General features: G+C 39.7%; 56 protein-coding genes and 5 tRNA genes (2 of these 61 cut by a window edge). 45 read left to right on the top strand and 16 right to left on the bottom strand.

The window, feature by feature from the left end:
• The 20 genes from gspD to AC52J8_RS16750 form a co-directional block, all read left to right on the top strand.
• Nucleotides 1–801 carry the 3' end of a type II secretion system secretin GspD gene (gene gspD, locus AC52J8_RS16845; RefSeq protein WP_057077393.1) on the top strand. The gene continues 1,470 nt to the left of window position 1, outside the view, so the window shows 801 of its 2,271 coding nt (coding positions 1,471–2,271); the start codon falls outside the window, past its left edge; the stop codon is at nucleotides 799–801.
• 40 nt (nucleotides 802–841) lie between these two features.
• Nucleotides 842–1,468: an FHA domain-containing protein gene (locus tag AC52J8_RS16840; protein ID WP_017400183.1), complete on the top strand. Its 627-nt coding sequence runs from the start codon at nucleotides 842–844 to the stop codon at nucleotides 1,466–1,468.
• Between the two features lie 66 nt (nucleotides 1,469–1,534).
• Entirely contained in the window at nucleotides 1,535–2,203 is a 669-nt protein-coding gene (locus AC52J8_RS16835) for a phosphoglycolate phosphatase (protein ID WP_005079407.1), read from the top strand.
• A gap of 108 nt (nucleotides 2,204–2,311) precedes the next feature.
• On the top strand, nucleotides 2,312–3,805 hold the full coding sequence (gene trpE, locus AC52J8_RS16830) for an anthranilate synthase component I (protein ID WP_005079406.1): 1,494 nt from the start codon (nucleotides 2,312–2,314) through the stop codon (nucleotides 3,803–3,805).
• 98 nt (nucleotides 3,806–3,903) lie between these two features.
• Nucleotides 3,904–3,979 (top strand) — tRNA-Thr (locus tag AC52J8_RS16825).
• 54 nt (nucleotides 3,980–4,033) lie between these two features.
• Nucleotides 4,034–4,117, top strand: a tRNA-Tyr gene (locus AC52J8_RS16820).
• 37 nt (nucleotides 4,118–4,154) lie between these two features.
• A tRNA-Gly gene (locus tag AC52J8_RS16815) sits at nucleotides 4,155–4,230 on the top strand.
• Between the two features lie 13 nt (nucleotides 4,231–4,243).
• A tRNA-Thr gene (locus tag AC52J8_RS16810) sits at nucleotides 4,244–4,318 on the top strand.
• Nucleotides 4,319–4,465: 147 nt separating this feature from the next.
• Nucleotides 4,466–5,656 (top strand): elongation factor Tu, encoded by a 1,191-nt coding sequence (gene tuf, locus AC52J8_RS16805; protein WP_005065785.1) that lies wholly within the window; start codon nucleotides 4,466–4,468, stop codon nucleotides 5,654–5,656.
• Between the two features lie 60 nt (nucleotides 5,657–5,716).
• Nucleotides 5,717–5,792: transfer RNA gene (locus AC52J8_RS16800), tRNA-Trp, on the top strand.
• Between the two features lie 75 nt (nucleotides 5,793–5,867).
• Complete coding sequence (secE, locus tag AC52J8_RS16795; protein ID WP_002114837.1) at nucleotides 5,868–6,308, top strand: preprotein translocase subunit SecE; 441 nt, start codon at nucleotides 5,868–5,870, stop codon at nucleotides 6,306–6,308.
• A 7-nt stretch (nucleotides 6,309–6,315) separates the two neighbouring features.
• A complete protein-coding gene (gene nusG, locus AC52J8_RS16790; protein WP_002115092.1) occupies nucleotides 6,316–6,849 on the top strand; it encodes a transcription termination/antitermination protein NusG in 534 nt (177 codons plus the stop codon).
• A gap of 109 nt (nucleotides 6,850–6,958) precedes the next feature.
• The gene (rplK, locus tag AC52J8_RS16785) at nucleotides 6,959–7,387 is read left to right on the top strand and encodes a 50S ribosomal protein L11 (protein WP_001074682.1); all 429 of its coding nucleotides are present in this window, start codon (nucleotides 6,959–6,961) and stop codon (nucleotides 7,385–7,387) included.
• 3 nt (nucleotides 7,388–7,390) lie between these two features.
• Complete coding sequence (gene rplA, locus AC52J8_RS16780; RefSeq protein ID WP_005065788.1) at nucleotides 7,391–8,086, top strand: 50S ribosomal protein L1; 696 nt, start codon at nucleotides 7,391–7,393, stop codon at nucleotides 8,084–8,086.
• Between the two features lie 310 nt (nucleotides 8,087–8,396).
• A complete protein-coding gene (gene rplJ / locus AC52J8_RS16775) occupies nucleotides 8,397–8,903 on the top strand; it encodes a 50S ribosomal protein L10 (RefSeq protein ID WP_002115099.1) in 507 nt (168 codons plus the stop codon).
• A 42-nt stretch (nucleotides 8,904–8,945) separates the two neighbouring features.
• Entirely contained in the window at nucleotides 8,946–9,317 is a 372-nt protein-coding gene (gene rplL / locus AC52J8_RS16770) for a 50S ribosomal protein L7/L12 (RefSeq protein ID WP_001229360.1), read from the top strand.
• 304 nt (nucleotides 9,318–9,621) lie between these two features.
• Nucleotides 9,622–13,710 (top strand): DNA-directed RNA polymerase subunit beta, encoded by a 4,089-nt coding sequence (rpoB, locus tag AC52J8_RS16765; protein WP_086400345.1) that lies wholly within the window; start codon nucleotides 9,622–9,624, stop codon nucleotides 13,708–13,710.
• Between the two features lie 86 nt (nucleotides 13,711–13,796).
• Nucleotides 13,797–17,990, top strand: a complete 4,194-nt coding sequence (rpoC, locus tag AC52J8_RS16760; protein WP_002114988.1) for a DNA-directed RNA polymerase subunit beta' — start codon at nucleotides 13,797–13,799, stop codon at nucleotides 17,988–17,990.
• Between the two features lie 180 nt (nucleotides 17,991–18,170).
• Nucleotides 18,171–18,536 (top strand): hypothetical protein, encoded by a 366-nt coding sequence (locus AC52J8_RS16755; protein WP_005065793.1) that lies wholly within the window; start codon nucleotides 18,171–18,173, stop codon nucleotides 18,534–18,536.
• A 206-nt stretch (nucleotides 18,537–18,742) separates the two neighbouring features.
• A complete protein-coding gene (locus AC52J8_RS16750) occupies nucleotides 18,743–19,099 on the top strand; it encodes a hypothetical protein (RefSeq protein WP_002115127.1) in 357 nt (118 codons plus the stop codon).
• A gap of 40 nt (nucleotides 19,100–19,139) precedes the next feature.
• Here the strand turns inward: AC52J8_RS16750 and AC52J8_RS16745 are convergent, their stop codons facing one another.
• On the bottom strand, nucleotides 19,140–19,625 hold the full coding sequence (locus AC52J8_RS16745; protein ID WP_005079397.1) for a DUF4442 domain-containing protein: 486 nt from the start codon (nucleotides 19,623–19,625) through the stop codon (nucleotides 19,140–19,142).
• A gap of 117 nt (nucleotides 19,626–19,742) precedes the next feature.
• Between AC52J8_RS16745 and AC52J8_RS16740 the strand changes: the two genes are divergently transcribed.
• The 5 genes from AC52J8_RS16740 to htpG all read left to right on the top strand — a co-directional run bounded on the left by AC52J8_RS16740 (nucleotide 19,743) and on the right by htpG (nucleotide 25,627).
• Complete coding sequence (locus AC52J8_RS16740; RefSeq protein WP_080591616.1) at nucleotides 19,743–20,621, top strand: alpha/beta fold hydrolase; 879 nt, start codon at nucleotides 19,743–19,745, stop codon at nucleotides 20,619–20,621.
• Between the two features lie 101 nt (nucleotides 20,622–20,722).
• Nucleotides 20,723–22,147 (top strand): Na+/H+ antiporter family protein, encoded by a 1,425-nt coding sequence (locus AC52J8_RS16735; protein ID WP_086400344.1) that lies wholly within the window; start codon nucleotides 20,723–20,725, stop codon nucleotides 22,145–22,147.
• 329 nt (nucleotides 22,148–22,476) lie between these two features.
• Nucleotides 22,477–23,067, top strand: coding sequence for an OmpW/AlkL family protein (locus tag AC52J8_RS16730; protein WP_086400357.1), 591 nt, complete (start codon nucleotides 22,477–22,479; stop codon nucleotides 23,065–23,067).
• Between the two features lie 185 nt (nucleotides 23,068–23,252).
• The gene (locus tag AC52J8_RS16725) at nucleotides 23,253–23,606 is read left to right on the top strand and encodes a lysozyme inhibitor LprI family protein (protein WP_001060531.1); all 354 of its coding nucleotides are present in this window, start codon (nucleotides 23,253–23,255) and stop codon (nucleotides 23,604–23,606) included.
• A gap of 101 nt (nucleotides 23,607–23,707) precedes the next feature.
• On the top strand, nucleotides 23,708–25,627 hold the full coding sequence (gene htpG, locus AC52J8_RS16720) for a molecular chaperone HtpG (RefSeq protein ID WP_086400343.1): 1,920 nt from the start codon (nucleotides 23,708–23,710) through the stop codon (nucleotides 25,625–25,627).
• A gap of 85 nt (nucleotides 25,628–25,712) precedes the next feature.
• On the opposite strand, the gene AC52J8_RS16715 is transcribed toward htpG, so the two are convergent.
• The 3 genes from AC52J8_RS16715 to AC52J8_RS16705 form a co-directional block, all read right to left on the bottom strand.
• Nucleotides 25,713–26,606, bottom strand: a complete 894-nt coding sequence (locus tag AC52J8_RS16715) for a selenocysteine synthase (protein ID WP_086400342.1) — start codon at nucleotides 26,604–26,606, stop codon at nucleotides 25,713–25,715.
• Nucleotides 26,607–26,730: 124 nt separating this feature from the next.
• A complete protein-coding gene (locus tag AC52J8_RS16710; protein WP_086400341.1) occupies nucleotides 26,731–27,873 on the bottom strand; it encodes a hypothetical protein in 1,143 nt (380 codons plus the stop codon).
• A gap of 359 nt (nucleotides 27,874–28,232) precedes the next feature.
• Nucleotides 28,233–28,934, bottom strand: coding sequence for a DsbA family oxidoreductase (locus AC52J8_RS16705; RefSeq protein ID WP_086400340.1), 702 nt, complete (start codon nucleotides 28,932–28,934; stop codon nucleotides 28,233–28,235).
• Nucleotides 28,935–29,111: 177 nt separating this feature from the next.
• Here AC52J8_RS16705 and AC52J8_RS16700 point away from each other — a divergent pair, with 177 nt between their 5' ends.
• Entirely contained in the window at nucleotides 29,112–29,870 is a 759-nt protein-coding gene (locus AC52J8_RS16700) for a hypothetical protein (protein WP_086400339.1), read from the top strand.
• 21 nt (nucleotides 29,871–29,891) lie between these two features.
• Here the strand turns inward: AC52J8_RS16700 and AC52J8_RS16695 are convergent, their stop codons facing one another.
• Nucleotides 29,892–30,257 carry a MerR family transcriptional regulator gene (locus tag AC52J8_RS16695; RefSeq protein WP_002114700.1) on the bottom strand — a complete coding sequence of 122 codons (366 nt, stop codon included), beginning with the start codon at nucleotides 30,255–30,257 and terminating at the stop codon, nucleotides 29,892–29,894.
• 71 nt (nucleotides 30,258–30,328) lie between these two features.
• Between AC52J8_RS16695 and AC52J8_RS16690 the strand changes: the two genes are divergently transcribed.
• Complete coding sequence (locus AC52J8_RS16690) at nucleotides 30,329–30,973, top strand: RBBP9/YdeN family alpha/beta hydrolase (protein ID WP_086400338.1); 645 nt, start codon at nucleotides 30,329–30,331, stop codon at nucleotides 30,971–30,973.
• Between the two features lie 69 nt (nucleotides 30,974–31,042).
• On the opposite strand, the gene AC52J8_RS16685 is transcribed toward AC52J8_RS16690, so the two are convergent.
• Nucleotides 31,043–31,759 (bottom strand): YidX family protein, encoded by a 717-nt coding sequence (locus AC52J8_RS16685; RefSeq protein WP_086400337.1) that lies wholly within the window; start codon nucleotides 31,757–31,759, stop codon nucleotides 31,043–31,045.
• Between the two features lie 278 nt (nucleotides 31,760–32,037).
• Between AC52J8_RS16685 and AC52J8_RS16680 the strand changes: the two genes are divergently transcribed.
• Complete coding sequence (locus tag AC52J8_RS16680; protein ID WP_197738950.1) at nucleotides 32,038–32,529, top strand: hypothetical protein; 492 nt, start codon at nucleotides 32,038–32,040, stop codon at nucleotides 32,527–32,529.
• Nucleotides 32,530–32,573: 44 nt separating this feature from the next.
• Here AC52J8_RS16680 and fadA read toward each other — a convergent pair whose 3' ends face one another.
• From fadA to AC52J8_RS16665, 3 genes are all read right to left on the bottom strand, one after another.
• Nucleotides 32,574–33,746 carry an acetyl-CoA C-acyltransferase FadA gene (gene fadA, locus AC52J8_RS16675; RefSeq protein WP_005065826.1) on the bottom strand — a complete coding sequence of 391 codons (1,173 nt, stop codon included), beginning with the start codon at nucleotides 33,744–33,746 and terminating at the stop codon, nucleotides 32,574–32,576.
• Between the two features lie 12 nt (nucleotides 33,747–33,758).
• Complete coding sequence (fadB, locus tag AC52J8_RS16670; RefSeq protein WP_014208211.1) at nucleotides 33,759–35,912, bottom strand: fatty acid oxidation complex subunit alpha FadB; 2,154 nt, start codon at nucleotides 35,910–35,912, stop codon at nucleotides 33,759–33,761.
• 150 nt (nucleotides 35,913–36,062) lie between these two features.
• The gene (locus tag AC52J8_RS16665) at nucleotides 36,063–36,179 is read right to left on the bottom strand and encodes a hypothetical protein (protein WP_014208212.1); all 117 of its coding nucleotides are present in this window, start codon (nucleotides 36,177–36,179) and stop codon (nucleotides 36,063–36,065) included.
• Nucleotides 36,180–36,486: 307 nt separating this feature from the next.
• On the opposite strand from AC52J8_RS16665, the gene lpxO reads away from it, so the two are divergent.
• The 9 genes from lpxO (at nucleotide 36,487) to AC52J8_RS16620 (ending at nucleotide 44,635) form a co-directional block, all read left to right on the top strand.
• Nucleotides 36,487–37,401: a lipid A hydroxylase LpxO gene (gene lpxO, locus AC52J8_RS16660; RefSeq protein ID WP_086400335.1), complete on the top strand. Its 915-nt coding sequence runs from the start codon at nucleotides 36,487–36,489 to the stop codon at nucleotides 37,399–37,401.
• A gap of 84 nt (nucleotides 37,402–37,485) precedes the next feature.
• Complete coding sequence (locus AC52J8_RS16655) at nucleotides 37,486–37,611, top strand: hypothetical protein (protein WP_014208213.1); 126 nt, start codon at nucleotides 37,486–37,488, stop codon at nucleotides 37,609–37,611.
• Nucleotides 37,608–38,651, top strand: coding sequence for a hypothetical protein (locus tag AC52J8_RS16650; RefSeq protein WP_086400334.1), 1,044 nt, complete (start codon nucleotides 37,608–37,610; stop codon nucleotides 38,649–38,651). The genes AC52J8_RS16655 and AC52J8_RS16650 overlap by 4 nt, the downstream gene beginning before the upstream one ends.
• A gap of 309 nt (nucleotides 38,652–38,960) precedes the next feature.
• On the top strand, nucleotides 38,961–39,491 hold the full coding sequence (locus AC52J8_RS16645; protein WP_086400355.1) for a CHAP domain-containing protein: 531 nt from the start codon (nucleotides 38,961–38,963) through the stop codon (nucleotides 39,489–39,491).
• Nucleotides 39,492–39,624: 133 nt separating this feature from the next.
• Entirely contained in the window at nucleotides 39,625–41,424 is a 1,800-nt protein-coding gene (gene uvrC, locus AC52J8_RS16640; RefSeq protein ID WP_086400354.1) for an excinuclease ABC subunit UvrC, read from the top strand.
• A 121-nt stretch (nucleotides 41,425–41,545) separates the two neighbouring features.
• Entirely contained in the window at nucleotides 41,546–42,340 is a 795-nt protein-coding gene (locus AC52J8_RS16635) for a thioesterase family protein (RefSeq protein WP_044101754.1), read from the top strand.
• A gap of 118 nt (nucleotides 42,341–42,458) precedes the next feature.
• Nucleotides 42,459–43,046, top strand: coding sequence for a CDP-diacylglycerol--glycerol-3-phosphate 3-phosphatidyltransferase (gene pgsA / locus AC52J8_RS16630; RefSeq protein WP_002114808.1), 588 nt, complete (start codon nucleotides 42,459–42,461; stop codon nucleotides 43,044–43,046).
• A 126-nt stretch (nucleotides 43,047–43,172) separates the two neighbouring features.
• Complete coding sequence (locus tag AC52J8_RS16625) at nucleotides 43,173–44,027, top strand: methylated-DNA--[protein]-cysteine S-methyltransferase (RefSeq protein WP_140157926.1); 855 nt, start codon at nucleotides 43,173–43,175, stop codon at nucleotides 44,025–44,027.
• The gene (locus AC52J8_RS16620) at nucleotides 44,024–44,635 is read left to right on the top strand and encodes an alpha-ketoglutarate-dependent dioxygenase AlkB family protein (protein ID WP_017402599.1); all 612 of its coding nucleotides are present in this window, start codon (nucleotides 44,024–44,026) and stop codon (nucleotides 44,633–44,635) included. The genes AC52J8_RS16625 and AC52J8_RS16620 overlap by 4 nt, the downstream gene beginning before the upstream one ends.
• Nucleotides 44,636–44,829: 194 nt before the next feature.
• Here the strand turns inward: AC52J8_RS16620 and AC52J8_RS16615 are convergent, their stop codons facing one another.
• Nucleotides 44,830–45,603 carry an IclR family transcriptional regulator gene (locus tag AC52J8_RS16615; protein WP_002114686.1) on the bottom strand — a complete coding sequence of 258 codons (774 nt, stop codon included), beginning with the start codon at nucleotides 45,601–45,603 and terminating at the stop codon, nucleotides 44,830–44,832.
• A 367-nt stretch (nucleotides 45,604–45,970) separates the two neighbouring features.
• On the opposite strand from AC52J8_RS16615, the gene AC52J8_RS16610 reads away from it, so the two are divergent.
• The 4 genes from AC52J8_RS16610 to AC52J8_RS16595 are packed head-to-tail and all read left to right on the top strand — an operon-like array spanning nucleotide 45,971 to nucleotide 49,432.
• On the top strand, nucleotides 45,971–46,102 hold the full coding sequence (locus tag AC52J8_RS16610) for a hypothetical protein (protein WP_002115031.1): 132 nt from the start codon (nucleotides 45,971–45,973) through the stop codon (nucleotides 46,100–46,102).
• On the top strand, nucleotides 46,093–48,192 hold the full coding sequence (locus tag AC52J8_RS16605) for an FUSC family protein (RefSeq protein WP_086400333.1): 2,100 nt from the start codon (nucleotides 46,093–46,095) through the stop codon (nucleotides 48,190–48,192). Before AC52J8_RS16610 ends, AC52J8_RS16605 begins: the two co-directional genes overlap by 10 nt.
• Nucleotides 48,185–48,391 carry a DUF1656 domain-containing protein gene (locus AC52J8_RS16600; protein ID WP_002115096.1) on the top strand — a complete coding sequence of 69 codons (207 nt, stop codon included), beginning with the start codon at nucleotides 48,185–48,187 and terminating at the stop codon, nucleotides 48,389–48,391. Before AC52J8_RS16605 ends, AC52J8_RS16600 begins: the two co-directional genes overlap by 8 nt.
• A 39-nt stretch (nucleotides 48,392–48,430) precedes the next feature.
• Entirely contained in the window at nucleotides 48,431–49,432 is a 1,002-nt protein-coding gene (locus tag AC52J8_RS16595) for an HlyD family secretion protein (protein WP_002114928.1), read from the top strand.
• 42 nt (nucleotides 49,433–49,474) lie between these two features.
• Here the strand turns inward: AC52J8_RS16595 and ruvX are convergent, their stop codons facing one another.
• From ruvX to recN, 3 genes are all read right to left on the bottom strand, one after another.
• Nucleotides 49,475–49,915 carry a Holliday junction resolvase RuvX gene (ruvX, locus tag AC52J8_RS16590; protein ID WP_002115066.1) on the bottom strand — a complete coding sequence of 147 codons (441 nt, stop codon included), beginning with the start codon at nucleotides 49,913–49,915 and terminating at the stop codon, nucleotides 49,475–49,477.
• The gene (locus AC52J8_RS16585; RefSeq protein WP_002114753.1) at nucleotides 49,915–50,469 is read right to left on the bottom strand and encodes a YqgE/AlgH family protein; all 555 of its coding nucleotides are present in this window, start codon (nucleotides 50,467–50,469) and stop codon (nucleotides 49,915–49,917) included. Before AC52J8_RS16585 ends, ruvX begins: the two co-directional genes overlap by 1 nt.
• A 123-nt stretch (nucleotides 50,470–50,592) precedes the next feature.
• Nucleotides 50,593–52,260 carry a DNA repair protein RecN gene (gene recN / locus AC52J8_RS16580; protein ID WP_086400332.1) on the bottom strand — a complete coding sequence of 556 codons (1,668 nt, stop codon included), beginning with the start codon at nucleotides 52,258–52,260 and terminating at the stop codon, nucleotides 50,593–50,595.
• Nucleotides 52,261–52,374: 114 nt separating this feature from the next.
• Here recN and AC52J8_RS16575 point away from each other — a divergent pair, with 114 nt between their 5' ends.
• The 4 genes from AC52J8_RS16575 (at nucleotide 52,375) to AC52J8_RS16560 (ending at nucleotide 55,890) form a co-directional block, all read left to right on the top strand.
• Nucleotides 52,375–53,685 carry a tetratricopeptide repeat protein gene (locus AC52J8_RS16575; protein ID WP_086400331.1) on the top strand — a complete coding sequence of 437 codons (1,311 nt, stop codon included), beginning with the start codon at nucleotides 52,375–52,377 and terminating at the stop codon, nucleotides 53,683–53,685.
• Nucleotides 53,686–53,761: 76 nt separating this feature from the next.
• The gene (ppnP, locus tag AC52J8_RS16570; protein WP_002115102.1) at nucleotides 53,762–54,088 is read left to right on the top strand and encodes a pyrimidine/purine nucleoside phosphorylase; all 327 of its coding nucleotides are present in this window, start codon (nucleotides 53,762–53,764) and stop codon (nucleotides 54,086–54,088) included.
• A 102-nt stretch (nucleotides 54,089–54,190) separates the two neighbouring features.
• Nucleotides 54,191–54,940, top strand: a complete 750-nt coding sequence (gene rlmB, locus AC52J8_RS16565) for a 23S rRNA (guanosine(2251)-2'-O)-methyltransferase RlmB (protein WP_016142380.1) — start codon at nucleotides 54,191–54,193, stop codon at nucleotides 54,938–54,940.
• Nucleotides 54,941–54,975: 35 nt separating this feature from the next.
• Nucleotides 54,976–55,890, top strand: a complete 915-nt coding sequence (locus AC52J8_RS16560; RefSeq protein ID WP_086400330.1) for a DMT family transporter — start codon at nucleotides 54,976–54,978, stop codon at nucleotides 55,888–55,890.
• On the opposite strand, the gene coaE is transcribed toward AC52J8_RS16560, so the two are convergent.
• The 3 genes in view from coaE to AC52J8_RS16545 are tightly spaced (at most 1 nt apart) and all read right to left on the bottom strand, a layout consistent with a single transcriptional unit that may run on beyond the window.
• On the bottom strand, nucleotides 55,887–56,483 hold the full coding sequence (gene coaE / locus AC52J8_RS16555; protein ID WP_086400329.1) for a dephospho-CoA kinase: 597 nt from the start codon (nucleotides 56,481–56,483) through the stop codon (nucleotides 55,887–55,889). The two genes, AC52J8_RS16560 and coaE, sit on opposite strands and share 4 nt — an antisense overlap.
• 1 nt (nucleotide 56,484) lies before the next feature.
• Nucleotides 56,485–57,345: a prepilin peptidase gene (locus AC52J8_RS16550; protein ID WP_086400328.1), complete on the bottom strand. Its 861-nt coding sequence runs from the start codon at nucleotides 57,343–57,345 to the stop codon at nucleotides 56,485–56,487.
• Nucleotides 57,345–57,671 carry the 3' end of a type II secretion system F family protein gene (locus AC52J8_RS16545; RefSeq protein ID WP_005079343.1) on the bottom strand. Its footprint extends 900 nt past the window's final position, so only the last 327 of its 1,227 coding nucleotides appear in the window; its start codon lies off the right edge, out of view; it ends in the stop codon at nucleotides 57,345–57,347. Before AC52J8_RS16545 ends, AC52J8_RS16550 begins: the two co-directional genes overlap by 1 nt.

Below are 57,671 nucleotides of genomic sequence, written 5' to 3'. Positions count from 1 at the left end.
TCTAATTTATTGTCTACCCCCTCTATTGTAACGATGGACAATGAAGAAGCTTATATTGTTGTCGGTCAAAACGTTCCATTTGTAACAGGATCGGTCACTACAAACAGTACGGGGATCAACCCATACACCACGGTTGAGCGTAAAGATGTGGGGGTGACATTAAAAGTTATACCTCACATAGGTGAAAATGGCACAGTTCGACTTGAAATTGAACAAGAAGTTTCAAATGTTCAGGCGAGTAAGGGGCAGGCTGCCGATTTGATTACAAACAAACGTGCTATAAAAACAGCTGTATTGGCTGAGCATGGACAGACAGTAGTCTTGGGTGGCTTAGTATCTGATGATGTTGAATTTAATCGTCAAGGTATTCCTGGGTTAAGCAGTATTCCATACTTAGGTAGATTATTCCGCTCGGATACTCGAAGTAATGTGAAGCGTAACCTTCTTGTTTTTATCCACCCAACAATTGTGGGTGATGCAAATGATGTGCGCCGTTTGTCTCAGCAGCGCTATAGCCAGCTTTATAGCTTGCAATTGGCTATGGATAAAAACGGCAATTTTGCAAAACTGCCTGAGCAGGTTGATGATGTCTACAATCAAAAGATGACACCACCTAGTATTGCCTCTCAGCCGAAAAACTATCAACAGGTTCCTTCAGGTGGAAAAACCTCGACGGTAACTACACCTGTAGCCGTAGAGCCAGCAGTGCAAAAGCAAACTTTACAGTTACCTGATCCTGAAGTTAATCGTACTAAAAATACAGTAACAACAACGACACTGCGCCCAAGCACAGCACAGTAGTAGCATGTTATGATTGATAAAAAATGAATAGGACATACGCATGACTTGGAAACTACAAGCAATTACTGGTGAAATTACTGGCCAAGAAATTAATGTTGATCGTGATATGTTGGTAGGGCGTCATCAAGATGCTGATGTTTTGTTACAAGCTGCTGAAATTTCACGTCGCCATGCTGCATTGCTTCTAAAAGATCAAGCGCTATGGGTGCAAGACCTTAATTCATCCAATGGCACATTTGTGAACGATATTCGTATTGAGCAAGAAAAGCAGCTACATGATGGTGATATTGTTCAGTTTGCTAGTTTTAAATTTTCTGTATTGGCTCCTGCACAGAAAATCACGGAATTACCTGAAATTGAAGCCGAACCTGTAAATACGACATCCTCTCCAGATTTAAGCGATCAAGGAATGCCGACCCTTGCAGAGCGTGCCGCAGAAGTAGAAGTTCGTCGCGATGGTATGCCGCAGAATATTTCTATTCCAAAGCCTGCACCTATTCCAGAGGGTGTAGATATTAATGCACAACAGCAAACACCTATCGCTTTTGATGAACCGGTTTCTCGTGTTGCTGAAGAAAAAGAGCAACAAAAGAATGCCTCAGTTGGTTTAATCACTATCATTATTTTAGTAATTTTAGCTGTATTGGCGTGGTTATTCTTTAAATAATCCGTTGCTGCTTTTACAATCAAGGCATGCTAAACGCATGCCTTTTTAATTTTGAGTAGAAAAAAGATGTCTGTTGCACAACTAAGTAAGCGCGATTTAATTTTATTTGATCTAGATGGGACGTTGGTTGATTCTGCTGCTGATTTGTATCGGTCTATGAATTTAAGTTTAGAGGCGCTAAGTTGGCCATTGGTAACAGAAGTTCAAATACGAGAATGGGTGGGTAAAGGAGCTTCAAAACTCTGTGAAAGTGTTCTGCTTCATATTTTTGGAAAATTAGATCCTGAACAGCACAAAGTCTTATTACAAAAATTTATTGATATATATAGTGTAGAACTCTGTGTAAATACTCAAATTTATCCTGGTGTAACCGAGTTTTTAAAACATTGTAAAACTTTGAATATACAAATGGCATGCGTTACCAATAAGCCTGTACAACTTGCCCAAGGTTTACTTGATGCTTTACAGCTCTCTCCATATTTTCAAGTCGTACTTGGTGGGGATAGCTTACCAGAGAGAAAGCCTCATCCATTGCCATTATTGCATTGCATGCAAAGCCTAAAAATATCTGCTTCACAATCATTAATGATTGGCGATTCAAGTAATGATATTGAGGCTGCGCGTCGTGCTGGAATTGATTGTATTGTGGTTAGCTATGGCTATAATCATGGAGAAAATATCTATGATTGCCAACCTCAGCAAGTTGTTGATAGTCTTGCTGAGTTAATTATCTAATGAATGAAATGGAGATCAGAATGAATAAGCGTATGGTTTTTCGATGGCGTGTCTAAACCGAATCTAGAAAAACACACTTTTAAATCGAAACCATATTAGAGAAAATTCATGACAACATTAGCGCAATTTGAGCAACTCAAGGCTGCTGGTTACAACACGATTCCAGTTTATCGCCAACGCTTAGCAGATACAGAAACTCCTTTATCAGTTTTCGCTCGTTTTAAAGACCACACGCAAGCTTATTTATTTGAGTCAGTCGAAGGTGGCGAAAATTGGGCGCGCTATTCTATGATTGGTTTGGGTGAGTCGACGGTTTTCTCATGTAATGCAGGTGTTCTGTCTATACAACATGCTGATGGCTCAATTACACAACAAGATTGCCAAGACCCATTTCAGTATATTCGTGAATTTCAGAAGCAATTTAAAGTGCCATCTGCTGAGCTCTTGCCAAACTTACCGAGTTTTACGGGCGGACTAGTAGGTTATTTAGGCTATGATGCAGTCCGTTATATCGAGCCACGTTTAAAGAATGTTCCTACAGCTGACCCAATTACATTGCCAGATTTATGGTTAATGCTATCAAAGACAGTCATAGTCTTTGATAACCTTAAAGACACTTTATTTTTAATTGTTCATGCGGATACAGAGCAGAGCAATGCTTATGAAGACGCTCAGCAAAAATTAGATCAATTAGAACAGTTGTTAGCTACTCCAGTTAGTTTGCAAGCTAAGCCGCATACACCTCCACATTTTGAATCAATTACTGGTAAAGCGAAATTCTTGGAGACAGTTGAAAAAGTTAAAGAATATATACGTGCTGGTGATGTGATGCAGGTTGTTCCAGGGCAGCGTATGGTTTCTGATTTCGATGGGGAGGCTTTACAGGTTTATCGTGCTTTACGTCATTTGAACCCATCGCCTTATTTATTCTTGGTACAAGGGCAAACGATTACTGATAAAAAGCCATTCCATATTGTAGGGTCGTCGCCAGAAATTCTTTCTCGTTTGGAAAATGGCATTGCGACAGTGCGTCCTCTTGCAGGTACCAGACCGCGTGGTAAAACTAAAGAAGAAGATATTGCGCTAGAAAAAGATTTGCTTTCTGACGAAAAAGAAATCGCTGAGCATTTAATGTTGATTGACCTTGGTCGAAATGATGTGGGACGCGTATCAAAAATAGGTAAGGTCCAAGTAACGGATCAAATGGTGATTGAACGCTATTCACATGTCATGCACATTGTCTCAAATGTGCAAGGCGAAGTTCGTGACGATATCGATGCACTAGATGTATTCAAAGCAACTTTCCCCGCAGGTACTTTATCGGGTGCACCAAAAATCCGTGCAATGGAAATTATTGATGAAGTTGAGCCTGTAAAAAGAGGTGTCTTTGGTGGGGCAGTAGGATATTTAGGGTGGCACGGTGAAATGGATATGTCGATTGCAATCCGTACTTGTGTTATTCGAGATAAAAAGGTCTATGTACAGGCTGGAGCAGGTCTGGTAGCGGACTCAAATCCTGAATCTGAATGGAATGAAACGCAAATAAAAGCTCGCGCAGTGATCAAAGCGGTTGAATTATCATCAAACGGATTGATTTTATGAGTTTTTAGCGGTTTTTTTAAAAAAACCGCTTGCATCGTTTGGAAGTTTTGCTAAACTGCACACCGTTCCGATACGAAACGTACGAAACACTAAGAAGAGCCGGCATAGCTCAGTTGGTAGAGCAACTGACTTGTAATCAGTAGGTCCACAGTTCGAATCCGTGTGCCGGCACCATCTTAAAGGTGTGTAGTTGTGAAGTAAAGAACAACACTGAAATAAGTGTGATATGGTGAGATTCCCGAGCGGTCAAAGGGGGCGGACTGTAACTCCGCTACGAAAGTTTCGAAGGTTCGAATCCTTCTCTCACCACCATTAACTTCGATTGAAGTGGTATATATACCAACACAGTGCGGGAGTAGCTCAGTTGGTAGAGCGGCAGCCTTCCAAGCTGCATGTCGCGAGTTCGATCCTCGTCTCCCGCTCCATCGAAGGATAATCGCTCTTATAGCTCAGTGGTAGAGCACTCCCTTGGTAAGGGAGAGGTCTCGAGTTCAAATCTCGATAAGAGCTCCAGATACAGTTTAGTAGATTTTCTACAAAGATTTAAAAAGCAGGCTTATTAGTCTGCTTTTCAAGTATTGGGTGTTTGATTTTTTAGGCGATATGTCGATGCTGAGTTTTTGCTCAGAATTGTGTTCGACGTAAACGAGGACTATAAACATGGCTAAGGCTAAGTTTGAACGTAATAAGCCACACGTAAACGTGGGCACAATCGGTCACGTTGACCATGGTAAAACAACTTTAACTGCTGCGATTGCAACAATTTGTGCAAAAACTTACGGCGGTGAAGCGAAAGATTACTCACAAATCGACTCAGCACCTGAAGAAAAAGCACGTGGTATTACAATTAATACTTCACACGTAGAATACGATTCTCCAATTCGTCACTACGCGCATGTTGACTGCCCGGGCCACGCCGATTACGTTAAAAACATGATTACTGGTGCTGCTCAGATGGACGGCGCGATCCTTGTGTGTGCTGCGACTGACGGTCCAATGCCACAAACTCGTGAACACATCCTTCTTTCTCGTCAGGTTGGTGTACCTTACATCATCGTATTCTTAAACAAGTGTGACCTTGTTGATGATGAAGAATTACTTGAATTAGTAGAAATGGAAGTTCGTGAACTTCTTTCTACTTATGACTTCCCTGGTGATGACACTCCAGTTATCCGTGGTTCTGCGCTTAAAGCGTTGGAAGGCGATGCTGGTCAATATGGTGAGTCTTCAGTTCTTGCTCTTGTTGAAGCGCTTGACTCTTACATCCCAGAACCAGAACGTGCTATCGACAAAGCATTCTTAATGCCAATCGAAGACGTATTCTCAATTTCTGGTCGTGGTACTGTAGTAACAGGCCGTGTAGAAGCTGGTATCGTTAAAGTTGGTGAAGAAGTAGAGATCGTTGGTATTAAAGATACAGTTAAAACAACTGTAACTGGCGTAGAAATGTTCCGTAAACTTCTTGACGAAGGCCGTGCAGGTGAGAACTGTGGTATCTTACTTCGTGGTACTAAGCGTGAAGACGTGCAACGTGGTCAAGTACTTGCTAAACCAGGTACAATCAAGCCGCACACTAAATTCGACGCAGAAGTATACGTACTTTCTAAAGAAGAAGGTGGTCGTCACACTCCATTCTTAAATGGTTACCGTCCACAGTTCTACTTCCGTACAACTGACGTAACTGGTGCAATCCAATTACAAGACGGCGTTGAAATGGTTATGCCAGGCGACAACGTTGAAATGTCAGTAGAATTAATCCACCCAATCGCAATGGACCCGGGTCTACGTTTTGCGATCCGTGAAGGTGGTCGTACTGTAGGTGCTGGTGTTGTTGCGAAAGTAACTGCATAAGCATATTATAGTGACGGATTACGTCTCAGGTTGAGGGCTTTGGCTCTCAACTTGCATTATAGGTCAGTAGTTCAATTGGTAGAGCGTCGGTCTCCAAAACCGAATGTTGGGGGTTCGAGTCCCTCCTGACCTGCCATATTTTGAAATAAAAAGCTTGATGCTGGCTTAGTTGTTCATATAATAAGTCGCGAGTTCTACGACGAGTACAAAAATGTCGAATGATAAATCGCGTGACGCATTGAGCGACGCGCCAATTCCTCAAAGAAATAATTCTGCTGAAGTTGTTCGTTCTGGTTCGCCTTTAGATATTGTTCTATGGGTGATAGCAATAGCATTGTTGCTTTTAGCTACCATGGTGAATCAGCATTTGCCAGCGTATTGGGCACCTGCAAATAATGTTTGGGTGCGCGTTGGGGCAATTTTTGCTTGTATCGTTGTGGCTTTAGGTTTATTATACGCCACCCATCAAGGTAAAGGCTTCGTTCGCTTGCTAAAAGATGCACGAGTCGAATTGCGTCGAGTAACTTGGCCAACAAAACAAGAAACAGTCACTACATCGTGGCAGGTTCTATTGGTTGTAGTTGTTGCATCATTGGTTTTATGGTGCTTTGACTATGGTTTGGGTTGGTTAATTAAGTTGATTATCGGGTAAAAGAGCTATGAAACGTTGGTACATTATTCATGCCTACTCTGGCTATGAAAAACAAGTGATGCGTTCACTTACAGAACGAATCCAGCGTAGCGCTGTTGCCGATAGCTTTGGTGATGTCCTTGTTCCTACCGAAGAAGTGGTAGAAATGAAGGATGGTAAGAAACGTAAATCTGAGCGTAAATTCTTTCCTGGCTATGTGTTAGTCGAAATGGAAATGAATGATGATACTTGGCATATCGTTAAAGAATGTCCAAAGGTTCTAGGTTTTATCGGTGGTACACCTGAAAAACCAGCACCAATCACTCAACGTGAAGCAGATGCGATTCTTGCGCGTGTACGTAATACTGGTGAAGCGCCACGTCCTAAAACGATGTTTGAGCCAGGTGAAGAATTACTTGTTATTGACGGTCCATTCACAGACTTTAAGGGTGTGGTGGAAGAAGTTCAATACGATAAGTCACGTTTAACGTTGACGATTAATGTATTTAATCGACCAACTCAGGTTGAACTCGAGTTTCGCCAAGTCGAAAAAACGATTTAATCTCAATTGGTTGAAAAGCGCCCGATTTTATCGGGCATTGTTGTTGTAACAGTAGTGTTGCGTAAAGATTGGGGAGCCTAGCGGCGTTTGTACCCAGAGGTATTTTAAAATGGCTAAGAAGATTGACGGCTATATCAAGCTGCAAGTTCCAGCTGGTAAAGCAAATCCATCTCCACCAATTGGTCCTGCATTAGGTCAACGTGGTGTAAACATCATGGCATTCTGTAAAGAATTCAATGCTGCTACACAAAAAGTTGAACCAGGTCTTCCAATTCCTGTTGTGATTACTGTGTACAACGACAAGTCGTTCACATTCATCATGAAAACTCCTCCAGCTTCTATTCTTCTTAAGAAAGCTGCTGGTATTCAAAAGGGTTCATCTGTACCAAACAAAACTAAAGTTGGTAAGTTGACTCGTGCTCAGTTAGAAGAAATTGCGACTACTAAAGAACCGGATTTAACTGGTGCTGATTTAGACGCACGTGTTCGTACCATCGCTGGTTCTGCACGTTCTATGGGCTTGGAAGTGGAGCTATAAGACATGGCAAAGTTAACTAAACGTCAAAAAGCCATTGCTGCTGCTGTTGAAGCAAACAAAGTTTACACTTTGGAAGAAGCAGTACAAGTTCTTAACAGCCTACCTGCTGCAAAGTTCAAAGAATCTTTGGATGTAGCTGTAAATCTTGGTGTAGACCCACGTAAATCTGACCAGGTTGTTCGTGGCGCAACTACATTACCTGCAGGTACTGGTAAAACTGTACGTGTAGCTGTATTTGCTCAAGGCGCGCAAGCAGAAGCTGCTAAAGAAGCTGGTGCTGATGTTGTAGGTTTTGATGACCTTGCTGAAAGCATCCAAGGTGGAAACCTTGACTTTGATGTTGTAATCGCTGCTCCTGACGCTATGCGTGTTGTTGGTAAGCTCGGTACAATTCTTGGTCCACGTGGTTTAATGCCAAACCCTAAAGTTGGTACTGTAACTCCTGACGTAGCGAATGCTGTTAAAAACGCTAAATCTGGTCAGGCTCGTTACCGTGTAGACAAAGCGGGTATTATCCATGCTGCGATCGGTCAATTAGGCTTTGATGCTGCTGCTATCCGTCAAAACGTTGAAACCTTAGTTGCTGACTTGAAAAAGTTAAAACCTGCAACTTCTAAAGGTGTATACATCAAAAAGATCACTTTGAGCTCAACTATGGGTCCTGGTCTTACAGTTGATGTAAACAACGTTTCTAACTAAGTTTAGACTTAGTAAAGAATTTTAAAGTCCTGATTGGGGACAGAACTTAAATAGAAATGTTTTCTATTTGGTTGGGTGGAGCAAAGCTCTATCCCTTACCCGTCAGGCGGACTTTGAATTGATAAATGAGAATTTATCAGCGTCAAAGACCTCAGGCGAAGAGTTGTTATTTTCGAATAGCACTTTTCTTAATAAACCAGCCTGCGTAGACGCGGTGGTGTGATTTGTTCCTCCTCCGCGTGTAAGTCGAAAGGCTTACGAATTGGGAGTGTGCCCATTGGGTACATAAATCACCTTAGGAGGTTTTACAATGGCTCTTCTTATTGAAGACAAAAAACAGATCGTTGCGGAAGTAAGTGAAGTTGCTTCTAAGGCGTTTGCAGCCGTTGTTGCTGACTACCAAGGCTTAAGCGTAGAGCAATTAACAACACTTCGTGTTGAAGCTCGTAAGTTAGGTGTTTCTACACGTATTGTACGTAACACTTTGGCTAAGCGCGCACTTCAAGATACTCAATTCAATATCTTGAACGACAACCTTGTTGGTCCAACAATTCTAGGTTTTTCAACTTCTGAAGATGACATGGGTGCAGCTGCACGTTTGTTCGAAGATTTTGCTAAAACTAACAAAGCATTTGAGTTAAAAGCTGCTGCATTTGACGGCAAAGTTTATCAAGGTGCTGACGTTAGCGTAATTGCAAACCTTCCGAACCAAGAGAAAGCTCTTACTATGCTTGCCTCTGTCCTTCAAGCTCCTATTTCGAAATTGGGTCGCCTTATTACAGCGCTCAAAGAGAAAAACGAGTCAGAAGCTGCTTAATCAATTTTACACACCATTCAATATCCATTTGGAGTTATTCTCATGGCTTTAACTAACGAAGAAATCTTAAACGCAGTTGCTGAAAAAACTGTTCTTGAACTTGTTGAATTAATTTCTGCTTTCGAAGAGAAATTCAACGTTTCAGCTGCAGCTGTTGCTGTTGCTGCTCCAGCTGGTGGCGCTGCTGCTGCTGCTGAAGAACAATCTGAATTCAACGTTGAGTTGACTTCTTTCGGTGCTAACAAAGTAGCTGTAATTAAAGCAGTTCGTGAAGCAACTGGCCTTGGTCTTAAAGAAGCTAAAGACCTAGTTGAAGGTGCTCCTCAAGTTCTTAAAGAAGGCGTTTCTAAAGAAGAAGGCGAAGAACTTAAGAAGAAACTTGAAGAAGCTGGTGCTACAGTTACACTTAAGTAATTGTAAAAGGAGTCGGTTTTTAAATCGGCTCCATAAAATGGCTGATGGCTCTTGGGTCATCAGCCTTTTTGCGTTACAATAATCGGCTCGATTTTTGTTAGTTTTGTTTGTTTTTTAGAAAAATTCAAATAAAACAAGTAATTTCAAATGTTTACCAATATTTTTCTTTTTTAAAAATATTGTTAAGCGTTTTTATACCACTAAAAATTGCAGCATTTGTAAACAGTGGTGGCCATATCGGCCTGCGTAATTCCTTCTGAGCCCGTTCTGCAGGCGGGCTTGGTTTACTTTCCGAGGACTCCAGATGGCATACTCATATACCGAAAAGAAACGGATCCGTAAGAATTTTGGTAAATTGCCCCAAGTAATGGATGCACCGTACTTACTATCGATTCAGGTCGATTCGTACAGAACATTCTTGCAAGATGGCAAAACTCCAAAAAACCGCGAAGATATCGGTCTCCAAGCCGCATTTCGTTCAGTTTTTCCTATCGAAAGTTATTCTGGCAATGCTGCTTTAGAATTTGTTGAGTATAGCCTTGGTAAACCTGAGTTCGATGTACGCGAATGTATTCTTCGTGGTTCGACTTATGCGGCACCAATGCGCGTTAAAATTCGTTTGATTATTAAAGATCGCGAAACTAAATCAATTAAAGACGTAAGAGAACAAGAAGTCTATATGGGTGAAATTCCACTCATGACTGAAAATGGTACATTCGTCATTAATGGTACTGAGCGTGTAATCGTATCTCAATTACATCGTTCACCAGGCGTTTTCTTTGATCACGATAAAGGTAAAACCCACTCAAGTGGTAAAGTGTTGTATTCAGCACGTATCATTCCTTACCGTGGTTCATGGTTAGACTTTGAATTTGATGCAAAAGACTTAGTTTACGTACGTATTGACCGTCGTCGTAAATTACTTGCTACTGTTGTGTTACGTGCACTAGGTTATAACAACGAACAAATCTTGAATTTGTTCTATGAAAAAGTACCTGTGTATCTTGATATGGGTAGCTACCAGATTGATCTAGTACCTGAACGTTTACGTGGGGAAATGGCTCAATTTGATATTGCTGATAATGACGGTAAAGTTATTGTTGAGCAAGGTAAGCGTATTAATGCTCGTCACGTACGTCAAATGGAAGCTGCTGGTTTAACAAAACTTTCAGTTCCTGATGAATACTTATATGAGCGTATCACTGCTGAAAATATTACTTTGCGTGATGGTGAAGTAATTGCTGCGAATACTTTGTTAAGCCATGAAGTTATGGTGAAACTAGCAGAAGGTGGTGTTAAACAGTTCAATATCTTGTTTACGAACGATATTGACCGTGGTTCGTTTGTTGCTGACACATTACGTGCAGATACAACAGCTGGCCGTGAAGAAGCATTAGTTGAAATTTATAAAGTAATGCGTCCAGGCGAGCCGCCAACAAAAGAAGCTGCTGAAAACTTATTCAATAACTTATTCTTCTCTTCTGAGCGTTATGACTTATCTCCAGTAGGTCGTATGAAGTTCAACCGTCGTTTGGGTCGTCCATACGAAGTTGGTACTGACCAGAAGTCACGTGAAGTAGAAGGTATTTTATCGCACGAAGATATCATTGATGTATTACGTACATTAGTTGAAATCCGTAACGGTAAAGGTGAAGTCGACGATATCGATCACTTGGGTAACCGTCGTGTACGTTCTGTTGGTGAAATGACTGAAAACCAATTCCGTGTTGGTTTGGTTCGTGTTGAACGTGCAGTTAAAGAACGTTTAAGCCAAGCAGAAACAGATAACTTGTCTCCACAAGATCTAATTAACGCTAAACCAGTTGCTGCTGCAATCAAAGAATTCTTTGGTTCAAGCCAATTATCTCAGTTCATGGACCAAAACAACCCATTATCTGAGATTACGCATAAGCGTCGTGTATCAGCACTTGGGCCTGGTGGTTTAACACGTGAACGTGCGGGCTTTGAAGTACGTGACGTACATCAAACTCACTATGGTCGTGTATGTCCAATTGAAACGCCGGAAGGTCCAAACATTGGTTTGATCAACTCGCTTTCAGTATATGCAAAAGCAAATGACTTTGGTTTCTTGGAAACACCTTACCGTAAAGTGGTAGATGGTCGAGTAACTGATGCAGTTGAATACCTTTCTGCGATTGAAGAAGTAGGTACTGTTATTGCACAGGCCGATTCTGCAGTAGATAAAGATGGCAACTTAACAGAAGAGTTTGTTTCTGTTCGTCATCAAGGTGAATTCGTACGTATGCCACCAGAAAAAGTGACGCATATGGACGTTTCTGCTCAGCAGGTCGTATCTGTTGCTGCATCACTTATTCCGTTCCTTGAACACGATGACGCGAACCGTGCACTTATGGGTTCAAACATGCAACGTCAGGCAGTTCCTACTCTACGTGCGGATAAACCGCTTGTAGGTACAGGTATGGAAGCGAACGTTGCACGTGACTCAGGTGTGTGTGTAATCGCAAACCGTGGTGGTGTAATTGAATACGTAGATGCTTCTCGTATCGTTATTCGTGTAAACGAAGATGAAATGATCGCTGGTGAGGCAGGTGTAGATATCTACAACCTCATTAAATATACGCGTTCTAACCAGAACACTTGTATCAACCAAAATATTATCGTGAATTTGGGCGACAAAGTTGCTCGCGGTGATATCTTGGCAGATGGCCCGTCTACAGATATGGGTGAGCTTGCGCTTGGTCAAAACATGCGCGTTGCGTTCATGACTTGGAATGGTTACAACTATGAAGACTCAATCTTATTATCTGAGCGTGTACTTCAAGAAGACCGTTTAACTTCTATTCATATTCAAGAATTATCTTGTGTAGCGCGTGATACTAAGTTAGGTGCAGAAGAAATTACTGCCGATATTCCTAACGTTGGTGAAGCTGCACTTTCTAAACTTGATGAATCAGGTATCGTTTATATCGGTGCTGAAGTTACAGCAGGTGACATCCTTGTTGGTAAAGTAACGCCTAAAGGTGAAACTCAGTTAACTCCTGAAGAAAAATTGCTTCGTGCAATTTTTGGTGAGAAAGCAGCTGACGTTAAAGATTCATCTTTACGTGTTCCATCTGGTACAAAAGGTACAGTTATCGACGTTCAAGTCTTCACTCGTGATGGCTTAGAGAAAGATGACCGTGCATTGGCGATCGAAAAAGCACAACTTGATGCTTACCGTAAAGACTTGAAAGAAGAATACAAGATCTTTGAAGAAGCAGCTCGTGAGCGTGTAATTCGTTTGCTTAAAGGCCAAGAGTCTAATGGCGGTGGTTCAACTAAACGTGGTGACAAACTCGTTGAAGAAGTGTTATCTGGTTTAGAGCTTGTTGATTTACTTGAAATTCAACCGGCAGATGAAGCAATCGCTGAGCGTTTAACTCAAATTCAAGTGTTCTTAAAAGAAAAGAGCGCAGAAATTGATGAGAAATTCGCTGAGAAGAAACGTAAGCTTGCAACAGGTGATGAACTAACAACTGGCGTATTGAAAGTTGTTAAAGTTTACTTAGCTGTTAAACGTCGTATTCAGCCTGGTGATAAGATGGCTGGTCGTCACGGTAACAAGGGTGTTGTATCTAACATCTTACCTGTTGAAGACATGCCACACGATGCTAACGGTGTACCAGTAGATATCGTATTGAACCCGTTGGGCGTACCATCTCGTATGAACGTGGGTCAGATTCTTGAGACTCACTTAGGTATGGCGGCTAAAGGGCTTGGTGATAAAATCGAGAAAATGTTGAAAGAACAGCGTACAGTTTTAGAACTGCGTGAATTCTTAGACAAGATTTATAACAAAGTCGGTGGTGAGCAAGAAGATCTTGATAGCTTAACTGATGCTGAAGTCTTGGCACTTTCAGGCAACTTACGTGCTGGTGTACCTTTGGCTACTCCTGTATTCGATGGTGCTGAAGAAAGCCAAATTAAAGACTTGCTTGAGTTAGCTGGTATCTCTCGTACAGGTCAAACAGTATTGTTTGATGGCCGTACTGGTGAACAGTTTGATCGTCCTGTAACTGTGGGTTACATGTACATGCTCAAATTGAACCACTTGGTTGATGACAAGATGCATGCGCGTTCAACTGGTTCTTACTCTCTTGTTACACAGCAACCGCTTGGTGGTAAAGCACAATTCGGTGGTCAGCGTTTCGGTGAGATGGAGGTCTGGGCACTCGAAGCTTACGGCGCAGCATATACTCTCCAAGAGATGTTAACTGTTAAGTCGGATGACGTTGAAGGTCGTACACGCATCTATAAGAATATTGTAGATGGTAACCATTATATGGATCCGGGTATGCCTGAATCGTTCAACGTATTGACCAAAGAGATCCGTTCTTTAGGTATCAACATTGAACTGAAAAATGGTGATTAAGTCGTAAGACTCACGATTTTTTAGGTAAAAACAATATTTGTGACCCAGTCGGGTAAGCGTTGCTTCCCGACACACGGAGAAAAAAATTGAAAGACTTGCTCGATATCATGCGTAAGAAAACGGACTCAGATGGTCATGCACCAATTGAGTTTGACCGTATCCGTATTGGTCTTGCGTCACCAGAAATGATTAAGTCATGGTCTCATGGTGAAGTTAAAAAACCTGAGACAATTAACTACCGTACTTTTAAACCTGAACGTGACGGTTTGTTTTGTGCCAAAATTTTTGGTCCAGTAAAAGATTACGAATGCTTGTGTGGTAAATACAAGCGTATGAAATACAAAGGCGTCATTTGCGAAAAATGTGGCGTTGAAGTAACTACAGCGAAAGTTCGTCGTGAACGTATGGGTCACATTGAACTTGCTTCTCCAGTTGCACATATCTGGTTCTTAAAATCGTTACCGAGCCGTATCGGTTTATTATTAGATATGACACTTCGTGATATCGAACGTGTATTGTATTTCGAATCATACGTTGTAACTGACCCAGGTATGACTCCGTTTGAAAAGTATCAACTTTTAACAGACGAAGAATACTTCAATGCACTTGAAGAACACGGTGATGAATTCACTGCGAAAATGGGTGCAGAAGCGGTTCAGGACTTGTTGAAAGATATCGATCTTGAAGCTGAAATCGCACGTTTACGTGAAGAAATTCCTCAAACAACTTCTGAAACGAAGTTGAAAAAAGCGTCTAAACGCTTGAAATTGATGGAAGCATTCAAAGATTCAAACAACAAGCCAGAATGGATGGTGATGAATGTACTTCCTGTACTTCCACCTGATTTACGTCCATTAGTTCCACTTGAAGGTGGTCGTTTCGCGACTTCTGACTTGAACGATTTATACCGTCGTGTCATTAACCGTAACAACCGTTTGAAGCGTCTTCTTGACCTTGCTGCTCCAGATATCATCGTACGTAACGAAAAACGTATGTTACAAGAATCTGTAGATGCATTGCTTGATAACGGTCGTCGTGGTCGTGCAATTACTGGTTCTAACAAGCGTCCATTAAAATCTTTGGCAGATATGATCAAAGGTAAACAAGGTCGTTTCCGTCAGAACTTATTAGGTAAGCGTGTTGACTATTCTGGTCGTTCGGTAATTACTGTAGGTCCTACTTTACGTCTTCACCAATGTGGTCTTCCGAAGAAAATGGCACTTGAATTATTCAAGCCATTCATTTTCGCGAAACTACAAGCTTCAGGTCAGGCGACTACCATTAAAGCTGCGAAGAAAATGGTTGAGCGTGAGACTCCGGAAGTTTGGGACGTTCTTGCTTCTGTAATTCGTCAACACCCAGTAATGTTGAACCGTGCGCCAACACTTCACCGTTTAGGTCTTCAAGCATTTGAACCTATTCTTATTGAAGGTAAGGCAATCCGTCTTCACCCACTCGTTTGTGCTGCGTTTAACGCCGACTTCGATGGTGACCAAATGGCGGTACACGTTCCATTGACACTTGAAGCACAGTTAGAAGCTCGTGCATTGATGATGTCAACAAACAACATCTTGTCACCAGCAAACGGTGAGCCAATCATCGTTCCTTCTCAGGACGTTGTCTTGGGTCTTTACTACATCACACGTGATGCTGTAAATGCCAAAGGTGAAGGCATGGTGTTTGCGGATACTCATGAGGTAAACCGTGCACTTGCTACTGGACAGGTTGCTATCCATGCGCGTGTTAAAGTACGTGTACACCAAACTGTTATCAATGAAAATGGTGAACGTGAACACCAAACTATTATTGTTGATACAACACCTGGTCGTTGTTTGCTTTGGGAAATTGTTCCACAAGGCTTAAGCTTTGACATGATCAACCTTGAGATGACTAAAAAGAACATCTCTAAATTGATCAACTCTTGCTACCGTAAACTTGGTTTGAAAGATACAGTTATCTTTGCTGACCAATTAATGTACTTGGGCTTCCGTCAAGCGACTCGTTCAGGTGTATCTGTAGGTATGGAAGACATGCTCATTCCACCTACTAAGCACACAATTATTGATAAAGCAGAAACAGAAGTTCGTGAAATCGAACAACAGTTCGAACAAGGTTTCGTAACTGCTGGTGAGCGTTATAACAAAGTTGTCGATATCTGGGCGCGTACAAACGACCAAGTTGCTAAAGCAATGATGGATAACTTGTCTTATACACTTGTTAAAAACAAACAAGGTGAAGACGAGAAACAAAAATCATTCAACAGCATCTATATGATGTCTGACTCGGGTGCCCGTGGTAGTGCGGCGCAGATTCGTCAGCTTGCTGGTATGCGTGGTTTGATGGCAAAACCGGATGGCTCGATTATTGAGACTCCGATTAAAGCGAACTTCCGTGAAGGTTTAACAGTACTTCAGTACTTTATTTCAACACACGGTGCGCGTAAAGGTTTGGCCGATACAGCATTGAAAACTGCGAACTCTGGTTACTTGACTCGTCGTCTTGTAGACGTAGCGCAAGACTTGGTAATTACTGAACCTGACTGTGGTACAGCGGGTGGTTTAGTAATGACTCCATTCATTCAGGGTGGTGATGTCATCGAGCCATTACGTGACCGCGTATTAGGTCGTGTAACTGCTGAAGACGTACGTCGTGCATCTGATGATGAAGTTGTATTACCTCGCGGTACGTTAATTGACGAGAAAATCGCAGCTCAGCTTGAAGAAGCTGGTGTCGATGAAGTTAAAGTACGCTCTGTAATCGCATGTGAATCAACATTCGGTGTATGTGCTCGTTGTTATGGTCGTGACCTTGCACGTGGTCACTTGGTGAACCCAGGTGAATCAGTCGGTGTAATGGCTGCACAGTCAATCGGTGAGCCGGGTACACAGTTAACGATGCGTACGTTCCACGTTGGTGGTGCTGCGAGCCGAACTTCTGCTGCGAACAGTGTTCAAGTACGTAACAAAGGTACTGTACGTTTCCATAACGTGAAAACTGTACAACATGCAAAAGGCCATTTGGTTTCAGTTTCACGTTCAGGTGAAATTGGTATTGCCGATGATTTAGGTCGTGAGCGCGAGCGTTATAAACTTCCTTACGGTGCAAGCATCTTGTTGAAAGATGGTGAAGCTGTAGAAGCTGGCGGTATCGTAGCGACTTGGGATCCGCATACACATCCATTAGTAACAGAAGTTGCTGGTAAAGCGCGCTTCAGCCAAATCGCTGATGGCGTAACTGCAACATCGAAAACTGATGATGCAACTGGTATGACTACTGTTGAAATCTTGCCTGTAACAGCTCGTCCTGCTTCTGGTAAAGATTTACGTCCTGCAATCGTGTTGGATACAACAGATGGCGGCGAACAGTTCTACTTCTTGCCACAAAATACAATCGTAACTGTCCGTGATGGCGAAACGATTGGTGTGGGTGACGTTATTGGTCGTGTACCACAAGAAACATCACGTACTCGTGATATTACCGGTGGTCTTCCGCGTGTAGCTGACTTGTTCGAAGCGCGTAAGCCAAAAGAGCATGCAATTCTTGCTGAAGTATCAGGTGTTGTAAGCTTCGGTAAAGAGACTAAGGGTAAAAACCGTTTGGTAATTACTCCTGATGATGGTTCTGAGATTTACGAAGAATTGATTCCAAAATGGCGTCAAATCAACGTATTCGAAGGCGAGCATGTGAACCGTGGTGAGACTATTTCTGATGGTCCACAAAACCCACATGACATCTTGCGTTTGAAAGGTGAAGTTGCATTAACTAACTACATCGTGAACGAAGTTCAAGACGTTTACCGTCTCCAAGGTGTAAAAATCAACGATAAGCACATTGAAGTTATCGTACGTCAAATGTTGCGTAAAGTTGATATCACTGATGGCGGTGATACAAGCTTCATTAAAGGCGAGCAAGTGGATTACATCCGCGTTGTTCAAGAGAACCAAGCTGTCTTGGCTCAGAACAAGTTCCCTGCGAAGTTTGAACGTCAATTGATGGGTATTACGAAAGCATCGCTTTCTACTGACTCGTTCATCTCTGCTGCATCGTTCCAGGAAACAACTCGTGTGTTAACTGAAGCGGCTGTAACAGGTAAAGAAGATGATTTACGTGGCTTGAAAGAAAACGTTGTAGTAGGTCGCTTGATTCCAGCAGGTACTGGTCTTGCGTACCACTTAGAGCGTCGTCGTCAAGAAGCAGAAGCTGCAGAGCATGAGCTTCATAATGACTTCAGCGAAGTAGATCAAGCATTTAGCCAAGCATTAAACTCTGAACAATTCTAAGTTTAGGCTGGCAATAAAAAAGGCACCTTAGGGTGCCTTTTTTATTTATATCTATTTATAACAATTTTAAATTGTAATTACATAAACATATTAAAGAGCCATTATTTTATTACTTAAGCGGGATAAATACTCCACAAAAACACACTAGGCTACCTGCTTATGAAGACTGGAGTAAATCTAATGAAAAAAATGATGATGATTGTTAGTGTTGGCCTGATGTCTACAACTTTGTTTGTTGGTTGTCAGAATGCAAGCCCAGAAAGTCAACGTATTGGTTCAGCTGCTATTGGTGGTGGTGCAGGTGGTGCAGTAGGAAAACACGTGGGCGGTAATATAGGTGCAGGTCTAGGAGCGGCACTCGGTGCAGGTGTTGCGGCTAATGCAAAAGGGTCTAGCAGTAAAACCGTACGTAATAGTGCAATTGGTGCTGGTGTCGGCGCTGTATTAGGTGGAGCAATTATTGGTGGTGACGCTGGTGCTGCTACAGGTGGAGCATTGGGTGGTAGTGCCGGTGCAGCCTATGAAGAGAAGAAAGGGAAGTACTAAAAGTATCCTTAATAATTGTTAAACTATAGAAGTCTTTATGTGATTAAAGACTTCTTTTTTATAATTAAAATTTTGCTTAATAAATATAAAAGGCAGAGCTTTACAAAATATCAATCGATTAGGACAGACGGATAACACAATCTGATCAAATTCCTCATAAAAGGGGATTATTCTTTTCTCTAGAACAGATCATTGTGAGAACGGTCATGAAAAAAACAATTGGATTAGTTTCTGCTTTAATGTTGTCTACACTTATGTTCACAGGCTGCCAAAATATGAGCCCATCTGATCAACGTATTGGTGCAGCAGCAGCAGGTGGAGCACTTGGTGGTGGTTTAGGTAACCATGTAGGTGGAGGTATTGGTGCAGGCTTAGGCGCAGCGGTAGGTGCAGGCGTAGGTTCTAATACCCAAGGCGGCAGTAAACAGACAACGACTAAGAGTGCGATTGGTGCTGGTATCGGTTCAGTCGTAGGTAAAGCACTGATTGGTGGTGACTCTGGTGCTGCAATTGGCGGTGCGATCGGTGGTGGTGCTGGTGCTGCGATTGAAGAGAAAAGATAAAAAATTAACAAATAAAAATAAGCGCTTTTAGCGCTTATTTTTATTGAGGAAAAGGTTTCGCTTTTTTACGTCTGATATAAAGCGTTTTCTGAACCTCTGCAATTCTTACCCCAGATTCATCAAAAATGTTTAGATGATAAGTTCTTAAAACAGGTTCATAGTTCTCGGCAAGTTCACGAATTTGTTCTATTTCAGCTAAATCAACTCGAATATCTGCATGTACAGTACTGCGTCCTGGAGAAAGAAAATTGATTTCGGCAGCTTTGTCCCAAACAATATATTTTGATCCGAGATGATGCATAAGAATCATCATATAAAATGGGTCAACCATTGAATAAAGGCTTCCACCAAAATGTGTACCGACTAAATTTTGGTTTTTCCAAGTCAGCGGCATCTTTACACGCACATGGCAAAGTTCTAAATTCATGATTTCAATATAAATCCCTGCGCCACGATAAGGGGGATAGTGATTAAATAGAAATTTTGAAATCGTAGGATTGTTCTGAAGTCTTCTTAAAATAGCCATAATAGTCAATTTTTTTTATTGCAACAGTATTCATACTAGATAAGTATCATCTTTTTTATATTGATGGCAATGCTCTATCCGACTAACGACATGATCGATTGAAAAACAAGATAGGAAATGATTATGCAGCCAAAAGTTCATACAGTAACAACAAGTGATCAACAAACGCTTTGTGCTAAAACATGGGGTGACGAAAAAAATACTCCCTTGGTTTTAGTACATGGCTATCCAGACAATCAAGAAGTATGGGAATCAATCATTGAGCATTTGATCAATGACTTCTATATTGTTACTTACGATGTACGTGGAGCTGGTTTGTCATCTATACCAAAACGTATACGTGATTACCGTTTAGAGCGTTTATCTCTAGATCTCCAAGAAGTTGTTGATGAGTTATTGCCAAATCGTCAATTCCATATGGCTGCACATGATTGGGGTTCGATTCAGTCTTGGGAGTCGGTCACTGAGCCTAAGTTCAAAGGTCGTTTATTATCATACACCACCATTTCTGGACCATGTCTTGATCATGCCGCTTTATTTTTACGTGATAAATTTAAATCTTCACCAGCTCAAATCTTAAAAATATTAACCAAATCTTGGTATATCGGGGCATTTCATCTTCCGTTATTAGCACCAACTGTATGGTCTCTATTTAGTCCTGAAAAATGGGGTAAAGTTCTTACTCAGTTGGAAAGGAAAAGTAATTTACCTTTAAATAATAATATTAATGCTGATGGTAAATATGGTATTAATTTATATCGTGCCAATTTTATTCCTCGCTTAACTGGCCCACGTCAACGTTATGCGCAGTGTCCAGTAAAAGCTGTTATTTTAAAATATGATACTTTTGTAAGCCCAGAATACATCACTGAGGCCATGCCAAAGTGGGTTGAAAAATTTGAATATGTAGAGCTTAATGCAAATCACTGGGCCATTCTGAGTGAGCCAGAGAAAATAGCAACTCATATTCGTGAGTTTATTAAAGCTCAAGCGTAACAGTGAAATAACTGCATAAAACTGTTAATTCGGCGATATTTTCGGCTTCATAGATATGAATCTGCTAGAATATCGCCTTTTGTTTTGCTCTGAACTTATTCATGAATGCTGTCGTTATTGCGATTGCAGTGATGTTCTTATTATCACTGGCGCGCGTTTCTGTCGTACTGACTTTAGTGGTTTCTGCCATTGTGGGCGGCCTCGTAGCAGGTTTAAGCCTTTCCCAAACCGTTGAAGCTTTTAACGCTGGTCTTGGCGATGGTGCTGAAGTTGCACTTGCCTATGCAGTGTTAGGGGCATTTGCTCTGGCTCTATCAAAATCTGGTTTACCTGATTTACTTGCCCATAAGCTGATTGGTTTATTGGGAATGGAAGCTGGGAAAAGCCGTCAGACTAAAGTGAAGTATCTCCTCTTAGGTATTTTATTAATTTCTGCTATTTTCTCTCAAAACCTTATTCCAGTTCATATTGCCTTTATTCCTGTACTGGTTCCGCCACTACTACGGGTAATGAATCATTTAAAATTAGACCGCCGCGCCGCAGCCTGTGTACTTACGCTAGGTTTGGTTGGTACTTATATTTTTCTTCCGGTTGGATTTGGTGCAATTTTCCTTGAACAGATTCTGATGGGAAATATCAACAAAATTGGGGCAGCGTACGGCTTACATGTTGATCGAGCAATGATGCCAATTGGCATGGCTATTCCTGTTTTAGGTATGGTGTTAGGCACCTTGGTTGCTGTATTTATTAGCTATCGTAAACCAAGAATTTATGCTGATCGTGCGATTACGCCTGTGACTACGATTGATTTAGATAAACCTATTCGTGCAACTACTCAAGTTGAAACAGCCAACTTAAAAGCAGATGCTGAAGAGTTAAAGCATGAAGCAGAGCAAGCACCAGTTATTGCAAAGAAAACGATCTTGATGGCACTGCTCGCAATTGGCTTGACGCTTGCTGCACAGCTGTATTCAGGTTCGATGATTTTGGGTGGTTTAGTCGGTTTTGCTGTTCTATCTACTGCCGGAATTTTTAAATGGCAAGATGCAGATGATGTCTTTGTACAAGGCATGCGAATGATGGCTTTAGTGGGCTTCATCATGATTTCTGCTGCCGGTTTCGCCTCAGTAATGACTCATACTGGTGATATTAATCAGCTAGTAAATGGTGTAGTCGAGATTATTGGAGATAACCGCGCGCTTGCTGCTTTCCTAATGCTTTGTATTGGCTTATTTGTGACAATTGGTATTGGTTCATCTTTCTCAAGTGTTCCTGTATTAGCTGTTATTTATGTGCCTTTATGTGTGCAGTTTGGTTTCTCACCATTAGCAACGATTGCACTTATTGGTACAGCAGCAGCATTAGGTGATGCTGGATCGCCAGCCTCTGACTCAACCTTAGGGCCAACAGCTGGTTTAGGTGTGGATGGGCAACACGATCATATTTGGGATACAGTCGTACCTACCTTTATTCACTTTAATATTCCGCTATTAATTTTTGGCTGGATCGCTGCAATGGTTTTATAAAGTTTTTATAAAATATTAAAGTGTAAACCTTCTTAATAACGATCTTTAGATTTAAATTAAGAAGGTTTTTTATTGTCTAAATAAAACATGTATTCAAAATAAATTATATTAAAACACTCGGAATTTAAAAGTATATTAAAATAGTTGGTAATATAAAATAATCTTGATTAATAAGGTTGGAATAAAAACCTATTAAAATAGTTGGATAATATATAATTTTATTTAAAACAGTAATTTAAAAATAAACTATAAAATAATTTTATAATGAGTATTGCATGGTTTTAAAATAAATGTTTATTATAAATATAAATAAGGTTGGAGATATTAAAGTGTTCAAAAAAGCTTTGGTTATTGCATTAATGGGGATGTCTTCTTTTACTTTTGCTGGTAACTGGCAAGTGAAATTTGGTGGTAGTGTTATTGCTCCATCAGAAGATACAACAACGGCTTTAGGTGTAGTAAAAGCAGATCATGAATATGCATTTACACCATCGGTAGAATACTTTTTTGGTCAATCTCCATTTTCGGCAGAATTATTATTAGCAGCACCAGTTAATCATGATGTATTGCTAGATGGTAAAAATGTAGCGCGTATTAAACAGTTACCACCAACAATTACTGCGAAATATCATTTTAAAAACTCTACACGTTTCACACCGTATATTGGTATTGGTGCTACAGCATTTATTCCTTGGGATGAAGAAGGTGCAGCGGTAAAGGTTAAAGAAGATTTTGGTTTGGCAGGTCAAGTTGGTTTTAATTTCCAACCTGCTGATGCTAAAAACTGGGGTGTATTTGTAGATGTACGTTATGCTGATATTAGTCCGGAAGTAACAATTGATCCATCAATTGCTAACTACAAGTTTGATCTAGATATTAATCCTTTTGTTTATACTTTGGGTTATAGCTATAAATTTTAAGCATAATAATAAATAGAAAAATATAATAATAAACCTAGACTCAGGCACCTCACATATATTTATGTGAGGTTTTTTTATGGATTTTATTTGCACTAAAAAAGCATAAAACAGACAGTTTTATACATATTTTCTGCAAGTTTTTTTCTAAACTAATTTCTATTCATTACAAGCATGGGAATAAAAACATGAATAACAAATTAGCGATTTGTTTAGCACTTTTGAGCGGTATTGCTTTTACTCAAAATTTACAAGCTGCAAGTTTTTCGTGCGATGCTGCAAAAACGAAAACGGAAAAAAGTATTTGTAAAAACCGTTCTTTAAATGATGCAGATGTAAAAATGGCAACGACGTATCAAATCGTTTTACATGCTTTACCTATGGGTGGGCGAGATAACCAGAAAGATACTCAGCAGCAATGGCTGAAAAAAAGAAATGCTTGTGCTGCCAATGTCAGTTGTATTAGCAAAGCTTACCAACAACGTCAAAAGCAGTTAGATACGATATTGCAAGATAGGGTGTTAAGCCACGGCCCATTTTAATTAGAGTAAAAATTTTTAATATTGAGGATTGAAAAATTCTAGAAGTACTCCATTCATAAAGCATTCGAGAACAAACAGCTTCAAAATTTAAGGAGTGATTTATGAGTGAACAAGCATCACAAAATTATAGTTTCCAAGCAGAAGTTGCCCAGCTTTTACATTTAGTGACGCATTCTCTCTATTCTAACCCTGAGATTTTCTTACGTGAACTTATCTCTAATGCATCAGATGCATGTGATAAGTTACGTTTTGAAGGAATTAATCATCCTGAATATTATGAAAATGATCCAGACTTACATGTACGAATCAGTTTAAATAAAGAAGATAAAACGTTAACGATTTCTGATAATGGTATTGGTTTAAGCCAGCAAGAAGCAATTGATAACTTAGGTACAATTGCTAAGTCAGGTACTAAAGATTTCATGTCAAAATTGACTGGCGATCAAAAAGCAGATGCTCAGTTGATTGGTCAATTTGGTGTGGGTTTTTACTCAGGTTTTATTGTTGCAGACAAGATTACGGTTGAATCACGCCGTGCGGGTCTAGAGGCATCTGAAGGGATGCGCTGGATTAGTGGTGGTACAGGCGAGTTTGAAGTTCAGCAAATTGATAAGGCGTCACGTGGTACTGACATTATTCTTCACTTACGTGATGATGCGCTTGATTATTTAGAATCTTATAAAGTTAAGCAGATTGTTAATAAATACTCTGACCACATTAGCTTGCCAATTGAAATGCAAAAAGAAGTTTGGCAAGAAGAAGAGGTTGCTGAAGGTGAAGAGCCTAAAGGCGGCCAAATGGTTAAAACTGACGAGTGGGAAGCGATTAACTCGGCAAGTGCTTTATGGACACGTAATAAAAGTGAGGTGACTGAAGAGCAATATATTGAGTTCTATAAAAACTTAACTCATGACTTTGAAGCACCATTGGCTTGGGCACATAACCGTGTTGAAGGTAGTACGGAATATACCCAATTACTCTATATTCCAAGTAAAGCACCACATGACATTTTTACTCGTGAAGCAAAAGCGGGAATTAAGCTATATGTAAAACGCGTCTTTATTATGGACGATGCAGATAACTTAATTCCAAACTATTTGCGCTTTGTCCAAGGTGTAGTGGATAGTGCTGATTTACCGCTTAATGTTAGCCGTGAGTTGTTGCAAGAAAGCCGTGATGTCAAAACGATTCGTGAAGGTAATGCACGCCGTGTATTAACTGTACTTGATAGTTTGGCTAAATCGGAAGATGAAAAAGACCAAGAAAAATTCAAGACCTTCTACAGTGAGTTTGGTTCAGTACTTAAAGAAGGCTTGGGCGAAGACTTTGGTAACCGTGAACGTATTTTAAAATTATTACGTTATGCGACTTCAACAAATGATGAAGTCACGACTTCTTTTGCTGACTATAAGGCACGTATGAAAGAGGGCCAAAAAGCCATCTATTATGTGACTGCTGACAGTCTAGCAGCAGCGAAAAACTCGCCGCAGCTTGAGTTGTTTAAGAAAAAAGGCATTGAAGTGTTATTAATGGCAGAGCGTGTTGACGAATGGGCAATGAATTTTGTTCAAGAGTTTGACGGTACGCCATTAAAGAATGTGTCTAAAGGCGCGGTTGATTTAGGCGATTTGCAAGATGCTGAAGAGAAGAAAGCACTTGAGCAAGCAGCTGAACAGTTTAAGCCTGTTGTTGAGAAACTAAGTGACTCATTAAAGGCTAAAACTAAAGAAGTACGTGTAACTACACGTCTAGTTGATTCTCCAGCGTGTTTAGTAACAAGTGAAGGGGAGTTGTCTCCGCAACTTATTCGCATGCTAAAACAAGCTGGACAAGCAGTGCCAGAAATCAAACCGATTTTAGAAATTAACCCTGAGCATCCTTTAGTGAAAAAACTTGAAGGTTCAGAGCAGTTTGATGACTTGGCAAATGTGATTTTCGATCAAGCTGTGATTGCTGAAGGTGGTTTGCCAGAAGACCCAGCAGCTTATGTGAAACGTATTAATAGTTTATTACTCAAGTAATTTAGCTTTAAAAAAAGCCTCTGGACTATCAGGGGCTTTTTTTTGTGGATAAAGAAAGAGTTATCCACAATTTGGCAATTTATGATTAAAAATTAGCTTCTAGATTTATTTGAACGCTGAGTTGGTGTTTCGGATCATCATCAATATGGTTAAAAAAATTAAGATCATTTTGCATAAAAATCCAATCTCTCCATATCGGTTGGCGCCATGAAATATAAGGACCCCAGCTATTTAGTCGAATATCATTTTTGGTATATACGCCACCGCTATAAATACCGTAAGTCAGGCTATTATCTTTTACAAACTCAAATTGTTGAAAAGTCCAATTGCCCCAGTTGTAATCTTCATTTTCGCTCTTATTTACATTAAATTTATTAGAAAATAATGTGTTATCTTGCATTTTTTGCGTTAGGTTTAGCGTGGTTTCAGTGTAATTTCGGCTAGTAGATCCGTAGCGAAATATCTGCTCTGTATCAAAGCTAATGTTATGTCTCAAATTCCATTTCTTTTTAGCCAGAAACTGGACATACACATCACTCTCAGAGTTAGAGCCTAAATCAAGGTCATTTTCAAAAGGCATCCAAGTTGAAATGGTGGCCCAGCTTGCACTCAGTGGATTAGTAGCCGAAATCTGTGCCGATGAGGTCTTCTTCTTTTTCTTACCAAAGGCTTTATAAGTTTGTTCAGGCTGAGTCGCACGTTTCCATAACGTATCATTTCCAAATACAGCCATAAGCTCTTGAATTAAACCCGCATCAGATAAAGCATTGTGTGCTTCTACTTCACAAGGTGAGCGTGAAAGTGATTGTCTTTTTACTTTAGCGAAACTCGTAGAAGAATAGGGATAACGCCGTGACCGTTGGTGTTTTAAAGAATTATAAAAAAATTGAGTATGTGGAAGTAAAGCTAATAGACCTAAACTATAAATACAAATGAAGACTGTCGATTTATTTTGAAATGGAGAAGAAAATTGATTCATTTTTAAAGATAAGGAATCAAAAATAAAATTAGAACAATACTTTAAAAGGCTAATCTTAAAATTTTATTTAAAAGTATTTTATTATTCATCACCTTGGATGAGGTCCAAGGTGATGTTTGCTAGCTTAGAAAAGTGCTTCTAAGCGTAAGAAGGTACTAACAAAATGATTACGATCTTCACGGTGGTCATTAAAGTAATTTACATCACCTTGTACAAAGAACCATTCACGTAAAACGGGTTGGCGCCATGAAACAAACGGTCCCCAACTGTTTAAACGTAAGTCATTGTCGTTGTAATAACCGCTAGTATAAATACCATAGTTAAAACGGTTGTTTGCAAAGAAACTGTGTTCGCGGAAAGTTCGGTTTTCCCAAGCTAAATCGTCATCTTGATCATCAGCATAGGTCAGGCTGAACTGATTCGATAAAAACGGTTGATTTGGCCTAGCATGTGTAAGTTCAAGATTGGTACGCAGATAGTTTTCGCTATCTATGCCGTAACGATAAATTTGCTCTGCATAAAACTTAAAATCATTACGAAGTTGCCAGTCTCTTGATGCTTTTAAACGAACATAAATATCGTCTCCAGAACGAATACCTAAGTCAGCATCTGTTTCAAAAGGTAACTTTTTCGAGAAATTTGACCAACGTAAAGCGATTGAGCTGTTGTCATCTCGAGTTCGTTTACCATCTAACTTTTTATTTGGATCTTGATTGGGATTCTGATTGACATTGGCTGGGCTATTATTAAATTCGTCATCTAAAGAGTCATCACCAAATACCACGCTAATGCGTTTCTCTAGAGTAGGTAATTTAATCTTACCGCGAATTCTGGGTTTGATTTCATAGTTATCGTATTCATTCCAATAGTTATCGACCATGACACGAATGGTTGCGGTAGCTGGCTTTTGTGGATCGACTTCACCAAACCAATTATCAATTTTTTCAGAAGTACGATCGGCCCAATTACGAATTTTCTTTTGCTTACGATCAACCCAGGTTTGATCTTCGGTTTGTTCGGTAGGCGGAACAATAGGTTGATTAGACTGCTCTGGAAAAATGGTTGGAGTTGCGTCCACCCAACGCGGAATTTGATCTAACAGATTTTCATCTGAGTTAACTTCGGTTTGTACTCCAGATGATGTACTTCCTACTTGTTGGTTTGTAGAAGAAGAGGCAGTCTCTGCATGAGCGATGCATACTGAACCAAATCCAATAGTTAAAAGTGCAAAAAGCTGCCGGTATGGCATTACATAAAATGTTTTCATATCTATCTTTATGTTTTGTTGTTGTTTCCACTTTTGTTGATTTTTCTAATAAAATCAAGAGAGAGACACAAAAGTTAAGTAAATTTAACTTTTTTTACATATTTGAAATAAATGAAAAAGTTTAAGCTAGTAGCGGTTATTTTTAGCCAAAAAAAATCCCCCAGTGAAGGGGGATGATAGATCAAGGAAATTTTAAATTCCGATCATTAAACACATAAAAAACAGAACATTACAGCGCGAATATTCTAAGCGGCAATAATAAACTGATTTTTAGCAATTAGATAGTTCTTTTTTTAGAACGCTCTATTGCTAAAATGGTGATAAAACATACGATTTGATCACATTTTAATTGTGTTGATCTATTTCTGTGGAATATCACATGATTCATCAGTACAAACAGCCGCATCATCTTGCTCGACTTCTTCAGTATCTGCTTTGATTTGTGCTTTTTCCAAAACTTGTAAAAAGACTTCACGAGGCTGAGCGCCAGCAAGTGCAATTCTTTGATCAAAGACAAAAAATGGTACGCCAGTTACATTAAGCTGCTCGTGCGCAATTTTCTCGTCATGACGAACGAAGTCAGCCAATTCATTTGTATCGAGTACATATTCAACTTCGGCATTATCAAGGCCAATACGAGACGCAATTTCTTCTACAACTTCACGTTCACCAATTGCGAGACCTTCGGTCATATAAGCATGGAAAAAAGCTTCTTTAGCTTCATTACCTAAACCTTTGCTTTGCGCAAGGTGAATAATACGGTGTGCATTGAAACTATTGCCTGAGTTCGCTTTTTGCCATTGAAAATCAATACCTTCAGAAGCAGCCATGGCCGCAATATTGCGCTCCATTTCTTCCATCTCTTCATAGGTACGGCCATATTTTTTAGCTAAGCGCTCAGTATTCGAAGTGTCATGTTTAGCTGGCGCATCAGGATCTAATTCAAAACTATGCCAGTGAATTTCAAGATCAATACCTGCTTCAGCAGCTACACGTTCAAGGCGTTTTTTGCCGATATAACAAAAAGGGCAAACTACATCAGACCAGACATCTACACGCATGGGAGAATCTCATAAATTTTAATTACCCATCATAATAGGGATGATGGATAAGGATTTAAAGCTTTGAGTAGCGAATACAGTGTTGCGTATTGTGAAATAAATGGAATATAAAGAAGAATAAGCTCTATTTTATAACTATAAAGAGCAAAACTATAAGAAGGGAAATAGGAGGTGTGTATGCGCCGAGTTTTGATTGCGATTGCAAGTCTGATTGTTATCACAAGCATTATTTTTTTCACCTATCAGCATATCAAACAGCAGCAAGCCAAAGACAGTAGTCAAATGTTTGATGTCGTCATGACTGAAAAAATGAATCAGCTTTATGACCAAGCACAAGACTGGTCTAAACCCGTCCAGCTTGATATTCACGATAAGCGTTTGGCAGGACACTATAAGCAAATTTCAGAATTCCTTTTAAGTTATTGGATTCAAAATATTAATGCACGTAATGCATACTTAAGAGAACTCAAAGCAGCCAAATGGGATACTTTTTTAAATGTGGACCGTTTAGATATTGATAAAAAACAAAAATTTGCAGAAACCGAAAAGATGCTAGCTGATGTCCGTAAAGCGTCAGATCAGTACCAGACTGAATATGAAAAGATTCATAAAACTTTCTTAGCAAAGGTTCAAGAGTTATCTGTTGATGCAGAGATGAGGCAACTTCTTGAAATGAAATTGGGAACTCAGCAAAAAGCAGATCAAGATCATGCAATTTTTATGATTGAGCTACAAATTTTAGATAAAGCAGAAGAAATGTTTAAGCTTCTAAAAAATTATGAATGGCAAAAGAAAGATCAGATGATTCTTTTTCATGAAAATGCTCAGGTCAAAAAATTTAACGGGCTTTATCAAGATGTTCTAAAGCTAAATGCAAAAATTGAAAAAATTAAGAAAAAGAATGTAGCTGCACTCGAAGGAGATTTAAAAGAATAAGCGGAGCATGAGCATTAAATATTATGATTTGGTGCTCTCGACTTTTCCTTTAGTTAAAAAAGATTGTAATAAACTTTGAGAAGTTTGTAGTTTGTTTAACTGCTCAGACACATGCATGAGTTCAGTTTGCAGTTTTTCTTGAACCACTGAGCATAGTGTAAATACTCGTTCATCTAAATCAAAACAAGGCAGCAAAACCTGAATATCTTTTAGGTGCATGCCAGCATCATTTAATATTTTAATTTTCTTAATATTTTCAATATCTTTTTGCGTATAACTTCGATAGTTATTACTCGCTCGAAGAGGCTGTATAAGCCCTAAGCTCTCGTAATAACGCAGCATACGAGGGCTTACTTTTGTGAGCTCGGCAACTTTAGCTAAGTTCATAAAATGGGGTTGACCTTAACAGTGGTGTCATAGTTTAGCATGTTTTTATCTTTCAAAATGGTACTTGTTCGATGATCAGAAAACTCATTTTATTGGTGTTATTCGGATTAATGTCATTTGTTGCAAATGCCAAAACACTTGAACTTCAGGAGAAGAACATGCGTCAAATATTTGTGCTTCATGGTTACTCTGCTTCTATCGATGATCATTGGTTTCTAGATTTAAAACATCAAATAGAAGATGAGCATACGACTGTTACCTTAATTCCATTTCCAGATTCTGAGCATCCTGATGTAGATGCATGGCAAAAGGTTTTAGACCAACAGATCCCTAAGGTGGATGAGAATACCTATTTTGTTGCGCACAGTTTAGGAGTGATTACGTTACTGCACTTTTTGCAAAGACATGATTATCAACATATTGGAGGAATGATTTTAGTATCCGGATTCTCTGGTTTAATTTCAGATTCTTCTGTTCTTAATAGTTATATAACCAAGAGTAAAGTCGACACGGATTACTTTAAGGACATAAAGAAAAAGCTAGTGTATTTATCGGATAATGATGATTTGGTTCCCCCAAAACTGACGATTGAATTGGCGAAAGAAATTGATGCGCCGTACATTACTGTTCCTAATGGCGGGCATTTTTTAGGTAGAGAAGGTTATACGAAATTTCCACAATTAGTTGATTCTTTAAAACAGATTTTAAATGATTAATAAAAATCCCCGTAGTAAGCGGGGATTTTTTATCTTTACTGAAAGTTTGTAATTTTTATTCGTAGTCTATTAGGGCTGGTAAATGATACCCATGACTTTCGCAGGTAAAGCGATAATATCGAAAGTTAAGGTAAACGGAAGCAGTGGTAAACTTGCTAGCTTCTCTTTAGTTGATAAGGGCACTTTCCCACTTTTATCGTGAAGATATTGGATTTTAACGTGATACGGCTTAGATAAAGGGGTTATTGTTTTAAGATTTTTTACAGGAGGATAAACAGTTCCTTTAATATTTAAATCAAATTTATGTGCTTCTAATGTCTTTGCACAGCCACATGGAACTACACCATATTGTTTAAATAAAACTGATTCTTTCTCGTTCAATTTTCCATTAGGTGGGGTGTAAGAAAATCTAATATGTCCGTAAAAATGATTACTATCCGGAACTGGAGCATTAAAATCTAGCTCATTACTTATTTGGATATATTGTGGATTTAATTGATTAATTAATTGAATGAAATCGTTACCGCCTTTACTAATGACATAACTATATTTTTTCCCGGCGATGACAACACTGTCCTCTGATTCATTAGGGAGAGATACTGATGGTTTACCAAATGCAATTACATCATCTTCAATTAAAGTGATCCATTCATGGTCTGAGTCATATTTTGTAAATAGCTCTCGCGTGTTCTCACCAATAATTCGGTTACTCGCACAACCAGTGAGAAAGGAACTGACGAGTAGGCAGCTCATAAGAATATTCTGATTTAATACTTTAAAGTTCATTATTTCTGTTGAATTCAATGGATTTATAAAAGTCTGACTATAAACAAAAGATCTCAATGTTTAAATCTAGTAGTATGATCTGACTTAGTTATACTCAGACTAATTTCTAAAATATTTTAGAAAGTCCCTTACTATTACATTAAAAAATTTAATTATATTTACCGTTTATCTGAGCCTTACTGAATCAAATTCGACTTTGTTGTAGCCTATTTATAGATACTTTTAATTTAATCATCATCTTTTAATTGAAATAGGGTGACTGATTTTTGGAGCAAGTTATGAACTTTCTAAAACAATCAGCCTTAATTGCTGCATTTGCTTTTATGGGGTTACCGACTGTTCAAGCAGAAGAAGTGGCTACTTTACCAACAATTCGCGTTATGGCTGAATCTGAGTTACGTGAAGAGGTGGGTTTTGTACCTTTCCAAGAAGATAAAAAAGTGCGCCAGGCACTGCAACATCATGAGTATAAAACACATTACGATATACAAAATGCTTTAGTCCCTGAAGGCATGACTACGGTAGATTATCAGCCAGTTATGGCACAGCCTGATTTGTCTCAACTTTCTCCATTCTTACAACAATACATTTTAGCGGTAGCGGGTGGAATACAGTCTTCTGATCCAACCAATGGTATCTTTGAAATGTTAAGACCTTTGAACATTAATCGAAGTAATGTCGATGCTTATCGTGAGGGTACGATGAAAGTAAACCTTAATGACATTATAGATTTACAGAAGAAAATCGAAAATGGATTAGCTGGTCGATAAAAAAATCCCCGCATTGAGCGGGGATTTTTTTATCTTGGTGTTAATTAAACACGTTCAATCACTGTTGCAATACCTTGACCAAGGCCGATACACATGGTCGCAAGACCAATTTGAGTATCTTGTTGCTCCATTACGTTCAACAACGTAGTGGTGATACGCGCACCAGAACAACCTAGTGGGTGACCCAAAGCAATTGCACCACCATTTAAGTTAATGATGTCTTGTTTGTCATAAATACCTAAGCCTTTCATTACTGATAAGCCTTGAGCAGCAAATGCTTCGTTTAACTCGATAGTTTGAATATCAGCCATCGTTAAACCAGCACGTTTAAGTGCTTTTTGAGTTGCTGGAACTGGACCGTAACCCATGATTGCTGCGTCACAGCCTGCAACCGCCATAGAGCGAATTACAGCGCGTGGTTTTAAACCTAATGCTTGTGCACGTTCAGCAGACATAAGTAACATTGCAGAAGCACCGTCAGATAAAGCTGAAGATGTAGCCGCAGTTACAGTACCGCCTTTCGGGTCAAATACAGGACGTAATGCTTTGAACGCTTCAAGGTTTGCATCTGGACGAATTACTTCATCGATGTCGCAAAGGATTTTAAAGCCATTTGCATCGTGGCCTTCAACACCAACGATTTCGTTTTTGAAACGACCTTCTTGAGTTGCAGCCCAAGCACGGCGGTGAGATTCAACACCAAAAGCGTCTTGCTCTTCACGGCTAATGCCATTCATGCGACCTAACATTTCAGCAGTTAAGCCCATCATGTTAGATGCTTTTGCATAGTGTTTAGATGCTTCTGGGTTTAAGTCGATGCCGTGCATCATACCTACGTGGCCCATGTGCTCTACACCACCAATAATGAAAATATCACCTTGGTTTGTTGCAATCTGTGCAGCAGCAGTATGAAGTGCTTGCATAGAAGAACCACAAAGACGGTTTACTGTTTGACCAGCAACAGTTTTTGGTAAGTCAGCCAATAGGCCGATGTTACGACCAATATTCATACCTTGTTCTAGAGTCTGGTTTACACAACCCCAGATCAGGTCTTCAACTTCGTTTACATCAAACTGGTTACGAGCAACGAGTGCACGAACCAATTCAGCAGATAAGCTGTCAGCACGTACATTACGGAACATACCGTTTTTGGTTTTACCCATTGCAGAACGTACGCCATCAACGATGACAACGTCACGTGGATTTAAAGTAGCCATTCACGTTGCTCCTTAACCGTAGAATTTTTTGTTGTTAGCAGCCATGTCACGCAACATTTGTGGCGCTTCATAAGCCTTACCTAAGTGTGCATATTTGTCGCAAAGTGCAACGTATTCAGCAACACCTGTTTGGTCGATATAACGACATGGACCACCACGGAATGGAGGGAAACCTACACCCATAATCATTGCCATGTCTGCTTCAGCAGCAGTTGCAACAATGTTGTCTTCTAAGCAACGAACTGTTTCGTTACAGAAAGCAAGCATCATGCGGTCAATGATTTCTTGGTTATCAAACTCGCGTTTTTCACCAGTGACGAAAGGAGCAATGATTTCATATGCTGTTGGATCAACAGTTTTTGCTTTTTTGCCTTTCTTATCGAGTTCGTATTTGTAGAAACCAACGTCATTTTTTTGGCCAAGACGTTTAGCTTCGTACATTGCTTGGATTGAACCTTTGTAGTCTGGCTTCATACGGTCTGGGAAACCTTCAGCCATGACTTCTGCACCATGTACACCTGTGTCGATACCTACAACGTCGATAAGGTAAGCAGGACCCATTGGCCAGCCAAATTTCGACATTACATTGTCAACTTGCTGGAAGTCTGCGCCGTCTTTTACAAGAAGGTCAAATGCACCAAAGTAAGGGAACAATACACGGTTAACCAAGAACCCTGGGCAGTCGTTTACAACGATTGGTGTTTTACCCATTTTTTGAGCAAGAACAACAGTAGTCGCAATCGCTTCTTCAGAAGTCTTTTCACCACGAATTACTTCTACAAGCGGCATCATGTGAACTGGGTTGAAGAAGTGCATACCAACGAAGTTTTCAGGACGTTGTAATGCTTTTGCTAAACGCGTGATTGAAATCGTAGAAGTATTAGAAGCAATAATCGTATTTTCACGAACATTCTTTTCAGTGTCTGCAAGAACGATTTCTTTTACTTTTGGATTTTCTGTAACTGCTTCGATCACGATATCAACTTCTTTAAACTCATCGTAGCTTAAAGTAGGACGGATACGTGCAAGTGTTTCACCCATTTGCGCAGGTTTCATTTTCTTACGTTCAACTTGTTTAGTTAACAAGCTGTTCGCTTCTTTCATACCTAAAGCAAGTTGTGGATTACCAATATCTTTCATGATAATTGGTGTACCTTTGCTTGCCGCTTGGTAAGCAATACCACCACCCATGATACCAGCGCCAAGTACAGCCGCTTGGTTTACAGGGTGTGCACCTTTTTCATATTTTTTAGCAGTTTTCTTAACAACTTGGTCATTGAGGAATAAACCAATCAATGCACCAGCTTGTGGCGTAATCGCAGCTTTTGCAAAACCTTCCGCTTCAGCTTTTAATGCTTCGTCACGCGCAAGGCTTGCACCCGCTTGTAATGAATCAAGTAATAATTTTGGAGCAGGGTATTGAGCAGGGTTTGCTTTAGCAAGCACTGCACCTTTTGCAGTATTGAACGCCATCATTTGTTCAAGCGGATTCAATTTTACAGCTTCAAGCTTTTCTTGACGTTTTGCTTTCCAGTTTAAACGACCAGAAATTGCTTGCTTAACCAAGTCAGTTGCAGCTTCAAGTAATTTATCAGCAGCTACAACCGCATCTACAGCACCATCTTTTAGAGCAGCAGCCGGTTTTTTAGGAGCAGCCATCGCCATCCATTCAACCGCGTTGTCGATACCGATCAGACGGCTTAAACGTACGCTACCGCCAAAACCTGGGTAAATACCAAGTTTAATTTCCGGTAAGCCCACTTGTGCAGCTTCTGACATCACACGATAGTCACAAACTAAACACATTTCAAAACCGCCGCCTAACGCCATACCGTTAATAGCAACAACTTTTGGAATCTCTAAATCTTCAAAGCTATTGAAGATTTCGTGAACAGGCATAAGCCAATCAACAATCGCTTTTTCGCCTTGTGCGAAGTTTTCACCAAATTCGGTAATGTCTGCCCCAACAATAAATGTCGATTTGCCCGAGGTAACAACTAAGCCTTTAATATCATTATTTGCTTTTACCGCAGCAATAGCAGCTTGGAAATCTTCAATTGTTGCACGGTTAAATTTATTGACCGACTCACCTTGTAAGTCAAAGCGGAATTCTGCAATTCCGTCCGAAAGCATTTGGACGGTAATGGCATTGCCAGCGTGGATCATGCCTGATCTCCTTAGTTTTGGAGGACTTCTAAGTTGATGTTATGAAGCGTGTGCACATCTTAGGTACACATTTATGCTTCGCTAATCTTACGATAACTATATCTAAAAAAAACCTGACAAGTTGTATCAAGCCGTGACGCAAGGGTCATCTTATTTATTATTCAATTCATCTATATGAAATGCATAAAAGAAATCATAAAGATAGCTAATAACGAAAGACATTTGTTTTAACTTAATTTTTTCTTTATAAAGCATTGGAATTGTCAAATTTTTATATAAAAAACGAATAAGTTTTAAAAGTTAATTTGTTGTCAAAAATGTCAATTGTTAATGGGATCATCTGTAAATAACAGTAGCAATAGTAATAAATTTTAACTTTCTTAAATTTATGGAAAAATACACTATATTTAAAATTTTTATTACAACAGCGCTGTCTATTATTTGGTTTAATTTTTTTACATTCGCTTTTTCTAAGTCAATTTTGTTAAAATTTGCGCCAATTAAATAAACTTCCGGTTTCTCTCTCCTTAAATATAAGGTGAAGTTGCCCCTAATCTTTTGAAAGAGTAGCAATATGATTAAGTGGATCATATTAGCGATTTTTGTGATATCAGCATTGTATATCCAACATCGCGGCAAAGTGCGTCACTCGTTTTATCGTCAATTTTTTGACCATTCAACCTTGCTCGCACCGATTAACTTTTTAATGTACATCTTTTCAAAGGTGCCGAATCAACCTTATATCGATACACAGCATTTTAAAGATTTAAAAGTGCTGGATGAAAATTGGGAAATGATTCGAGATGAAGCGAAAGCTTTATATGACCAGGGTGGGATTAAAGCTTCAAGTACCTATAACGATTTAGGTTTTAACTCATTCTTTAAAACAGGTTGGAAGCGTTTTTACCTCAAATGGTATGAATCGAGTCATCCATCTGCTGCTGAGCTTTGCCCAAAAACTACAGCACTTCTTAAAACATTGCCGACAATTAAAGCAGCAATGTTTACCGAGCTTGCACCTGACAGCCGTTTGGTAAGACACCGTGATCCATATGCAGGTTCTTTGCGTTATCACTTAGGTCTAATTACACCAAATGATGACCGTTGTTTTATTGATGTCGATGGCGAAAGATATTCTTGGCGTGATGGTCAAAGTGTCGTGTTTGATGAAACTTATATTCACTATGCTGAAAATAAGACTGATCAAAACCGTATTATTTTCTTTGCAGATGTTGAACGTCCAATGAAAGTAAAATGGATGGAGCGTTTCAACCATTGGTTTGGTTGTAATGTGATGACTGCGGCAAGTTCACCGAATGAAACAGGTGACCAAACAGGTGGCCTAAATAAAGCTTTTGGTTATGTCTATCAAATTCGTATTAAAGCTAAGGCTTTAAAAGCTAAGAACCGTAAGTTGTATTACTTCTTAAAATGGTTCTTGATGCTTGGGATTTTTTTCCTGATTTTTGTTCGACCATATGTATTTTAATTAAAGCGCCCGAAAGGGCGTTTTTTATTTTGATTATTTAAATAATTTGCATTTATTTTATGCATTTAAAAAAAGATTATTGGCATGAATAGTACTTTATTTAAAATTTTAGGTGAATTTTATATTAATTATTGGGATGATAATACAACTGGTAAATATATACCTTTCTTGTACTTAATAAATTTAAAAATTTGCGTGGAATATAAATGAATACGGTGATGAAACAAGCTTTAGTAATAACTACATTCAGTGCAGCAGTAATATTGACTGGATGTGGTAAATCTAAGCCAGAGCCAAAATCAAAAACAGAAAAAGTTGAGGTAGTTTCGGATTGGAGTTGTACACACCCTGAGAATTTAAATCAGATTCAAACTTCTTTGAAAAAAGAATATTTGAAGCAAACTGAGCGTAGCTTAAGACAAAGTCAATATCAGGTTGATGCAGATATTCTTAATAAAATTAATCAAGGTTTGAAGTTTGAAATTAAAAATATCCGCACTTTACCATTAGAAGACGAAAGCCAAAAAAATACACAATTAAGTTGTGAAAGCCAATTGGTCATTTCACTGCCGAAAGGTTTACAAAAACGTGCGGAAAAAGCATATATTGAAGAGCTGCGTCATTCTGATAAAGAATCGGATACGCTCAATGACTATTTTTCGGATAATGAATCATCTTTGACTCTTGAAAATGACCAATTGAAAGGTGACTTTTTCTATAACATCACAAAAACAGATAAAGAGGGTTTGGTGTTTGACTTGCCAACTCAAAATAGTGTGATTGAAGGATTGGTTTTTGTTGCCACTAAAGCTGTGCAATATGCAGCCTATGTTAAAGAAAATGAGTTGATAGAAGAAAATATTGAAGAAAATCAGCAAATATCTGAACAAAATAATGAAGAGCAGACTGCTTTGGCTCAGGAAGCCATGGATGTTCGTAAAAAAGAATTGGATAGTGACAAAGCGAAGCAAGTGGAACGCTTAAATCAGACTTGGGACAAATTGAGTGCTGAGAAAAAAAACCAATTTAAACAAGACCAATCGGATTGGTTTAAAAAACGTGATGTTGAATGTAAGATTCTGGCACAAAAGACTGTAGATGAAATTCCTGAAAAAGACTTAGAAACTTACCAAAAGCAATCCGATTATTGGACTGCTGACATGCGTAAGCAAAACCAAGAGATGCAATATACGCAGTGCTTTACTCAAAAAACGATAGAGCGAACGGTTTATTTAAATAATTTAAATTAATCCTAAAACTCTTTATAAATGCTTGGTCAGTCGTATTGAAAGGAATGCGATTAACCAATTACGGGCACATACTCTACTTTTGCAGGTAGGGGGTTAGGCTTAGTAATTGAATTTCATTTGTAATGTATATTTAAATAAATATTAAAGCGCCCGAAAGGGCGTTTTTTTATGACATAGAGTATCTAATAACTTTTGTGACCTATTTCACAGTGCTGGTAATTTGTTACAACTATTAAGAGCCAATAGGCAATTTTGATTCTACAATGGCGCGGTTTTTTCGAAGACTGGTCAGCGGAAGTAGGTTTTAAAATGGCTCATGCTCATCACGCAGCTCATGCACATGTTCATCATATCGAAGAGAGAAAAGAAGACAGTTCTCAAGGCGATTTAAAAACAAAAGTGATGTTAACACAAGCAGCTTCGAAGACTGAAAAATCTAATCGATCTAAAACTCAAAATCATAAAACTGAAGATCAAAATATTAATCTACATAAGTTCTCCAGTAAGCTCGAAAGTATCTCTGCCAACCACAGTAAAGAGAAATGCGCCAAAAATATTCGCATTGCTCTACAAGCGGCTGGAGCAGATGTATCAAAGCATCCTGTAGCTGCTTCTGATTGGGGGCAAACGCTAGAAAAGAATGGTTATAAGAAAATTAAACCTGCTTTTAACCGTCCACAAGAAGGTGACATTTACATTATTGAGCGAACAAGTGGTCACACCTATGGTCATATTGCAGGCTATACGGGCAATGGTTGGTTCTCGGATTTTCGTCAAAAAACCTATGCGGTGTATAAAGAAAAAGACGTTAAATATAGTTACTATCGTCTAGACTCTTAAGCAAGTACGACACAATCTGTCGGACCATATTTAAATCGCTTTCCAAATTTATGTTCTAGCACAGTAAAGCACTTGAAAAGTAAGGATGAAAACATCACATTAGGTATTCAGTATTAAGCCATGCATGCCAATAGTGAATCAAAACGCTCGTCCTCATATTGAAAAAATTTTAGCCAACATGACCCAGCTTCCAGGTGTTTATAAAATGCTAGGGAAGGAGGGTGAATTGTTATATGTCGGCAAAGCAAAAAATCTAAAAAATCGGGTGTCGAGTTATTTTGTTAAAACGATTGAGCATCCTAAAACACAAGCTTTAGTTGCACGAATTTATGATATTGAAACTTTGGTTACTCGTTCAGAAACTGAAGCTTTACTCTTAGAACAAAATTTAATTAAACAACATCGTCCGCCTTATAACATTATGCTGCGGGACGATAAGTCTTATGTCTATATTTTTGTTTCGGCTGATAAACCTTATCCTCGGCTTGCCAGTGGGCGTGGTAAAGGTAAGCACCAAATTGGTAAGTTTTTTGGCCCGTACCCAAGTGCCTATAGTGCACGCGATACGTTACTGGTTTTGCAAAAACTTTTTAATGTGCGTCAGTGCGAAAATAGTTATTTTTCACAGCGCAAGCGTCCATGTTTGCAATACCAGATCAAGCGGTGTTCAGCTCCGTGCGTAGGTCTGATTTCGCCCGAAGATTATAAAGAAGACATTAATAATAGTATTCGCTTTTTGCAAGGTGATACCAAAGAGCTTAATCAAGAACTCATTGCCAAAATGGAACAAGCAGCGGCTGAGCTTGAATTTGAAAAAGCTGTTTTTTACCGTGATCGTTTATCTTTATTGCGTGAAGTACAAGCCCAACAAGCCGTATTTAAAGTCAAAGGCGAAGCGGATATTCTGGCAATTGCATATCAGGCAGGTGTGACATGCGTGCAAATTATGTATGTACGCAATGGGCGAATGCTGGGTGGAAAAAGTTATTTCCCAGACATGCTCGGTGATGATCTTGGGCAAATGCTGAGTGACTTTATGGCGAACTTTTACTTTCAAGTTGCAGATGAAGTTCCCAATGAGCTTATCGTAAATATTGCTTTGCCTGATTGTAAAGAACTAGAGGAAGCGTTGGCACAGCAGTTTGGCAAAAAGGTTCAGATTAAGAGTAATGTTCGAGAAACTCGTGCCGAGTGGCTGGAACTAGCCGAAATGAACGTTCAACATGCCATTAAGGGGCAGTTGAGTAATCATTTAGAACTTAATGAACGTTTCCATCAGTTAGAGCAAGTGGTGGGAAGACCCGTTGATCGTATTGAGTGTTTTGATATTAGTCATACCATGGGTGAAGCTCCAATTGCTTCATGTGTCGTGTTTGATCAAGGGGGCGCTCGTAAGCGTGACTACCGCCAATTTGCCATTCAAGACATCACAGCAGGCGATGACTATGCAGCTATGCGTCAAGCCTTAACACGACGTTATAAAAAGGCCATATTGCCTGATTTACTGTTGATTGATGGTGGTAAAGGCCAGCTCCATATGGCAATGGAAGTCATGCAAGAGCTTGGGTTAGACGCTTTTATGGTGGGTGTATCTAAAGGTGAAGGGCGTAAACCCGGACTTGAAACCCTGCATTTTACCGACGGCACAAAAATCCAGTTACCAGAAGACCATAAGGCATTGCATTTAATTCAGCAGGTGCGTGATGAGGCCCATCGTTTTGCGATTACTAAACATCGTGCTAAACGCGACAAACGCCGCAGTACCTCAGTTTTAGAGGCAATTCCTGGGTTGGGGCCAAAGCGCCGTCGAGATTTATTAACTCATTTTGGTGGAATCCAAGGCGTTTTAAAAGCATCTGAAAAAGAGCTTACTCTTGTGCCCGGTTTTGGTGAAATGATGGCAAGAACGATTTATAAAATTCTGCATGAATAAAGATAAGTTTCTATGCTGAATGACCAAATAGTTGGTATATAAGTACAAGAATGATCATTCACATTCCCTTTAAAATGATGAAAGATGTTTCATCAAGAGTCAGAGTGCTTTAGGGAAGTGAATGTCATTACTGCAATTATTTGAAGAAATAAAACAAAAGGAATGGATTGAAATACCTGAAGGGTGGCTACAAGGGCGAACTGTTTTTGGTGGTCTTGTTGCTGGACTACTCATGCAAAAAGCCTGCTGCAATATTCAAGATCCAAATAAAAGATTATTAAGTTGTAGTATTACTTTTGTGGGGCCTGTACAGCAGGGACCTGCTCAATTGACTATTGAAATTTTAAGAGAAGGAAAGTCGGTCACTACACTTGAAACCCGTTTATGGCAAGATGGTGCGGTACAAACGATTTTGGTGGCAAGCTTTGGTGTGCCGCGTGCGTCGAATATTGAAGTGCGACATGAGCCTATCGTTCCAGTTTATAGGCAACCTGAAGAGTTACAACCTATTCCTTTTGCTAGACAAATGCCAGAATGCTATCAACATTTTGATGTATGTTGGGCAGAAGGTCATTATCCTGTTACAGGAAGTCAGTATGCTGACTTTGGAGGATGGTCAAGGTTTAATCCTAATAAGCATGAAAATCGTCAAATGACTTTGCCAGATTTAATTGTTTTGATGGATATTTGGCCACCTGGTGTATTGCCGATGTTTAAGCAAGTTGCTCCTGCAAGTTCTTTAACTTGGCACATTACCTATGTCCATCCGTTCCAACATCAATTGTGTGACTGGTTTAAATATAAAGTGGTAACTGAATATGCAGGTGAAGGTTATTCCACAGAATATGCCCATCTTTGGGACCAAAATGATCATTTAATTGCAATTTTACGGCAAACTGTTACGGTATTTACCTAAGCAGTCCACTTCCTCGATTCATATATTTCGTATAAAGTGGCTGTTACAGATAGATACAATATTGAAGAAAGTATTTTTGTCTGTTACAAGATGCATGAAGACTTAATTGGCGGTGTTTATGACCACAGGGCGAATCCTGAATATCCCAAATATCCTAACATTAGCGCGTATCGCGCTTATTCCTGTATTTTTGGTGATCGCGTATTGGCCCCCTGCAATGGGTATTGGTGAGCATGAAGGTAGTATGAGTCGTCATATTATCTTGACGGCTATTTTTGTGTTTGCTGCTATTACCGACTGGTTTGATGGCTATTTGGCACGAACTTTAAACCAAACTTCAGCATTTGGCCGTTTTTTAGATCCAGTTGCAGATAAACTCATGGTGGCGGCTGCACTTATTGTTTTAGTGCAGTGGAATCCAACGATCTCAATGGCTTTTGCAGCAATTGTGATTATTTCACGCGAAATTACAGTTTCTGCTTTACGTGAATGGATGGCAGAACTTGGCGCACGAACCAGTGTGGCAGTATCGACGGTAGGTAAATATAAAACAGCCTTTCAGATGATTGCCATTAGTGTGTTCTTACTTAATTGGCAGCCTTTAGAAATGCTTGCCTATGCTTTGTTGTATACAGCGGTCATTTTAACTTTATGGTCAATGTTTATTTACCTCAAAGCAGCTTGGCCTTATTTAAAGCAGCCTTAAGTGCATATTGAAAGATTAAGCCTTTCTACAATGAAAGGCTTTTTTATTTTTGAAGAGTGCAAGAATCGGGTCGTCATAGGGCTTTGGCTACTTTAATGTAAGATATAAGTGCTAAGGAGGTGACACATGCAAATGCTTTCTTCTCGGCAATTTGCTGTAATTGCCACTGTGATTGAATATTTATATGAACATCTAGACCAGCAACCCAGTCTGGACGATGTTGCGAGTCATATGAATTTAAGCCCAAGCTATATTCAACGCCAGTTTCAGGAATGGGTAGGGATTAGCCCGAAAAAATTTGTGCAATATATGAGTTTGCAACAGGCTAAATATTATCTGTTGCAACAACGGAGTTTATTGGAAACCGCTTTAAATACGGGTTTATCTGGCACAGGACGTTTACACGATCTGTTTATTCAGCTCGAAGGAATGACGCCTGGGGAATATAAACAAAAAGGCGAAGGCGTTATTCTTAATTATTCGGTTGAGACAAGTCCCTTCGGTGAGTTGTTGGTGGTCAGTAGTAAAAAAGGCATATGTTCTATTCGATTTATCGAAACTCATGACAATATTGAACAACTCATTAAGCAGTACTTTCCGAAAGCTCAATTGAAAAATCAGTCACCGATTTGGCATCAACAAATTGCAAAGTGGTTTGAACAGGATTTTTCAGAACACTTACAGCAGAAACTTCCTCTTAATTTGGCTGGAACCCCATTTCAGCTACAAGTATGGGAAGCCTTGCTCACCATTCCAGAAGGCCAATTGCGTACTTATCAAGACATTGCAGAGCAAATTGGGAAGCCTAAAGCAGTCAGAGCCGTTGCTACTGCAATTGGACAAAATCCGATTGCATATCTGATTCCTTGCCATCGAGTGATCCGTGCCACAGGGATGGTCGGAGAATATCATTGGCAAAAGGGGCGTAAATTGGCATTGTTAGCTTGGGAGATGTCAAAGCAACATGGAGAAACTGTATGACCTTGGATTTATTTTCTCCAGAGCCTTGTGAGAATTTATTACCCTACGATGGTGAAGTTCAGGACTATGGTTGTATTTTAAGCCCTGAAGAAGCTGAACAATATTTTCACTACCTTTATCAACACCTCGCATGGAAACATGACGAGGCTAAGTTGTATGGCAAGCACTTTATTACAGCTCGAAAAGTTGCATGGTATGGAGATGACTACTATCAATATAAATATTCGGGTGTCGCACGTGATTCTTTGCCGTGGGACAAAGCACTCGCCAAACTAAAACAACAGGTAGAACAAATACTTTCAGAAAAATTTAATTCTTGTTTGGCAAATCTTTATGAAGATGGGACCCAAGGAATGGCTTGGCACAGTGACTCGGATGTTTCTTTGGCAAGAACGACAACAATCGCTTCTTTAAGCTTTGGTGCTACCCGTAAATTTTCTTTTAGACATATTCAAAGTAAAGAGAAAGTTGAATTGTGGCTACAGCCAGGCCAACTCATTGTGATGCGTGGTGAGACTCAACAATATTGGCAACACCGTTTAAATCGCTCAACAAAGATTTTACAACCACGTATTAATCTTACTTTTCGGCAATTTAAGTTTTTATAACCTCCATTAAAAAGCGGGCAAGAAAAAAGCCCATGATGGCAGCATGAGCTTATTCCTCTGAGGGGGATGCTTCTACTGATGAGCTGCTGATGAAAAGAATCATCAATAGGAGCTAAAATCATAATATGAGAATATTGTGATATATTCAATGTTTTAAAGTGTAAGAAAACTTTAAATTATCATAAGGTGGAGTTTTAGATTTCACCTTTTTCAGATAATTCCATAAAACGTTGTTCAATAAGTGCCGCATTTTCTTGCAAAATTTCGATAAGCTTTTCAACGTTTAAAAAATCAAAACGATTTTTAGAGGCAACTAAGGTCAAAGCTAAAGGTACTTCTTTGTTTGAAAAACGAACAGGAACAGCTAGACCTGAAACATTTGGGTCAATCTCACCTTGTGAGAAATAGAACCCTTGTTTTTTAATTTTACGCATACGCTGAATAAAACTCGGTTCATCTTCAGCAAAACCTGATTGTTTTAATTCTTGCTGGTAACGGTGGTAGTAGTCCTGCATGCGCTGTTTACTTAAATGCGAAACCATTGTTTTTGGAGATGATCCAACGTAAATCGGTCTTGGGCAGCCTCGGCCATATGAAAGTAGCTCAGTGTCTTTAAATATTTCATGATGTATGTCAATGCAATAATCATCATTTAAATAGGTAAGCAAACAGCACAGCTCGGTACGCTCTACAATATTTCGCATAAATGGCGTGCTGATTTGAACCAGTGGGTCGGTTGTTCTAGATATATAGTCAAGAACTGCAATTTTTGAGCCTAAGGTATAATCGCCAGAGGTTCCATTAATGCGTTTTAATAGATCAGCTGATACTAGCTCTTTGAGGTAACGGTAACTCGTTGGTTTGGACAAGCCAAGTTCTTCGCAAATAATATCGACATTAATGATTGGACGCGAAACTGAAAATAGGTCCAGTACGGTTAAAATTTTGCCAAAACTTGAAATTGCCATAATGTCTTGTTCGTATCCTTTAACAACGAGTCATCTTTGAGTTTTTATAACAGAAAAAAAGAAGGTTTGTCTCAATTCTAAAATAAATGCCTGATTTGAGTATTTTACTCTGACAAAGAGAAAACTTCTCTCGGCTTATACATCATATACGATAATTAAAAAATATATCAAATTATCAAATAGAGATATTTTAGTTGACTAAATAGCTTTATTTTGAAAAAATTGCCAAACAAAATATCTAATCGAGAAATTGGTCGGTTCCAGATTGATTTCTTGATACCTCTTCTTTCCAAAGCTTGGCCGTTTAAATGGCGCCCAAACTGAAATCATTTCGGCCAATCAGGCGAGATGTGGAAAAATCATTGTATTGAAGGATGCTCCTCATATCATTTGCTTTGAGGCAAATGGCAAAGTTGTGTTGTCTTTAGAAAGACAATCAAATATTGAAGGGCATGCTCATCAGTTCAAATCTGTATTTGAGATGAGTTCATGTTATTAAAGCAAATACTGGCGTTTCGCCCGAGTAGGCTTGATCTGATCTTTGCCTTAAAAACATTTATTGCCGGAATGTTGGCACTATTTGTTTCGTTTGAATTAGATCTGATTAATCCGATGTGGTCGATTGGTACGGTCCTGATTATTGCCAATCCATATTCAGGAATGGTGTCTTCTAAATGTGTCTATCGAGTGGTAGGGACAATTGGCGGAGCTGTGATTGCCTTAACTCTAACGCCCCATCTAATTAATACACCTTGGATATTTACCGTGGTGTTATCGTTGTGGGTGGGTTTTGCGCTTTATGTGTCGTTACTCGATCGTACTCCACGTAGTTATGCTTTTATGCTGGCGGGCTACTCGACAGCCATGATCGTCTTCAATGCGATTACCTATATTGATCAATACAATATATTTGATATTGCTTTAGCTCGGGTTATAGAAATTTCGATTGGTGTGATTTCAAGTGCAGTGGTTTCTGCCACGATTCTTCCAATGCATATTGGCTCGGCAATTAAACAGCGGGTGATAAAAACCCTAAAAGATACAGAGAATCTGTTTGCTAATTTATTAAATACAGATTCGCAGCAGAACAATACTCAGCTCTTGGCTGCCATTACTCGCGACACCACAGATATTCATGCTTTGGCTGTACATTTGAGCTATGAAAAGGGTGAACTGCATGGTATGACCAAACCCTTGCAGGAAATGCTTCATCAAATCTCAATGGTGGTTGCTAATCTAGTCGCTTTATCTGAGCGTATTAAGCAGCTTAAAGAACTTCGATTTATCGAGACTCATGCAGAAAAACTGCAACAACTTTCAGCTCATGTTGTACAGTTTTTAGAGCAAAAAGATCTGATTATTGATGAAAATATTTTGCAGTTACCTGATGAATTTGAAAGTGATTTTGCAAGTTTGATGGAGTCGGCTTCTACACACCAACAAGTTTTGGTTGCAGCCATGAAAATGGATGTGCGCCATTTCATTAGCAATGTTTTAGCGGTTAAAGTCTTGTGGCAGCGAATTCAGCAAGGTAATAAAGAAATTCCTGACAACATTACCCCAATGACGACCAAATATCCAAGTTTGCACCGTGACCATGGTGTGGCGATACGAGGTGGTATCAGTGCAGTCCTTATTACATTTATTGTGACTGGGGTCTGGATTATTTCGGGGTGGAAAGCTGGATTTATGATGGCACAGATGGGCGCAGTAACCGCCTGTATTTTAACAGCCTTAGATAACCCGGTTCCGGTTCTGCGTATTTTTATCTGGGGCAGTATAGCTTCAGCAGTTTTAGTCTTTGTTTATGCATTTGGTATTTTTCCGCATGTCACAACTTTTTGGGAACTTGGACTGGTTTTATTACCGATGTTCTTATTCGCAGTGTCTATGATGGCTAACCAGATGTTGATGCCAGTAGGTATGGTGTTGGGTATTAATACCATGATGGGACTAAACCTGCACAATGCTTATAGCATGGATGCAGTGTCTTATCTTGATAGTTCATTTGCCATGATCTTAGGTGTTTTAGTGTCTTTGATTGTCATTGACGTTGTTCGTGCCATGTCACCAGATACAAGTGCAAGCCGTATTTTAGCCTTGCATTATCGCGCCATGCGACAAGCGATCTATCTGCCATATGGTCTTGATTTTAAAGTTCATCTACGCAGTATGCTAGATCGGATTGGGATTCTAAACAGCAAAATGGTGCAATCAGACGAGATTAAAACTTCAATTCATCAGGCTCTGATTGAGTCGAGTAGTATTGTTGATTTAAGCCGATTGCAAGAGTTAGCCAATCAGTTTCCTCAAACATCCGAACTCACTCAGCATATTGGCGATTTGCAACAAAATCTGGATGAGTTGTTTAGAGCTAAAGAAAACGATGAAAATGATACGACCGCTTTAGTAGAGCGAATCTACCGAGCGTTATTTGAATTAAAACAGCTTGCTTCAAATGTTGAAGATATGATTATGCGACAAAGACTACTCATTTCACTGAACAATATTGCTTATAGCATGTGCCATGTTTCATCAGAGCAGATGAATGAAAACAGCACCCTGAGAGGAGCCACAGCAAATGGGTGAGTTTAATGTTTATGGTATTTATGTGCCTTCTTTGCTCGTTCAAGCACTCTTGGCATATATCTGTTTCCGTGGGTTAAGTCCTTTAACAAATAAGTTGATTGCACAAGGCTGGATTGCATTACCTAGTATTTTTAATTTGTGTTTTTACCTCTTATTACTTTTGGTAATACATCAAATTTTTGTTGGGGTCGGTGCGTAGAGATGTTTGCGAAATTAAAGATTGAGTTAGGTGAGTGAAATGAATCAGGTGGATTTGAAAAAAGTCATCCGTCCAGTAATTTTGATTGTCGCATTAATGGTGGCGGTCTATACCATTGTGCATTTGTGGAATTACTATAACGCGGCGCCGTGGACGCGGGATGGTCGAGTTCGTGGTGACGTTATTCAAGTATCTTCGGATGTCGCGGGGCTTGTGACAGAAGTATTGGTTCAAGACAACCAGACTGTGAAAAAAGGTCAGGTGCTCTTTAAAATTGATGTTTCCCGCCGAGCTTTAGATGTAGAGCAGGCAAAATCTGATTTAGCAAAAGCAAATGCAGCCTTTGCCCAAGCGCAAGCTGGTTTAGCACAAGCCAAAGCGAACCTGATTAAATCAGATACGAATATTAAACTAGCCGAGAAAAACGCAAGCCGCTATTCAAACCTCATGGATGGCGCTATCTCTAAGCAAGAACAAGATCAAGTTTTCGCAACACGTGATCAATCTCACGCTGAACATGAGCAACTCCAAGCTGCTATTCAACAAGCGGAAGCAACGGTTAAGCAACAACAGGCTCTGATTGAGGCGGCAACGAGCAATTTGCATTTGGCCGAGCTTAATATGCATCGTGCTGCGGTAATTGCTCCAGCTGATGGTACTTTATCTAACTTTGATATGCGCCCAGGTAACTATGTTCAAGTTGGTCAGGCTGTTGCAGCACTACTTGACCGTAAACAACTCTATGTTGTGGGCTATTTTGAAGAGACTAAATTAAACCGTATTCATGTCGGCGATCAGGCCAGTGTACAGTTAATGGGTGATAGCCAAAAAATTAAAGGCCATGTACAGGGTATTGCATCAGGTATCGAAGATCGTGAGCGCTCAAGCAGCTCTAAACTTCTTGCTAATGTAAATCCAACGTTTAGTTGGGTTCGTTTAGCGCAGCGTGTGCCTGTAAAAATCGTATTGGATGAAACACCAAAGAACCAGCTTGCTTTCGTCTCTGGACGTACGGCAACTGTGCATATTATCGAGAAATAAAACGAGAACTAAAAAGGAAGGCTTTAGCCTTCCTTTTTAATATTACGGGGTTAAACCGACCGGATTTCGATACCAACTTTGAATGAGTAAGGCGGCTGCAAAACTATCTGCAGAAAGTTTTTTTGCTCGACCTTGCTCTTGGTAGAAACCGAGTTCTTCTCGTGCTTCACGTGTAGTTAGACGCTCATCTACCATTAATGTTTCAATATTGGTTTGATGGCGTAAACGTCTCGCAAATTTGCGGGCACGTGTAGAAAGTTCTGACTCGCTATCATCCATATTCAGAGGCAAACCAACCAAAAATAGATCAGGTTGCCATTCTTTCACGATTTTTAAGAGCTGATCCCAGTTTGGAATACCATCTTTCATCACAAATAGAGGGAGGGGATTGGCACTTTCAATTGAAGACTGGCCAATCGCCATTCCCATTTTTTGAGTACCAAAGTCAAAAGCCATAATCGATTTTGATTGTGTTTCGGTCATTAAGCATGTCCGATTTCAGATGCTAACCATGCACGATCTACACCGATTTTTTTATAAGCTGCATCCCAACGATCGTCATAAGGCAGGTTAAAAATTAGGTCCATATCGGCATCACAAATGAGCCAGTCACCGCGTGTAATTTCATCTTCTAGCTGGTTTTTACCCCAGCTCGCATAACCTAAAGCAATTTGATATCGACCAACACCTTCATTGTGGGCAATCGCATCAAGAATATCTTTACTGGTGGTAATACAAACATTTTCACCTACAGCGATAGATGAATGCCATGTCGGTTGTCCAGTATGAAGAACGAATCCAGCCTCGGGACGTAATGGGCCACCTTGTAAAACCACATGTGGATTTACATTGTCTGCTTCAATGTCGAGATCATTGAGTAATTCTTTAATTTGAATGCCGGAAGGGCGGTTAATAATAATGCCTTGAGCACCTTCTTCATCATGACGGGCAAGATAAATTACAGTGTTTGCGAAAAAGTCATCTGCCATTTCTGGCGGGGCAATCAGACAACGGTGAGTCAGATATTGTTTGGTCACCTAAGCGGTTCTCCCTCAAAAAATGTCACTAGAGGGTCTCTCGACCCTTTTATCTATATAGGTTCTTTTTATCAACATACAAGAGTTAATCGGATTTCGCCAATCTTTTTCTCTCATTTTTTATTAATTTGAAGAAGCCTGAAATTTAAGTTGGCGTAATTGTTTTGCGTGTTGCAAGGTTGTTTCATTAATTTCAACACCGCCTGACATGCGAGCTAACTCAAAAATGATTTGATTTTCGTCTAGTTCCACAATTGTACTGCTTGCCGGATCAGTTTGTTGCTTTTTAACTAATAAATGCTGATCTGATTGTGCAGCAACTTGTGCCTGATGAGTAATACATAAAAGTTGAACATGTTGGGCTAGGTCGGCAAGTAAACGTCCCACAACTTCTGCTGTACCACCACTAATCCCGACATCAATTTCATCAAACACTAACACTTCTGCTTCGGTTTTTTCAGCGTTCATGACCTGCATAACTAACGCAATACGTGAAAGTTCACCACCTGAAGCTACTCGTGCTAATGGTTGAGGAGGAATACCCTTATTGGCAGTAAATAATAGTTGAATAAAACTCAAACCTTCAGCGGTAGGTTGCTCTAATGGTTCAAACTTAAACTCGAAGTGTGCCTCTGGTAACGCTAAAGGCTTCACTTGTTCAGTTAATTGCTTCGCAAGAGGAGCGGCAGCTTCACGACGAATATCGTCTAAATGCTGAGCTTTCTCCAAGAAATCTTCATGAGATTTTTCAACTTGTTCTGCCAATGTTTCTGGGTCTTCAAGTTGATGCAATTGCTCAAGCTCACTTTGCCAAGCTTCATATTCTTCTTTAAGTGTTTCTGGTTGAGTGCGGTATTTACGTGCCAGACGGTGGAAAACTTCCAACTTGGAATTTAGTTCTTCCATTCGCTCTGGATCAAAACTTTGACGATCAATAAATTGACGCAAGTTTGCCGTTGCATCATCTATTTCACTTTGAGCATTCAGTAGAGAATTATAAATCTCGGAAAGTTGTTCGCTACGGCCCGCGTGGGATTCTAATCTGCGAATAATCGAAGACATTTCTTGAGTAATGTTTTGCTCAGCTTCATCAAGCACATTTAGGCTATAGCTACAATCTTGCATGATATGTTCATGATGACTAAGGCGATCGAACTCTTGCTCAATTTCTTTATAGTCAGTTTGAATGACCTCTTCGAGCTCTTCAATTTGATGCTCTAAAGTACCAATACGTTGTAGGCGGGTTGCTTGTGCATCTAAGGCTGCTTGATGCAAACGAATGGTACGTTGCCATGTGCTATAGGCTTCACGTACATCATTTGCTTCAGCATAAAAATTGTTATAACGATCTAACCAATGCTTTGGATAAGGTGGTTCAAGCAGCTGCTGCTGGCTGTGCTGACTATAGAGCTGAACGAGCAAACGGCCTAATTCTTTGAGTTCAGATAGACTACTTGGGCGTCCATTGACCCATGCTTTACTACGGCCAGTTGCAAAAATAACACGACGTAAATGAATTTCCCCAGAATCATCATCTAGCTCGTGGTCTTGGAGCCATTTTGCTTCAGGACTATTATTTTGATAGGTAAAAACTGCGGTGATATCCGCTTTATCCGAACCATAACGGACATAATTTGTATCTGTACGTTCCCCTAGGCAGGCAGAGAGTGCATCCAGTAATAATGATTTTCCGGCACCTGTTTCACCTGTTAGAACATTAAATCCTTGTTCTATATCAATAGCCAAATGATCAGCTAATGCAAAATTAATTAAAGTTAAATGTGTGAGCATAAACGCATCCAACGCGCCAAATTATGGGTTAAAGATAGAGAAGTTTTGAATTTGCTACAAGTGATCTATTATTCTAACTGAAATTATAGAACAGCAAGATTGCGGATATTTACAATGAAAAAAACATTAAGCTTACCGAAACCACCAATAGGGATGATCAACCGCCATAAAAAAAATAATCCTGCGGAAATGAATAAAATTTTAAATCAGCATTTTAATGCATTTAAACAGGCAGCAGCACAAGGGGATTATGCCAAAGCTTATCAACATGTTAAACAAGCTGTTAATTTAGTTCCCAAGCATGCTGGCGCCTTATCAGATTTAGCTTATACCGAATTACGCTTAGGCCGTTATAACGATGCCTATCAACATTATTTACAAGCGATTCAAGCAAGTGGAGCTAACGTAAATACAAACTTATATGATGGACTCACAGAAGTTTGTCATCATTTAAAGAAAAAAGAAGAAACAATCAAATTTGGGCGTTTGGCAATTGCAACCAAAAAAGAATTAGCGAAGAAAGAACCTGTTTTGGCGATTCCAGATCATGCACCACCAGCATTTAGTGCAAACCCTCAAGAAAATATTATTGCTTTTTCATTGTTTGGGGCAAATCCTCGCTATTGTGAAACCTCTATTTTAAATATTCAGCTAGCCAAACAAATTTATCCAGAATGGACGTGTCGCTTTTATGTCGATGATACTGTGCCAGTACTGGTGCAACAGCGTTTAAAAGAGAAGGGCGCGCAAGTTATTCAGGTTACAGATTCTCAAAAACAGCTATCTGGTTTGTTTTGGCGCTTTTTTGTAATGGATGATCCGAAAATTAAGCGTTTTCTGATACGTGATGCCGACTCCATTGTCTCGCACCGCGAAAAAGCAGCTGTCGATGCTTGGCTCAAGAGTGATAAATGGTTTCACTTAATGCGAGACAATTATTCTCATACCGAGTTAATTTTGGCGGGAATGTGGGGTGGATGTACGGGGATTTTTCATAATATTGAAGCACATATCAGGGATTATGTTGCCACCGGACGTTATCTGGATAATCGGGTGATGGATCAGCATTATTTGCGCTACTGTATTTGGCCGACTTTAAAACAAAGTGTGCTTATACACGATAGTCAGCAATTCGATTCAGATGCTATCGATTTTCCAGCTTATGATCTGGCGTTAATGCAAAACGACAGCGAAAATTTTCATGTAGGAATGAATGACGGTTCACCGGTAGTTGCTACAGCAATTGCCCATCCAACTGCACAGAGAGTGTGTTGGGTACTTCTAGATGAAAATCAGGTCGAAGTTTGCAGATACGATGCAATTGTGTCGAATAGTCGAAATATTGAGATTAACTTACCTTATGCTTTTGCCAAAAAAATTCAGGCACAGCAGTGGAAATTACAAGTCTATCCGTATGAAAACTGATTGATTAGTTATTTAGGCACAATTAAACTACATTCATCATAATTTATATAAATACGGCATTATCTGGAGAGTGTGCATGAGTTCAACCCAATTTGATCATGTAACGGTCATCAAAAAATCAAACGTTTATTTTGGTGGAGCATGTATCAGCCATACCGTGCAATTTGAAGATGGAACAAAAAAAACACTAGGTGTTATTTTGCCGACTGAGCAAGCTTTAACTTTTGAAACCCATGTTCCTGAGCGTATGGAAATTATTTCAGGTGAATGCCGTGTAACAATCGCGGACAGTAATGAAAGTGAGTTGTTCCGTGCAGGCCAATCATTTTATGTGCCTGGTAATAGTCTTTTTAAAATCGAAACTGATGAAGTGCTCGATTACGTGTGCCATTTAGAAGGCTAAGAAATTCCTATTCAAATCGGGTACACTATGCCCAAAGAAATCCTGTGAAGTTGGCTTTGCAGGATTTTTATTTTTTTGCTCAAACGTTGTTAGAGGTCATGCATGGCAAAACCGGAATATTATTATGGCGTTCATTCAGTGGAGTCATTGTTAGAACTTGAACCGGAACGTGTGCTAACCCTGTTTACTTTAAAAGGACGGGATGACCAGCGTTTGCAAAAGATTTTGCAATTGGCAGAGCCTTTTGGAATTAGTGTACAAAAAGCAAGCCGTGATAGTCTCGAGAAGCTTGCAGGTCTACCGTTTCATCAAGGTGTGGTTGCAGCAGTACGTCCGCATCCGACTTTAAATGAAAAAGATCTAGATCAGATCTTGGCTGAAACCCCTGATGCTTTATTGCTGGCATTAGATCAGGTGACAGACCCGCATAACTTAGGGGCTTGCATCCGTACCGCTGCTGCAATGGGCGTGCAAGCAGTAATTGTACCTCGTGATCGTTCGGCAAGTTTAACCCCAACAGCTCGTAAAGTTGCAGCGGGTGGAGCTGAAAAAGTTAAATTCATTCAAGTCACAAACTTGGCTCGTACATTAGCCCATCTCAAAGAGACGACTCATACACGTGTAATTGGTACTATGCTTGATGAAAGTGCAATGCCAATTCAAAAATGTGATTTCGCGGGTCCCGTCGTGATCGTAATGGGAGCCGAAGATACAGGTTTACGCCCAATTACACAGGCACAGTGTGATCATAAAGTTTATATTCCGATGTCTGGAAATTTACAGAGTCTAAATGTGAGCGTGGCAACAGGTATGGCACTTTATGAGGCTTGCCGTCAGCGTTCTGAGGTATAATCTAGCTGCCTTTCTAGTTTGTAAGCAGTCTTGATATGTCTCCCCGTAAGCAAGGTTATTTTTTTGTATTGGTGACCATGTGCATTTGGGGCGGGTTTACACTTTTTGCCCGTTTAAATGCACAGTGGCACATCAGTGCTTGGGACATTGCTGCACTGCGCTTTGCTATCGCCTTCCTGATTTTGATGCCGATTCTGATCTATAAGAAAGATCTCGCTTTTTTATGGAGTAAGCACGCTGTTATTTTGGCGCTCATTGGCGGAGTCATTTATTGTCTTACCGTCTACACCGCATTTCTCTATGCTCCCGCTGCACATGCTGCCATTTTTTTAAATGGTTGTATTCCTATCTGTACTGCAATTGCAGCATACATTTTATTTAGACAACCATTTGATAAGCATACATGGGTGAGTCTTGCAATTATGATTACTGCCTTGGCTCTCATGAGTGTGTTGATGTTGCAAGGTAATGCTTCTGCTTTTGGCGTGGGGGATTTACTTCTTTTTATTAGTGCGATTTGGTGGGGTATTTTCACTGTATTACTTAAACAGTGGAAACTTTCCGCATGGCACTCTATGGCGAGTGTTGCGATTTGGTCTGCAATTATTTACTTACCCATCTATGCTTTATTCTTGCCTAAACATTTCATGGAAGTGAGTCCTGTTCATTTAGCGATACAAGGCATTTTCCACGGTGTGTTTGTCGTGATTATTGCGACATTAACCTATGTTGCGGCTATCCAAAGACTTGGTGCTTTTAAAACGGGAAGTATTGTTACTTTGGCGCCGTTTATTGCTGCCATTTTAGCTGTACCTTTACTTGGTGAGTCATTAAGTCCATCAATTGTTGTGGGCTTGGTTGGAATGGGAATAGGCGCTTTACAGCCTTGGCGCTGGTTTAGACAAGATAGCCTGACACAAAAGATTAAGCAGCAAAATACACAAAATTAGTTTGCACGCTTCAAATAGCTTTGATGTAAAGGCTCTAATTGCTGATATAAATGTTCGAGTAATCCGTCATTAAACACGATATCATTGGCAAGTTCACGTTTACGCTCGCGTGGCATTTGTGCTGCAATAATTTTCTGGATTTGTTCTTGGTTTTGCCCATCTCGCTGGCTTGCACGCTGAATTTGAGTTTGTTCACTCGCATCAACTAATAGAGTGTGATTAACCAATTCATGCTGGTTGGTTTCAAAAAGTAGGGGTGAAACTAAAATCACATAAGGACTTTTTGGGTTTTGTAGCTGTTGAATAATAGATTGGCGAATGGCTGGATGCGTGATTTTCTCAAGTGTTTGTCTTGCTTCAGGGTTTTGAAAAATATATTCACGTAGTGCACGGCGGTCTAGATTGCCGTCGGGTTGAAGTACCCAATCTCCAAAAGTTTGTTGGATTTTTTGAAGGGCAGGTTGGCCTTTTTCAACCACTTCGCGAGCAACAATATCGGCATCGACGACTCGGATTCCTTGGGATTCAAACCATTGTGTTGCAGCAGATTTTCCACTGCCAATACCACCTGTGACTCCCAGAATAAAAGCCATCTTAACCTCCCAAATAAATTTTCATAATCTGGTCACCCCATAAAAAGGCAACCCAACCCGCAATGGCAATATAGGGCCCAAACGCAAAGGGCTGATTATTATTGCGCAATTTTAGTAAAATGATGCCAACAATTGCACCTAGTAAAGATGACAATAGCACAATTAATGGCAGCATCAATGGCCCCATCCACGCGCCTAATGCGGCAAGCAGTTTAAAGTCGCCATAACCCATACCTTCTTTGCCTGTAATCACTTTAAATAAGTAATACACAATCCAAAGACATAAAAAGCCGATTAAATATCCCCAAATGGCTGAGTTAGGCGAGGTGTAAATACTAAAGGTATTAATACCTAAGCCGAGAGCAGCCAAAGGTAGGGTGAAACGGTCAGGTAGTAGCTGAGTATCAAAGTCTATAAATGTTAAAGCAATCAAAATCCAAGTGAGCACTAGCCCCCAAAGCATTTGTAGGGTTGGACCAAAAACCATGACGACTACTAATGAACATAGCATCGTGAGTAATTCAATCGCTGGATAACGAATGCTAATAGGATGTTGGCAATGGCCACATTTTCCTCTTAACATTAACCAGCTTATAACTGGAATATTTTGATACCAACGGATCGGTTGCTGACATGCAGGACATGATGAAGCAGGTTTACTTAATGTCAGCTTTTCATGCTCAATGATGGGTAGTTCGGGATTAAGCAACATTTGACATTCCTGCTGCCAATCTTGTTCCATCATTTTGGGGGTGCGATAAATTACCACATTCAAAAAGCTACCAATACATAGGCTCAATAGTGCGACTGCAATATAAAGTGCAGTTAAGTTTTGAATAAAATAAGCAATAATTTCTTGCATTATATGACTGAGCCCATTTGGAAAATTGGAAGATACATAGCAATTACTAGACCGCCTACGAGCACCCCTAAAATTGCCATGATTAAAGGTTCCATCATTGAAGTTAAACCATCAACGGCATTATCAACTTCATTTTCATAATAAGTGGCAACTTTATCGAGCATGCTGTCTAGTGCACCAGATTCTTCACCAATTGCGACCATTTGTATAGCCATAGATGGAAAACGATTTGAAACACGCATTGCAAATTGAAGTTGTTGGCCTGTAGCTACATCTTCACGAATTTTCATGACGGCTTCTTCATAAATGACATTGTTGGTTGCACC

Source organism: Acinetobacter sp. S-1 (genome assembly GCF_059579785.1).
Note: the sequence above shows the minus strand (reverse complement) of the source record. Positions and strands in the feature narration are given on the sequence as shown.

Excerpts from the sequence above, each read along its gene's own strand:
- AC52J8_RS16840 (WP_017400183.1), top strand. The coding sequence starts at position 842 with ATGACTTGGAAACTACAAGCAATTACTGGTGAAATTACTGGCCAAGAA.
- AC52J8_RS16835 (WP_005079407.1), top strand. The coding sequence starts at position 1,535 with ATGTCTGTTGCACAACTAAGTAAGCGCGATTTAATTTTATTTGATCTA.
- trpE (WP_005079406.1), top strand. The coding sequence starts at position 2,312 with ATGACAACATTAGCGCAATTTGAGCAACTCAAGGCTGCTGGTTACAAC.
- tuf (WP_005065785.1), top strand. The coding sequence starts at position 4,466 with ATGGCTAAGGCTAAGTTTGAACGTAATAAGCCACACGTAAACGTGGGC.
- secE (WP_002114837.1), top strand. The coding sequence starts at position 5,868 with ATGTCGAATGATAAATCGCGTGACGCATTGAGCGACGCGCCAATTCCT.
- nusG (WP_002115092.1), top strand. The coding sequence starts at position 6,316 with ATGAAACGTTGGTACATTATTCATGCCTACTCTGGCTATGAAAAACAA.
- rplK (WP_001074682.1), top strand. The coding sequence starts at position 6,959 with ATGGCTAAGAAGATTGACGGCTATATCAAGCTGCAAGTTCCAGCTGGT.
- rplA (WP_005065788.1), top strand. The coding sequence starts at position 7,391 with ATGGCAAAGTTAACTAAACGTCAAAAAGCCATTGCTGCTGCTGTTGAA.
- rplJ (WP_002115099.1), top strand. The coding sequence starts at position 8,397 with ATGGCTCTTCTTATTGAAGACAAAAAACAGATCGTTGCGGAAGTAAGT.
- rplL (WP_001229360.1), top strand. The coding sequence starts at position 8,946 with ATGGCTTTAACTAACGAAGAAATCTTAAACGCAGTTGCTGAAAAAACT.
- rpoB (WP_086400345.1), top strand. The coding sequence starts at position 9,622 with ATGGCATACTCATATACCGAAAAGAAACGGATCCGTAAGAATTTTGGT.
- AC52J8_RS16755 (WP_005065793.1), top strand. The coding sequence starts at position 18,171 with ATGAAAAAAATGATGATGATTGTTAGTGTTGGCCTGATGTCTACAACT.
- AC52J8_RS16750 (WP_002115127.1), top strand. The coding sequence starts at position 18,743 with ATGAAAAAAACAATTGGATTAGTTTCTGCTTTAATGTTGTCTACACTT.
- AC52J8_RS16745 (WP_005079397.1), bottom strand. The coding sequence starts at position 19,625 with ATGGCTATTTTAAGAAGACTTCAGAACAATCCTACGATTTCAAAATTT.
- AC52J8_RS16740 (WP_080591616.1), top strand. The coding sequence starts at position 19,743 with ATGATTATGCAGCCAAAAGTTCATACAGTAACAACAAGTGATCAACAA.
- AC52J8_RS16735 (WP_086400344.1), top strand. The coding sequence starts at position 20,723 with ATGAATGCTGTCGTTATTGCGATTGCAGTGATGTTCTTATTATCACTG.
- AC52J8_RS16725 (WP_001060531.1), top strand. The coding sequence starts at position 23,253 with ATGAATAACAAATTAGCGATTTGTTTAGCACTTTTGAGCGGTATTGCT.
- htpG (WP_086400343.1), top strand. The coding sequence starts at position 23,708 with ATGAGTGAACAAGCATCACAAAATTATAGTTTCCAAGCAGAAGTTGCC.
- AC52J8_RS16715 (WP_086400342.1), bottom strand. The coding sequence starts at position 26,606 with ATGAATCAATTTTCTTCTCCATTTCAAAATAAATCGACAGTCTTCATT.
- AC52J8_RS16710 (WP_086400341.1), bottom strand. The coding sequence starts at position 27,873 with ATGAAAACATTTTATGTAATGCCATACCGGCAGCTTTTTGCACTTTTA.
- AC52J8_RS16705 (WP_086400340.1), bottom strand. The coding sequence starts at position 28,934 with ATGCGTGTAGATGTCTGGTCTGATGTAGTTTGCCCTTTTTGTTATATC.
- AC52J8_RS16700 (WP_086400339.1), top strand. The coding sequence starts at position 29,112 with ATGCGCCGAGTTTTGATTGCGATTGCAAGTCTGATTGTTATCACAAGC.
- AC52J8_RS16695 (WP_002114700.1), bottom strand. The coding sequence starts at position 30,257 with ATGAACTTAGCTAAAGTTGCCGAGCTCACAAAAGTAAGCCCTCGTATG.
- AC52J8_RS16690 (WP_086400338.1), top strand. The coding sequence starts at position 30,329 with ATGATCAGAAAACTCATTTTATTGGTGTTATTCGGATTAATGTCATTT.
- AC52J8_RS16685 (WP_086400337.1), bottom strand. The coding sequence starts at position 31,759 with ATGAACTTTAAAGTATTAAATCAGAATATTCTTATGAGCTGCCTACTC.
- AC52J8_RS16680 (WP_197738950.1), top strand. The coding sequence starts at position 32,038 with ATGAACTTTCTAAAACAATCAGCCTTAATTGCTGCATTTGCTTTTATG.
- fadA (WP_005065826.1), bottom strand. The coding sequence starts at position 33,746 with ATGGCTACTTTAAATCCACGTGACGTTGTCATCGTTGATGGCGTACGT.
- fadB (WP_014208211.1), bottom strand. The coding sequence starts at position 35,912 with ATGATCCACGCTGGCAATGCCATTACCGTCCAAATGCTTTCGGACGGA.
- lpxO (WP_086400335.1), top strand. The coding sequence starts at position 36,487 with ATGATTAAGTGGATCATATTAGCGATTTTTGTGATATCAGCATTGTAT.
- AC52J8_RS16655 (WP_014208213.1), top strand. The coding sequence starts at position 37,486 with ATGAATAGTACTTTATTTAAAATTTTAGGTGAATTTTATATTAATTAT.
- AC52J8_RS16650 (WP_086400334.1), top strand. The coding sequence starts at position 37,608 with ATGAATACGGTGATGAAACAAGCTTTAGTAATAACTACATTCAGTGCA.
- AC52J8_RS16645 (WP_086400355.1), top strand. The coding sequence starts at position 38,961 with ATGGCTCATGCTCATCACGCAGCTCATGCACATGTTCATCATATCGAA.
- AC52J8_RS16635 (WP_044101754.1), top strand. The coding sequence starts at position 41,546 with ATGTCATTACTGCAATTATTTGAAGAAATAAAACAAAAGGAATGGATT.
- pgsA (WP_002114808.1), top strand. The coding sequence starts at position 42,459 with ATGACCACAGGGCGAATCCTGAATATCCCAAATATCCTAACATTAGCG.
- AC52J8_RS16625 (WP_140157926.1), top strand. The coding sequence starts at position 43,173 with ATGCAAATGCTTTCTTCTCGGCAATTTGCTGTAATTGCCACTGTGATT.
- AC52J8_RS16620 (WP_017402599.1), top strand. The coding sequence starts at position 44,024 with ATGACCTTGGATTTATTTTCTCCAGAGCCTTGTGAGAATTTATTACCC.
- AC52J8_RS16615 (WP_002114686.1), bottom strand. The coding sequence starts at position 45,603 with ATGGCAATTTCAAGTTTTGGCAAAATTTTAACCGTACTGGACCTATTT.
- AC52J8_RS16605 (WP_086400333.1), top strand. The coding sequence starts at position 46,093 with ATGTTATTAAAGCAAATACTGGCGTTTCGCCCGAGTAGGCTTGATCTG.
- AC52J8_RS16600 (WP_002115096.1), top strand. The coding sequence starts at position 48,185 with ATGGGTGAGTTTAATGTTTATGGTATTTATGTGCCTTCTTTGCTCGTT.
- AC52J8_RS16595 (WP_002114928.1), top strand. The coding sequence starts at position 48,431 with ATGAATCAGGTGGATTTGAAAAAAGTCATCCGTCCAGTAATTTTGATT.
- ruvX (WP_002115066.1), bottom strand. The coding sequence starts at position 49,915 with ATGACCGAAACACAATCAAAATCGATTATGGCTTTTGACTTTGGTACT.
- recN (WP_086400332.1), bottom strand. The coding sequence starts at position 52,260 with ATGCTCACACATTTAACTTTAATTAATTTTGCATTAGCTGATCATTTG.
- AC52J8_RS16575 (WP_086400331.1), top strand. The coding sequence starts at position 52,375 with ATGAAAAAAACATTAAGCTTACCGAAACCACCAATAGGGATGATCAAC.
- ppnP (WP_002115102.1), top strand. The coding sequence starts at position 53,762 with ATGAGTTCAACCCAATTTGATCATGTAACGGTCATCAAAAAATCAAAC.
- rlmB (WP_016142380.1), top strand. The coding sequence starts at position 54,191 with ATGGCAAAACCGGAATATTATTATGGCGTTCATTCAGTGGAGTCATTG.
- AC52J8_RS16560 (WP_086400330.1), top strand. The coding sequence starts at position 54,976 with ATGTCTCCCCGTAAGCAAGGTTATTTTTTTGTATTGGTGACCATGTGC.
- coaE (WP_086400329.1), bottom strand. The coding sequence starts at position 56,483 with ATGGCTTTTATTCTGGGAGTCACAGGTGGTATTGGCAGTGGAAAATCT.
- AC52J8_RS16550 (WP_086400328.1), bottom strand. The coding sequence starts at position 57,345 with ATGCAAGAAATTATTGCTTATTTTATTCAAAACTTAACTGCACTTTAT.